Source organism: Arthrobacter sp. 2RAF6, assembly GCF_052115205.1.
Classification (GTDB): Bacteria; Actinomycetota; Actinomycetes; order Actinomycetales; family Micrococcaceae; genus Arthrobacter.
This window is the reverse complement of sequence record NZ_JBFRGF010000037.1, coordinates 1-48,027: the sequence shown is the minus strand read 5'-3', so window position 1 is coordinate 48,027 and position 48,027 is coordinate 1. Positions and strand designations below refer to the sequence as shown.

Genomic DNA, 48,027 nt, shown 5'->3' with positions numbered 1-48,027 from the left:
TGCCGCGATGTCGCCAGAAGGAGCCAACACAGATGTTCTACGTGATTAGACCGGAGGGCGCAGCCCATCTCAACCGTCCACACGTCGTCGTCCACCGCATGAAGCTCTATGAGGACGAGCTCACGACGGTTGACGGCGTCCCGGTCACCACCGTGGAGCGCACCTGGCTGGACATGGCCGAGATGCTGACCTGCGCCGATTGAGGCCGGAGACGGCGGGAGGTTCCTGCAGCCTGACTTGTCGTACAAAAAGCACAGGATCGGCATCGAGTACGAGGGCGACAGCCACGGCAACGAAGCACAAGTGGTGCGGGACATTAGCCGCTCGGAACGGTATGAGGCGCTGGGCTGGACGGAGGTCCGGATCTCAAAGCGCCACATGGTGAACAGCGCCAAGTCGGCCGTGGCGAAGATTCGGACGGCACTGATCCAAGCCGGTTGGCGTCCTGCCTGTTCTTAAAAACGATTGCGCCCCACCGGCTCCCAGCCTTCGCAAGCTCAGGCCGGGGCCCTCGCCGGCGTGGCCCCACGTAACTGCCGTTCTGAAGGTTCAAGACGGCAGTTACGGAGCAATCGATGAGCCCTCGTGGGCCTAGCCGAAGTACTTCGGCAGGGTTGCTTCGTGAGCTTCGTTGAGCGCGTCCAAGGACAGCTCGTCCACGCCGTTGATCTCCAGCTTGCCGCCGGCAGCGTCGACGACGCCGATCCGGAGGTGGGCGAAGCCGCGGGCGGTGCACATGTCCTTGAAACGTATTTCCTCGGAGCGCGGAACGGACACGATGGCCCGGCCCTGGGACTCGGAGAACAATGCGGTGAACAGGTCCACGCCGTCGCGCTCCACGAGTTCGTCCAGCGCAATCCGGGCGCCGACGCCGTAGCGCAGTGCGGACTCCACCAGCGCAGCGGCCAGGCCACCCTCGGACAGGTCGTGCGCGGCGTCGATCATGCCGTCGCGCGAAGCGTTGATGAGGATTTCGCCCAGCTGGCGCTCGATGGACAGGTCAACCTTCGGCGGCAAGCCACCGAGGTGTCCACGCAGGTTGGACCATTCCGAACCGTCCAGTTCCGCGGCCGTGGTGCCCAGCAGGTAGATGGCCTGGCCGTCTTCCTTCCAGCCGGACGGGGTGCGGCGCGCGACGTCGTCGAGCTTTCCCAGCACTGCAACCACAGGGGAGGGGTGGATCGGCACGGTACCGGTCTGGTTGTACAACGAGACGTTGCCACCGGTGACCGGGACGCCAAGCTCCATGCACGCGTCCGACAGTCCACGAATGGACTCGGCCAGCTGCCACATGACGTCGGGATCCTCGGGGGAACCGAAGTTCAGGCAGTCGCTGACGGCCATCGGGACCGCGCCGGAGGTGGCGACGTTGCGGTATGCCTCGGCAAGTGCCAGCTGTGCGCCGTGGTACGGGTCGAGGTAGGTGTAGCGGCCGTTGGCGTCGGTGGCCAGGGCCACGCCAAGCCCGGTTTCCTCGTCCACGCGGACCACTCCGGCGTCGTCCGGGAACGCCATGGCAGTGTTGCCGCCGACGTAGCGGTCGTACTGCTTGGTGATCCAGGCCTTGCTGCACATGTTCGGCGAAGCAATGAGCTCGGTGATGGCAGCGGCCAGTTCCCCGGAGGCGGAGGGGCGGCCGGCGTCCTGCACGGAACCCGTGAAGGTATCGGCCTGCACGGAATCCTGCCATGAGGGTCGGGCAAACGGGCGGTCGTAGACCGGACCGTCGTGGGCAACGGTGCGCGGGTCGACGTCGACAATGACTTCGCCTTCCCACGTGATGATCAGGCGTCCGGTATCGGTCACTTCGCCCAGCCAGGAGTATTCCACTGCCCACTTGTCCATGACCGCTTCGAAAGCGGCGATGTTCTCGGGGGTGACTACGGCCATCATGCGTTCCTGCGACTCGGACATCAGGATTTCGCCCGGGGTCAGGGTGGGGTCGCGGAGCAGCACGGAGGTCAGCTCAACCTGCATGCCGCCGTCGCCGTTGGAAGCGAGCTCGGACGTGGCGCAGGAGATGCCCGCGGCGCCGAGGTCCTGGATACCCTCAACCAGTGAACCCTTGAACAGCTCCAGGCAGCACTCGATGAGCACCTTTTCGGCGAACGGGTCGCCAACCTGGACGGCGGGGCGCTTGGAGGGCTTGGTGTCGTCGAAGGACTCCGAGGCCAGCACCGAGGCGCCGCCAATGCCGTCGCCGCCGGTGCGCGCACCGAAAAGGACTACCTTGTTGCCCTTGCCGGAGGCGTTGGCCAAACGGATGTCTTCGTGGCGCATGACGCCGACTGCCAGCGCGTTGACCAGCGGGTTGCCCTGGTACACGGAGTCGAACACCATTTCGCCACCGATGTTCGGCAGGCCAAGCGAGTTGCCGTAGCCACCGATACCGGCAACGGCACCGTGCATGACGCGCGCCGTGTCCGGGTGGTCGATGGCGCCGAAACGTAGCGGATCCATCACGGCCACCGGGCGGGCGCCCATGGAGATGATGTCGCGGACAATGCCGCCGATGCCGGTTGCGGCACCCTGGTAGGGCTCCACGAACGACGGCGAGTTATGGGACTCGATCTTGAACGTCACGGCCCAGCCGTCGCCCAAGTTGGTGACGCCGGCGTTTTCGCCGATGCCCACGAGCATGTCCTTCTTCATCTCCTCGGTCACCTTTTCGCCGAACTGGCGCAGGTGGTTCTTCGAGGACTTGTAGGAGCAGTGCTCGCTCCACATGACGGAGTACATAGCGAGTTCGGCGCCGGTGGGGCGGCGGCCCAGAACTTTCACGACCTCGTCGAACTCGTTCTGCTTGAGGCCGAGTTCGGCCCAGGGGAGCTCGGTGTCCGGCGTCTTGGCCGCGTTCTCGACGGTGTCGATGTTGAACTTCTTGCCGACGGTTTCAGCTGAGGTAGTCACTGTGCGCCTCCCACGATCTTGTTCAGGACGGACGTAAAGAAGCCCAAGCCATCCGTGCCGGCGTTGGACTCCGGACCGAATCCTGGCTCCACCGCGTGCTCAGGGTGCGGCATAAGGCCCACCACGTTGCCCGCGGCGTTGCTGATGCCGGCGATGTCGCGGCGTGAACCGTTCGGGTTCCAGCCGACATAGCGGAACACGACGCGGCCCTCGGCCTCAAGGGCGTCCAGGGTCTTGTCGTCGGCGATGTACTGGCCGTCCTGGTTCTTCAGCGGAACCGTGATTTCCTCGCCGGCCTCGTAGTCCGAGGTCCACAAGGTCTTGTTGTTCTCCACGCGCAGTACCTGGTCGCGGCACAAGAACTTCAAGTGGTCATTCTTGATCATGGAGCCCGGGAGCAGGTGCGACTCTGTCAGGATCTGGAAGCCGTTGCAAATACCCAATACAGGCAGCTTGGCGTCGCTGTTGGCAGCATCGATGATGCGGGACATCAGCGGAGCGAAGCGCGAAATCGCACCGGCGCGCAGGTAGTCGCCGTAGGAGAAACCGCCCGGGATGACGACGGCGTCCACGTCAGCCAGGTGGGTGTCCGCGTGCCAGAGCGAGACGGCGGTGCCGCCTGCGAGGCGGACCGCACGGGCGGCGTCGCGGTCGTCAAGGGTGCCGGGGAAGGTGACGACGCCGATCTTGGCCCCGCTCAATTGAGGTTCGACGGCCACAGGCGCTCCGCCGATCAAGGGAAGTTCAGTCATGTCAGGCCTCGACGACCTCGACGTTGACGACGTCTTCGATCACCGGGTTGGACAGCAGGGTCTCGGCAGCCTCGCGGGCCTGGGCGAGGATGGCGTCGGTCACCTCGCCGTCGACGGTCAGTTCGAAGCGCTTGCCCTGGCGGACTGCGCTAAAGCTGGTGAAGCCGAGGCGGGGCAGTGCGCCCACGATGGCCTTCCCCTGAGGGTCCAGAATCTCGGGCTTGGGCATGACGTCGACGACGATCCGGGGCATCCGGTAACTCCTGTGCGTGAGCGTTGGTTAAACCTTGGTTAAAGGCTGCCGCGGAGTGGTGCCGTCTCACGCCGGAACTGCGTCCAAACAGTGTTCAGCAACAGTGTTTAGCAGCAGGGTTTTACGGAATGTGGGGGCGCTCCGCGAGCTTGCATGCCCATTCTACCGGCCAAATCGCTACATACCCTATTTGCCTGGGATCGGTGAAGCGGCCCCGTGGGCCGCGCCAATTCACGGCGGCGCCCCGCCGACGTCGGGGGTTTTCAATGCCTGACGGCGGCTCTGGCCGGGGGTGGTTTGCGTCACTAGGATTGCGGCATGGCCGAGAACGCTAAGTCGATGGTTTTGCCCGTGCTCCTTGCCGCTGTTTTTGCCGGCCTGGGGAGGATGGTTTTCCAAAGGATCAAGGCGGACCGGGCTGCCCGGGAAAACCGTATTTCCGTCCCGCCGGATGCTTCGGCAAGGGCCAAAATCAGCGACGCGTTGCGGGGGATCCATTCCTAGCGAGGCCTGGGCCGCTGACACCGCGTGTTTGTGCGCCGTTCACACCGCGGAACCATAAACTATCCGGGCTAGACCCTCGCGATGGTCCTGATGTACTTTCCATACCAAAAGGTAATTAAACCTTATTCTTTCGCAACTTAATTATTGGGGGAATTGGCTTGAAGAAATCTGCTCGCAGCAGATCACGGCTCGTTGGTGTCATGGTGGTGCTTGCTGTGCTGCTCTCGGCGCTCATTAGTCCGGTTACCGCAAGTCCGGCAATGGCCGGGACCGGGCCTGTCGGCGGCCTCACACCCATGGCGCCCACGCGGATCCTGGACACACGAACGTCGTCGGGACCGGTGCCTGGCGGAGGTTCAGTCTCAATCCGAATCCCGGGGACAAATGGATTCCCGTACGGCACGCAAGCAGTGGTCCTCAACATCACGGCCACCGACGGCACTGCTGCGGGATTCCTCACGGCGTACCATTCGGGCGTCATGGCGCCTCACACTTCCAACGTCAATTACGGGCCGGGACAGATGGTTGCGAACCTGGCTATCGTTGAAGTCGGCGCTGATGGGCAGATCGCCATCTCCAACACTTCGGCAGGAACTGTGCAGATCGTCGTTGACGCTTCGGCGTACTTCGGCCTGTCCGGGCCCTCCGGAGCGCCGGGCTCCTATCAGGCTGTCGGGCCCGCCAGGCTTCTCGACACCAGGACTTCATCAGGCCCCGTCGCAGGTGGCGGAAGCGTGCCACTCCGTCTGGGAGGATCCACTGGCGTCCCGGCAAACGCGTCTGCAGTGGTTGTGAACTTCACAGTCACGCAATCGACATCATTCGGATTCATCACCGCTTATCCAAGCGGCTCCTTAAAACCCAATGTCTCGAACCAAAACTATGGGACCGGCCAAACAATCCCGAGTCTTGCCGTCGTGCCGGTAGGACCTGATGGCACGGTGATGATTGCGAACACCTCGACCGGAACAGCTCAAATCGTTGCGGACGTTGTTGGCTTCTTCCTGCCGGGGACGCCAACCATATCGGGAGCATTCGCACCGGTTGCACCAACGCGCCTTGTCGACACTCGCACAAACGGTGGTCCGGTTGTCAACGCCGGCACCGTGCCCGTTCAGGCCGCAGGAATCAACGGAATCCCGCAAAATGCCAGTGGCGTCTGGGTGAACCTCACCGTGACCGAACCGACAACCTTCGGCTACTTCATGGCACGTGGTTATAAGGCGCCGTGGACGTTCACTTCCAATCTGAACTTCGGTGACCGGCAGACGATTGCGAACATGTCGTATGTGCCGATTGGAGCTGACGGCAAGATAGAGATTCAGACTATCCTCAGCCAACACCTGATCAACTGGACACCGGTTATGGAAACCTCGCAAGTCATCGTCGATGTCTTCGGCTACACCCTCCCCTAACCACCGGCGGGCAGTGCACGACCCGGACTAATAGGGTACGCGCAAATGCGCTAATCTTCCGGGTTAAAGCCGTGTATTCGGGAGTAGCTTGGAATTGCTGTCAAGGAAATTCCCCGTCCAACAGGAGGAGCAATGACCGAACACGTCGCCGAAGTGTCCGCATGCAGCGTTGGCAGCTGCGGATTCAACCATCATGGCTGCACCGCGTACGGGATCACGATCGGCGGAACCGCGGACCACGCATCCTGTGCCACCTTCATTGACACCGCGCTCATGGGAGGACTCCCCAAAGTCCTGGCGCACGTCGGGGCCTGCCAGCGCTCGGAATGCACCCACAACAACAACCTCATGTGCGAGGCCCACGATGTCCGGATCGGCCCCGGTGCCGAAGCGGCTGATTGCTTGACCTACCAACACGCCTGAGGCTCCTTCCGGCCCGCCTTCGTCATCAATATCTGAATATCCGCACAGCGGGCACGTCCCCTTCCGACGGGGGCGTGCCCGCTGCTGCGTGCGGATGTATTCTGATGCCGAATGACATGACAAAAAACGTGAAATGTGTCCTATGTCATATTCGACTATCGCTCTGTACTCTATGAATCGGCTGGGCTTTACCTGATTACAAGAACTGTCAATCGGTGCCCATCCATTGTTGATTGATCTTGACATGACCGCCACGATCGCCCGGAAAGGTGCAATCACTCGTGAATTCACAAGGAAAGAGCTTCATTGGAAGCGGGCGGCTTCGAAAAGCTGCGGCGCTAGCCGTCGGACTACCGGTTCTGCTCTCCTCGCTGGCTTTGACACCCGCTCAAGCTGCGCCCGCTTCCGGCTCAACGGTCTTCGGCTCAACGGTTGCGGGGGTTGCCCGGAATGTCGACCCCAAGTCTTATCAGGATGGCCGCTACGTGGTGGTGCTGGCAGAGAAGCCAGCGGCCACTTACGACGGCGGAACGCCCGGCTATGTGCCCACCAAGCCGCAGGCTGGCAAGAAGCTTGACGTCGGCAAGGCCGAAGTGAAGCAGTACCAGGCCCACTTGCAGCAGAAGCAGCAGGACGTGGCAAAGCAGCAGAGCGTGAGCATCAATCGCGACTACACCACAGCCATCAACGGCTTCAGCGCCACCCTTTCCGCGAACCAGGCCGCCAATCTCGCGAAGAACCCCGATGTTCTCCTCGTGGCCCCGGACACCCAGTCAGCTCCGGACTACTCCACCACCGATTTCCTCAACCTCAGCGGACCGAACGGCGTGTGGAACACCCAGTTCGGCGGCCAGGACCAGGCCGGCAAGGGCACTGTGGTGGGCGTCATCGACACCGGCTACACGCCCACAAGCAAGTTCTTCGCCGGCGATCCCGTCCAGCCGCTGGTCGGTGACCCCCAGGTGGGCGTCCCGTACCGCACGAGTGACGGCAAGATCGCCATGCTGAAGGCCAACGGAGATACGTTCACAGGCGAATGCCAGAAAGGCACCGACACCGGGGCCGCCTTTGACGGCACTGCCTGCAATTCCAAAGTCCTCGCCGCCCACTACTTCGCAGATGCCTTCCTCCAGACGGTTCCGCCAGCCCAACGGGCACCCCAGGAACAGATTTCGCCCATCGACGTCGTGAGCCACGGTACGCACACGGCCAGCACCGCTGCAGGCGACTCCGGTGTGGAAACGTTCGTGGATGGCCGCAGCTTCGGCAAGACGAGCGGTGTGGCACCAGCAGCCAAGCTCTCGATCTACAAGGTCTGTTGGGAGGACACCGACCCCAATTCGGGCGGCTGCTACAGTTCCGCGGCGATCGCCGCCATTGACCAGGCTATTGCCGACGGCGTGGACGTCCTGAACTACTCCATTTCCGGCGCTACGGATACCACCACCGACCCGGTCTCGCTGGCATTTCTCTCTGCTGCGTCGGCCGGTATCTTTGTGGCCGCGTCCGCCGGTAACTCGGGCCCGCAGGCCAGCACCGTCAACCACGGCGCACCCTGGATGACCACGGTTGCGGCTACTTCCTTCTCCCAGGAGCTCCAGGGAACCGTCGAATTCTCCGACGGCACCAAGTTCCGCGGAGCGAGCATCATGAACCACCAGGTGAGCGGGGCCGGCGTCGTGCTCTCCGCAAACGCCGCATCAGGTGCCGGTAACGCAGCACTCTGTGCGCCTGGGTCCCTGGATCCGGCGAAAATCGCCGGCAAGGTAGTGGTGTGTGACCGCGGGGTGGTTGACCGCGTCGCCAAGAGCGCCGAGGTGCTCCGCGGTGGCGGCGTGGGCATGATCCTCGTGAACCTCACCAGCTCCTCGTTGGACACGGACAAGCACGCAGTGCCCACCGTCCACGTGAATCCTCCGGCTTCGCAGGCCATCAAGGACAAGGTCGCGGCGAACCCGGGAATTACCGTTTCCCTGGTTGACCACGACACCACCGGGCTTCCGCTCGAGGCCCAGCCGCAGATCGCGGGATTCTCCTCCCGCGGCCCGCTCCTCGCCACCGATTCGGATCTCCTCAAGCCGGACGTCTCGGCTCCCGGTGTTGCCGTGCTGGCTGGTGTTTCGCCGATCGGCAGCAACGGTGATGAGTACGGATTCATGTCCGGTACCTCCATGGCGTCCCCGCACATTGCCGGTTTCGGAGCCTTGATCCTGGCGAAGAATCCCGATTGGTCACCGGCAATGGTCAAGTCGGCCATGATGACGACGGCGAGTGACGTCAAGCTGGCCGATGGAACCAAGAACCAGGACGTCTTCGCTACCGGCGCGGGAGAAATGAACCCCGCCAGCGTGCTGGAACCGGGCCTGGTCTACGATGCCGGAACCGAGGACTACCTGAAGTTCATCCAGGGCACCGGCGTCGATCTCGGCAACCCGGGACTTGGATCTACACTGCCGCGCGACATGAACCTTCCGTCGTTCGCCCTGGGTAACCTCGCGGGCAAGATCGAGGTCACACGCACCGTCACCGCGCTCACCCCGGGACAGTACCGGGCCACAGTCAACGTCCCTGGCGTTGACGTCAAGGTCACCCCGTCCGTGCTGACCTTCAACGAAGTCGGCCAGAAGAAGACCTTCACGGTGACCTTCGAAAACAAGAGCGCGGCGCTGGGTACTTTCGCGATGGGATCGTTGAAGTGGGAAGGCGCCAACAAGTCGGTGGTCTCTCCTATTGCGGTCCGTCCGCAGTCGGTCCTGGCTTCCAAGAGCGTCGCCTTCACGTCCCAGCAGGCAAGCGGATCGGCGGACCTCAACATCGTCTCCGGCTCCGACTCACCCACGGCTGTGACCGTTGACGGTCTCTCCAAGGCTGATTCCTCGGCCGCGGAGCTTGTTCCAGGTCCTGTGGCTGTGGCGAACAATGCCTCGAACTTCGTCAAGACCGCCACGGTTGCCCCCGGAACGGCGTTCGCGAAATTCTCGGTGATTTCCTCCGATCCCACCGCCGATTTCGATCTGTATGTTCTGTCGCCGTCCGGTCAGTTGTTCACGGCAGCGACGCCGAGTGCCAGTGAGTCGCTCTCGCTCGACAACCCGGAACCCGGGACCTACACGATCATCGCGAACCTGTATGCCAGCCCAAACAACCAGTCCACCAAGGCCAGTGTTGACGCCGCGATCCTGGGCGCAAACCAAGGCAACGCCACGGTCACGCCCAACCCGATCAACATGAAGAACGGCAAGTCCGGGAAGCTCACCTTCGCGTGGAGCAATCTGACACCGGGCTCGTACATCGGTCGACTCACCTTTGTCGGCACCAGTTCGCCGACGTTTGTGTCCGTCCTGGTCGCGGCAAACGGCAGCGTATCCGTCGCGCCGAAGGATGACCAGGAAGGCCAGCACGGCAAGGGCAAACTGCAGAATGAAGGGGAGGACCAGTCAAACAACGCGCTTTAGTGCGGCAGTGATGGGCTGACAGAAATGCAAGGCAGCGGCCGGCGGGATATCCCGCCGGCCGTTTTCTTGTTATCCCCCGGACGCCCGCTCACCTATGTGGCCCTTTGGGCGGACGCCCGCTCACCTATCTGGCCAAACGGTGGAACCCTCCTGCAGATGATGGGAGCGAGGGTGCGGCTCGGGACCGTCGTATGTGAGCGAGCGTTGGGCTCGGGACCGTCGTATGTGAGCGGGCGTGCGGCTCGGGGGCGTTATATGTGAGCGAGCGTTGGGCTAGATGTTTCCCGTGGATCCTGCCACGCCGCCGAGGAGTGCGGCCATGGTTCTCCAACGGGCGATCTCGCAGCCGTCCGTCCGGCTGAAGCGGCTTCTGACCTCGCGCCCGCGGAACCGGCCCGTCACCAAGGCCACTTGTGGACCGCCGTATTGCTGGGTGCAAATTCGGTCCGGCCGGGGAACCGGAAAGAAGATCTCTTCGCCGAATTGCTCGACGGCGGCAAGCGCCGCGCGGGGGTCCGGAAGAGTCGAGCCTTCGGAGACTGCGCCGCCCGAGCCGAGCAGGACGAACTCATAGTCCACGGCGCCTGGTGACTCTGTCAGCGTGATGGTGAGTTCGACGTCGTACTTTCCATTGCTTGAAGTCATCGCTGTCCTTCGTGAGACGGTGTTTGTGCCAGGATCTCGAGGAGCGGCTGCACTTCGTCGAGGACCCGCGCACGTAGCGCGTGGGCCTCGGCGGCGAATGCCCTCTGATACTCAACGTACTCGGCCTTGCCTTGCGGCGTCTCGATCCTGATCGCCGGATATCCCCACTCTTCAAGGTCGTAGGGCGAGGCCTGCATGTCCATGGCCCGGATCCGCCAGGACAGTTCGAAGCAGTCCATCACCAACTCGCTCGGGAGGGCCGGCGCCAGTTTGTAGGCCCATTTGTACAGGTCCATGTTGGCGTGGAGGCAGCCGGGCTGCTCCATGGTGCGTTGGTTGTCCCGCGTGGGGGTGAGCTCATTGAGCGGGATGGCGTCCGGAGTGTAGAAGCGGAAGGCGTCGAAGTGCGAGCAGCGGATCCGGTTGTCTTCCACCACGGTGTCCGTGCCTTCGGAGCCGAGCCGCAGCTTGAGGTACTCGTGGCGAAGATCGAACTTGTCCTGGCGGTAGACCATGGCCCACTCGTGCAGTCCGAAGCAACCAAACTGGGCGGGCCGCGCAACGGTTCCCCCGAGGATGATGCTGGCGAAGCGGACGGCCTCGGTGCGGTCGGCCGCGAACTTGCGGCGATCGAAGGTGACCGCAAGGGTACCGGCAGGCAGGCCCGCGGCCGCCAGCGCGCCGTCGTCGAGCGCTTTGTAGTACTTCCACCCGGTCCGCTCCGCCGCTTTGGGGCCGGAGAGGACGACGCCGTCGCCCGGGTGCCAGCGCAGCAGCTGGCCGGGCTTCTGGGTGTAGTAGGTGAAGAGGAAATCTTCCACGGGGTGCTTCCGGCCTGCGGAGCGCCGGGCTAAGTACGGCTTGGCGTAGCGGCCAACGCGTTCGTGGTGGGCAGCCTCCAGCGCTAGCCATTTCTCTTGCGGGAGGTGCTTGTGCTTAAGCTCCGGCACCGCTCGAACCAAGGATGTCGGCGACGGCGGCCCATGCGGAGATTTCGCAGCCGTCGGTGAGTTTGTAGGAGGACTCGACGCCCACGCCATCAACGGCCCCGGTGACTATTGCCGTTTGGGGTCCGCCGTAACGCTGGTCGCACATCTGCTCGCTGGGGCGGGGCGTGCGCGTAAGCAGGGCCGGGTTCTTTTTCAGGGCTGCGCACGCTGCGGCTGCGGTGGGGTGGTGGCTTTCGGCAGCGGGGACGCCGCCGGTGCAGACGAGCGTGTAGCTCTCAGGGGCCGCCGTGGGGGAGAGCTTGACGATGATGGAAAGCTCGGCATCTCCGCGGCCCGGGGAGCTGGGAGCGGTGGGGGAGAACGAAGGAGTCGGTTCGCCGCTGGGAGACGCCGTTTCGTCTGGCAAAAGCCCGGAGGGGCTGCTCGACGCCGAGGACGACGTGCTGCTGCCAGGCGCCGTGCTGCTGGGCGAACCGCCCCCGGGGCCGGGCGTGCAGGCGGCAAGGCCAGCGACGGCGACGACGGCCAGCACAGACCGGACTATTCGCAGGCGCATGGAAGTTCTCCTTGATTTATGCCAGTTTATCGCCCGTATCGCCCGTATCGGCAGTCGGGTGTTGAGTGGCCGCGATGAGCCCGGTCATCGCCCGGTGAAGTTCCGCTACTTCGGCCCGGGTCAGTTGGAGCCGTTCCATGATTGTTCCCGGCACGGACGTCGCCTGGTGCCTGAGGGCGGCGCCGGTTTCGGTCAAGGTAATGGCGAGGGCCCGTTCGTTTCCGTGGATGCGGTTGCGGGTCAGGAATCCTGCTTCTTCGAGCCGGCGCAGGATGGGTGAAAGGGTAGCCGGCTCGTGGAGGAGTGCCTCGCTGATGTCCTTGAGCGTGCGCGGGCTGCGTTCCCACAGGGCGAGCATCACGAGGTACTGCGGATGGGTCAGCCCCATCTTTTCAAGCACCGGCTTGTAGACGCCCACCACGCTCCGCGACGCCACCGTCAGGGCGAAGCACAATTGACGCTCGAGCAAAAGGTCGTCTTCCGGCGGGGCGGTGGTTTCCGCGGCACTGGGTGTGATTGCGGCAGCCATGGCTTGCTCCGTTCCGTGTCGGCGACCGGTCTGTACCGGACGATAGTTAGTGCACTAATTATTAGTGTACTATTAAACTACAACATCCTTTTGAGAGAGGGTAGACCAGGTGGCCAAAGAGACCATGACCCAGAGATTCATGCGTGCAACCGGCAAGCTGCGGATAATTTTCGGTCCGGCGCACAGCAGTTCCCTGGATCATGAAATGACCGAGGAGAATAAGCGCCTCCTCGCGCGGCGCCAGGCCGAAGCACAGCAATGGGAGACGATCCGCAGGCCGGACGGCAGTACCTACGTGGTCCCCAAGAACCCCGACGACAAATCCCTTCGTTAGGGGGGCCCAGCCGGCACCGATGGCCGCCGACCCGGGCCTTTTGCGGGTTCCGGGCGTAAAATTGGCCTCACTGGAACCACTCAGCTCCAACCGCACGGCTGGACCTCGCAGCGGGGAAGGAGGTGGGAATTGTGGGACATGCACTCGATACCTTTATGAAGGTCACAGATCGACTGCGTTTCTGGTTCGGCCCGGCAACCCGGGGCGACATTGATACGCCCGTAGTCCACAAGCATGACGACTTCGAGACGGCGTCGGAAGAAGATCTGGGGCATTTCGTCGTCGAAACAGACGACCAGGGCCACCACTACGGAATCCGCAAGGAAAGCGCCTGAAGCCGCTTGCGGCTCCAAGGCCGCGGGAAAGCAGCCGCGGGAAAGCAAAAGAACCGGAGCGTTTGCTCCGGTTCTTTCACGTGTAAGTACTTCAGATCCCGACGGCGGGTGCCCGGCTAGCAGCCGGGCTGCGCGTTCCCGACGGCGGTGCCCGACGGCGGAGTTCGTCTAGCGGCCGGTGCCGCCATAGACGGTTGCCTCGGCTTCGCCGTCGAGCTCGAACGCCTTGTGGATGGCGCGCACAGCGTCATCCAGCAGATCGGCGTGCGTGACCACGGAGATGCGGATCTCCGAGGTGGAAATCATGTTGATGTTGATGCCGGCGTCGGAGAGTGCCTTGAAGAAGGTGGCGGAGACGCCCGGGTGCGAACGCATGCCGGCGCCGATCAGGGAAAGCTTGCCGACGTTCTCGTTGTATTCGATGCTTTCGAAGCCGATTTCAGGCTGCGCCGCACGGAGGGCCGTGAGGGCATCGGCGCCTTCCACGATGGGCAGGGTGAAGGAAATATCCGTGCGGCCGGTTCCATGGGTGGACACGTTCTGAACGATCATGTCGATGTTCGAGTGTGCCTTGGCTATGACCTGGAAAATCGCGGCGGCCTTGCCGGGGATGTCCGGGACGCCGACCACGGTGACCTTGGCTTCTGAACGGTCGTGTGCAACACCGGAGATGATTGGCTGCTCCAAGGCAACTCCCTCTTGAATCGTGATCTTGTCATCGGCGCTGGGCAGGACCCAGGTGCCTTCGTTCTGGCTGAATGAGGACCGGACGTGCAGGGGCACTCCGAATCGGCGGGCGTATTCCACGCAACGCAAGTGCAGGATCTTGGCGCCGGAGGCTGCCAATTCCAGCATTTCCTCGCTGGAGATACGGTCGATCTTCGTGGCAGTGGAGACAACGCGCGGGTCGGCCGTGTAGATGCCGTCGACGTCCGTGTAGATTTCGCAGACGTCCGCTTCGAGCGCGGCGGCGAGGGCCACCGCGGTGGTGTCGGATCCGCCGCGGCCAAGGGTTGTGATCTCCCGGGTGCTCCGGGTCATGCCCTGGAAGCCCGCCACGATAGCGACGTGCCCCTTGTCCAATGCAGTACGGATGCGGTGGGGGTCGACGTCGATGATGCGGGCCTTGCCGTGGATGCCGTCGGTGATCATGCCGGCCTGCGAGCCGGTGAACGACTGGGCCGAGGCACCGAACTTGTTGATGGCCATGGCGAGCAGGGCCATGGAGATGCGCTCGCCTGCGGAGAGGAGCATGTCCATCTCACGCGCGGGAGCAGAATCGGTGACTTGGGCGGCGAGATCCAGGAGCTCGTCAGTGGTGTCTCCCATGGCGGAAACCACCACGACAACCTCGTTGCCGGCCTTTTGTGCGTCAACTACGCGGCGGGCAACACGCTTGATGCCTTCTGCATCGGACACCGAGGAGCCACCGAACTTCTGCACGATCAGCTGCTTGGTCTTGGCAGTCTGCGCGGTCAGGTCTTCGGTTTTCACATCGGTAGTGGGCAAACTCATGCGCGCACCCTCACTGCTAAATTGGGGATCATACGTTGCGTGGCCAGGTAGCGGGACGGCTACGTGGCTTATGTGGCCAGTTTATCGCCGGGCGCGGCGGGCGGGGGAATTGTGACCAAATCTCGGCCATTGGGTGCCTGCCGGGTGGTTTCGGCGTGGCGTACGATCAAGAAATACGCAGCCTGCGGGCATGTGGGCTCACGGGAATTGAAGCGTACTTGTTCTGTTTGGGGGAAACAGGTGAGTAGAGCATGTCCATAGCTGAAAGTTCAAGCGTCCCGGGCAGTGGCGCCCTCGGGGTATCCGCGGAAGGCGTCTCACGCCGCTTCGGTACGGTCCACGCGGTCGAGCACATCGATTTCCACGCGCCGGCCGGGAAGGTCACGGCGCTCATTGGACCCAACGGGGCAGGCAAAACGACGCTCCTTCTTATGCTTGCCTCGCTTCTGCGGCCCGACTCCGGGACCATCCGGATCAATGGGCTGGACCCCCTTCACGACAGCGCAGCAGCGCGGCTTCGGATCGGCTGGATGCCGGACACCCTGGGGGTGTGGGAGTCCTTGACCGCGCGCGAAATCCTGGTCCAGATGGCGCGCTTCTACCGCCTGCCCAAGGCCGGTATCGCCCGGCGTGTTGCGGAGTTGCTCGAACTTGTCCGGCTGGACACCCTTGCCGACCAGCCGGCCCGAGTCCTCTCCAGGGGCCAGCAACAACGGCTCAGTCTGGCCAGGGCACTCATCCACGACCCCTCCGTGCTTCTGCTCGACGAGCCTGCGTCCGGCCTCGACCCGGGATCCCGGGTGGAGCTCCGAAACCTGCTGCGCCGCCTGGCCGGGGAAGGGAAAACCGTGGTGGTTTCCTCCCACGTGCTCAGTGAGCTCGATGAGATCGCGGACGGAGCGGTGTTCGTCAACCAGGGCCGCACCGTGAAACAGCAGACCCTTGAGGAGGCGGCCCTGCAGGGCCGGCGCTATGCGATCACAGCCCTCGACCTCGAGGCCCTCATGGCAAAGCTCAGCGAACTAGGGCTGGAATACCGTGTGGAGGCGGGCCGCCGCCCGTCGGTGACCTTGCTGTTGACGCACGACGACGGCGCTGCCGCCCTCTTGAGTGAACTCGTCCGGTCCGGCATCGGTGTGGTTTCCTTCGCCCCGGCCGCGGGTGCCCTGGAAGAGACGTACATGAACCTGGATACGGAGAGGCGATGAGCAACGTGACTGAAGCCGTGCCTGTTTCAGCGGGACCTCCAGCGGGACCGCAGGGGGCTGCAGGAGGCCGGAACGCCGTCGTCGGCTATCTTGGCGGGATCCGCGACGTCGTGGTCCTTGAGGTGAAACAACGGTTGCGCTCCCGCGGCTGGTACATCATGTTGGGCATCTGGTTCTTTGTGATCGCGGTAGTGACGTGGCTGACCTGGCTCGCCTGGAACGCCAGCATGGAAGCGCGTCGTTCCTCAGTGCCTCCGTCGGCGCTGTCGCCGCAGGACGGGGCCGGGTCGATGATCTTCGAGGTCGTGCTGGCTTTCGTGCTCCTGTTTGCCCTGCTTGTGGCACCCGCGCTGTCCGCCAATGCCATCAACGGAGACCGGGCCGGAGGCACGCTGGCAATCCTGCAGATCACTTTGCTGACTCCCGGCCAGATTCTCTGGGGCAAGTTCTGCGCGGGGTGGCTCGCGGCGCTCGCCTTCCTGGCGATAAGTTCCCCGTTCCTTGTGTTCGGAATGTTCCAAGGCGGGCTGACCCCGGGGCACGTCGTGGTTTCCTTGCTGATGCTTGCCGTGGAACTGGCCGTTGTCTGCGGGATCGGAGTGGGGATTTCGGCTCTTGCTGGGCGGCCCTTGTTCTCGATCGTGGTGACCTACTTGGTAGTTGCCGCATTGGTGGTCGGATCGTTGATTTCCTTCGCACTGGGTGCGCAACTGGCGCAAGGGACGGTGTTGGCCAACTCTCCCGCTAGCCGTTCCGTGCTGTATGCGCCGGTGCAGCCGAATCAACAGGGGCAGCCGATTGAACCAGCGCAGCCGGGCTACACCTGCGAGGGGCCCTTGGTGGAGCACCCGGCCGTGCGGACCGAACGCGTCGCTTGGATGCTCGCGTTGAATCCCTACGTGGTGGTGGCCGACGCGATTCCGTATCCGGACCGGAGCGGGTCGGCATTTTACTCGGTCGGCATGATCGAAGGCATCAGCCAGGGCGCCAGGTCCGCGCTCGCCGGCCCGGACCACACCTACCTATGCGCCAACGGCGTGCCGCAGCCGCAGTACCTCAAACAGACGACGCCCTTGTGGCCGCTGGGACTCGGCCTGCAACTGGTCCTGACGGGGCTGCTCATGTGGCTCGGCTGGCGTTCGCTGCGGACGCCTGCAAGCCGGCTGGCCAGCGGCACGCGGATCGCGTAAGTCGGACGGGTCACTTAAGGGTCCGCAACGGCGTCGGGGGTGTTCCGGGAAGCGCGCTGCCTACATGAGGGCGTTGCGGCGACCCTCGAAGGCCCTTCCGAGGGTGACTTCGTCCGCGTACTCCAGGTCTCCGCCCACCGGGAGGCCGGAAGCGAGCCTGGTGACGGTGATGCCGATCGACTTCAGCATGCGGGCCAGGTAGGTGGCCGTCGCTTCGCCCTCAAGGTTGGGGTCGGTCGCGATGATGATTTCCTGGATGGCGCCGTCGTTGAGCCGGGTGAGGAGTTCGCGGATACGGAGCTGCTCGGGCCCGATACCGGCGATCGGATTGATCGCGCCGCCGAGGACGTGGTAGCGGCCGCGGAAGGACCGCGTGCGTTCCACAGCCAGGACATCCTTGGATTCTTCGACCACGCAGATCACGGAGGGGTCGCGGCGCGGATCGCGGCAGATGTTGCACAGCTCCTGCTCGGTGACATTGCCGCAGACAGTGCAGAACTTCACCCGTTCTTTGACTGTGGTGATGGCCGCGACCAGCCGCTTCATGTCCTCGGGGTCGGCCTCGAGGATGTGGAAGGCCAGGCGCTGCGCCGACTTCGGCCCGACGCCGGGGAGCCGGCCGAGTTCGTCGATCAGCTCTTGTACTGCGCCTTCGTACACAATGTCCTCGTTCGTTTGGTGTGGATCGCGCCCGAACCCCGTGAGGGCCCCGCGCAGGGTGTTGTCACAGAGTCCGGATGTTAGCGGCGCATGCCGTCGAGCGACCGTTCTTCCAGTAGCTTCCCGCCCAGAATACGCTCGACGGCGGCCCGTCCAAAGACTCCCGATTCCTCGATCGTTTCGTCGTCGGCACTCGGGATGTCTTCCACCACGCTGCCGGGCGCGACGGCGGCCCGTGCCGGTGCTTTCTCGCGGCCGGCCATGGCTTCCGGGCTGTTCGAAAGCCGTTGGTAGAGGCTCTGCTTCCCGGTTCCCGAGGGCGCCGGCGCTGCTACAGGGGCCGGGGCCGCTTGGGTCGAGGCTGGCGGAGTGGCTTGCGCGAGTGCTACGGCCGAACGCGCGGTTTCGTCTCCGGGCGTCGCTGCTGCCGGTGACGTGCCGGCCGGCGATGCACCCGCCGGGGGTGTACTGCCTAGTGACGCGCCCGCGCCGGAGGCCGTGGGCTGGGGCGCCGACCAAGTCGATGACCAGTCGGCGGCTGGCGCCGTGGCCGGTGCCGGTGCCTGTGCCGGTGATTGCGGCTGGTTTGGAATCTGCGCAGCGGCAGGTTCATAGACGGGACTGGGCGTCGTCGGCGCGGATGAAGTGGCCTGGCCGTCAGGGACGGCAGAGATGCCCGAAGCCGCGGAACCAACGTTGGACGCGGTGCCGACCACCCACGAGCCCGGCGCCTGCTCGACAGCCCTGGACCATGGATCTTCCGGGGCCTCGGACTTCTTCCCCGAAGGTGCTTGGGTGGAGCGCTTGCTCTTGGGCGCAGAGCCGGCGGGGACTGAGCCGGCGGTGGACATGGCGGTGAATCCCGAAGGAGGCGACGGCTCCCAATCCATGGGCGGTTCTTCGTCCAGCGGGGGAGCGTCCTCGTCCCGCGGGGGGCCCCAATCATCGTCCGAATACGAGTAGTCAGCGGCCGGTTCCGTCGGTGCCGTTGCGGACGACCCAGCTGCTGAGGCGGACGATGCCGGAGTGGCTGTTGAGGCCGGAGCCTGCGCTGCGGAAATGGGTTGGATCGGAGCGGCCTCGGAGGCCGGCGCCGCTTGGGATAGGTGCATCGGTTCGGGCGCCTCGCCGGGCACCGAAGGAACCTGCCCCGACGTTGTCGGTGCCACTGGAGTTGGTGCCGTAGATGCTGGTTGAGCCGTTGGTGCTGGTGGTGCGGTTGGCGCTGGTGCGGCGTCAGCCTTGTCTGCTTCCGGGGCGGCAGGGCTTTGGGCCGCAGGGGCAAGTCCCCATGCGCTATCCACAGCGGACGACACAGCTGGAGAGGCGCCACCCGCTACAGGGGGCGCCGGGTCAGCCGGTGCTTTTGGGTTTGGTTCAGAGCTACCTGAGCTGTTGCCGCCGACCACCGAAGTGATCTGGCAGTCGATGCCGATTGTCTTGTGGATGGCTTGGCGTAGGTTCTCGGCATGGTCTGCGCGGCTGAAGGCGCTCGCAAGACCGTCAGTGCTGAATGCCAGAGTCAGAACTTGGCCGTCGAACTGCGCCACCTGCGCGTTTGCTCCCACCAGCGCCCAGCTGCTGCGCTTGATCTTGGTCAGCGTCTGGAGGATCTCGGGCCAAGCCCGCCGGATCACCTCTACATCGGCGCCACCGGTAGCGGGGCGAGAGGCCTGGACGGTCGCCGGCTGTTGGGCCGCCGGCGACTGGGCTGGCCCGGGCGTTTGGGTTGGCGCGGGCGTGGGTGCTTGGGCTGGTGCCGTTACGGCCTGGGTGCGTTCCTGATCGGTCTCCGGTTGAGCCGCCTGCGCCTGGGCAACGGGCTGCGTCGCAGGAGCTTGAGCGGGGAGCTGACCAGCATGGGCAGCTTGTTCGGGAGCGGGGCGGCTGGCCTGTTGCCTGGTTTCATCCACGGGCCAGTCAGTAGTGGAAACCCGGGGCGGTGTCAGTTGTTCCCTGGACGGTTCCCCGGAAACAGGCGGAGGGCCGGAAGCCGGAGCCTGAGCGACCTCGGCGGGCCTGGATGTGGCTTCCTGGGGCGCGGGTGAGCCGAGGCTTGGTGAGGCGGGAACGGTACTGGCGGCCGCCGTCGGGCGTTCCACTGCTTGATCGGCTGGGCGGGCAGTTGGCGCGGCGGAAGTGGAAGGAGCCGAAGCAGCGTCCGCGGGAGGAAGTGCGCCGCCGTAGTTGAGGCGTCGTTCGACGCGGTCGATCCGCGCAGCGATGCCGCGTTCGGTCTGCTCGGAACTGGGCAGCAGGATCCGGGCGCAGAGCAGTTCAAGATGCAGCCGGGGCGAGGTGGCGCCCGTCATTTCAGTGAGTGCGGTATTAGTGACATCGGCGGCACGGGAGAGCTCAGCGGCACCGAGGTTGTTGGCCTGGCTGCGCATGCGGGCGATCTGGTCCGCGGGCATGCCGCGGAGGATGGCCTGGGCGCTTTCCGGCATGGCTTGGACGATGATGAGGTCGCGGAACCGCTCCAGCAGGTCCTCGACGAAGCGTCGGGGATCGTGCCCAGTTTGGATGACACGGTCCACGGCACGGAAAACGGTGGCGGAATCGGACGCGGCGATTGCCTCCACGACGTCGTCGAGCAGTGAAGCGTGGGTGTATCCAAGCAGCGCGACAGCGAGTTCATAGTCCAGGCCGTTGGGTCCGGCGCCGGCCATGAGCTGGTCCAGAACGGAGAGGGAATCGCGCACCGAACCGCCGCCGGCCCGGATGACGAGGGAGAGCACGCCAGGAGCCACCGGCACGTTCTCCTGTTGGCAGAGAAGCTCGAGGTACTGCATCAGGGGCTCGGGCGGCACCAGCCGGAACGGGTAGTGGTGGGTGCGGGAGCGGATGGTGCCGATGACCTTGTCCGGCTCAGTGGTGGCGAAGATGAATTTGATGTGTTCCGGCGGCTCTTCGACGATTTTCAGCAGCGCATTGAAGCCGGCAGAGGTGACCATGTGGGCTTCGTCAATGATGAAGATCTTGTAGCGGTCCCGGACCGGGGCGAAGGTGGCGCGTTCGCGGAGATCTCGGGCGTCGTCCACGCCACCGTGGCTGGCGGCGTCGATCTCGATGACGTCGAGCGAACCGGATCCGCCGCGGGCCAACTCAACGCAGCTGTTGCATTTTCCGCATGGAGTGTCCGTGGGGCCTTCGGCGCAATTAAGGCAGCGGGCAAGGATGCGGGCGGACGTGGTTTTTCCGCAGCCACGTGGGCCGGAAAAGAGGTAGGCGTGGTTGACCCGGTTCTTGCGCAGGGCCGTCATGAGTGGCTCCGTGACGTGTTCCTGCCCGATAACGTCCGCGAAAGAATCGGGGCGATATCTGCGGTAAAGAGCAGTAGTAACAGTCACAGGGAAAACCTACCTATAGGGACTGACATTTAAATAAGAGACCCCTCATGCACCCGCCAGAGCCCATCTACCCTTGCTACCTTCCGGTCCTGGGGGAGTTCAACAGGATGACGCCACATGAGGGGCCGTCGACAAGCTTACCCGAAGTTATCGAGCCCTCCGAATTTGCGGACATGTGCCTTGTGAGAGCCAAGAAATGGACACATTGGGATTATGTCCAGTGCTCGCGTGTAGGGGTGGGCATGTCCATTGTGTGGGCTAGCGCCAACCGTTCACTGGCCACGTCATGAATGCAGGCTCCTCATAAGGGTGGGCTGAGCGCAGGGCCCGCACTACGGTGTCGAGCAAGTCCGCTTCAACTACGCACTCGACCCGGATTTCCGGCACCGTTTCTCCTTGCCCCACGGCTCCGATGAACGGTTGTGCCCCGGGCAATGGAGTGAAGCGTCCGGTGCCCGGAGTGGTGAAGGAGCAGTGTGAATAGTCGCCGATTCTGCCGGCCCCGGCATCGCCGATCGCGGCCAGCAAGCTCCCACTATGGGAGGCCGGGACGTAGACAACGAGGGCGTGCAGTTGGCTCATGCCACCATCCTCCCAGTGGTCGCTTAAAAACAGGTCAGAGGATGGTTCTTGATCTCCATTGCCAAACCGCTGAAGGCAGCGGACTATGGGTATGTACACCGATTGGGGCAATCTCAAGATTGTGAGCTGCAGGGCCTGGTTTCAGGGGCTGGACCCAGCAGCTCAACGGAGTGCCGGAGGAATGGACGCATTGGGGGCGTCCATTTTTACGTTTAAGCGCATGGAGGGCCGGCTCGGCACCACGAAAGTCCCGATTGGGCGATGCCGAAATTCTCGGGTACAGTGGAGTCTGCTTTTGATTCAGAAGCATGGAGAATTCGCCTAGCGGCCTATGGCGCACGCCTGGAACGCGTGTTGGGTTAACGCCCTCGGGGGTTCAAATCCCCCATTCTCCGCGTTTGGCCCCGGTCCTTTTGGACCGGGGCCTTTTTGCGTTCCCGTGCCCCCATAACCCGGGTCGCGGTCAGACATTGGATTGCTCTCAAGCTGCGGTGCTGAAACCGGGGATTGTTTTCAGAACCGGCCCTTGTTGCGGCCGGATGAGAAACAAGCGCCGGATTGGCTGCGCCGGGGTGGCCCCCAACCTCACGCCCTACACCCGTTCCGCGGCCACCCGTTCCAGCACTTCCCGGCAGGCCAGGATTGCCGGGTGGATCCGGCCGGCGGTACGCGTTGAGGTGAAGACTGTCCGCTTGGGCAGTCCGGGGAGGTCCAGTAGCTGCACTGGCGTGGTCCGTCCTGTCCAGACGAGGTCCGGCATGAGGGCCACGGCATTGCCGGACTCGATGAGCCGGATTTGTGCTTGGAGGTCGGCGGTTTCGTAGCGGACGTCGGGCTCGAAACCGGCGGAGCGGCATGCTTGCTCCGCCCAGTGGCGGGACGCTGCACCGCGCGGTTCCATGACCCATGGCAGCGCAGCCGTGTCCGCGAGCGAGGAAATCGATTCGCCGCCGAGGCCAATCGGGGGAGTGGCCAGCCTGATGGCGTCGCTGGTCAGGGTGGCCCTGTCCAGGCCGGGGTGGTGCGGGGCGGCGTGTCCGGGGTATTGCTCGGCCACCACGATGTCAAAGTCGCGGGCCCACGTTTCATAGAGCGCAGTCTCCGGTTCGCGTTGGATCATCTCGACGCGCACCTCGGGATACTCGCCCTTCATGATGGTGAGGAAGTCCGGCATGAGAGCCAGGGCGGCGGTTTGGAACACGGCCAGCCGGACCGTTCCAGTCACCGTGGAGAGGGACGCTGCCAGGTCCGTCTCTGCCCGCTCGAGCGTGGCCAGCAAGGACGCCGTATGCTCCACCAGGATCTCGGCCTGCGGCGTGAGCTGCACGCGCCTTCCCGATTTCCGAAGCAGTTTCACGCCGGCTTCCTTCTCCAGCAATGTCAACTGCTGGGACACCGACGACGGGCTGTACTTCATCGCGTCCGCCACCTCTGCGAGCGTTCCGCGGATCTTCAATTCGTGCAGCAAGCGCAGCCTGCGGACATCCAGCATTCGACTCTCCCGAAGGTTCTAGAAACTTAATGAATATTCTTCAGAAAAGATCGCTTTTCCTAATCTGATTGTAGATCCATACTGATGGAAACAAAGCCCTCTCCGCACCAAAGGAACGAAGCGCATGAGCACACCAACCCGGGATTCGAGCATCGACGCCAGGACGCCGTCCACCCCGGAATCCGGTCACCTCCAGGAGTTGGCCCACGAAGCCATCCAGCTGGTTCGACACTGGCTCACCGAAGCCTCGAAGGTGCCCGTCGACGTTTCCGCACAGCGCCTCGCCGGCGTCCTGAAGGACCCGAATGGCCTGGACTTCACGGTGGGATTCGTCGACGGCGTCATCCGCCCCGAGGATCTGTCCGTCGCCGGCCGCAACCTGGCCAGGCTTGCCCCGAAGGTCCCAGCCTTCCTGCCCTGGTACATGCGCGCTGCCGTGCGCACCGGCGGCGTCATGGCCCCGGTCCTGCCGCAAGTGGTCATCCCGATCGCCCGCAAAGTCCTCCGTGACATGGTGGGCCATCTGATCGTGGACGCCACGGACGCCAAGCTCGGTCCGGCCATCGCCAAGATCAAGCAGAACGGCGTCCACCTGAACGTGAACCTGCTGGGCGAGGCCGTCCTGGGCGAACGCGAAGCCAGCCGCAGGCTCGAGGGAACCCTCAAGCTCCTGGCTCGTGACGACGTCGACTACGTCTCCATCAAGGAGTCCTCCACGGTGGCCCCGCACTCGCTGTGGGCCTTCGACGAAGCAGTGGATCACGTGGTGGAGAAGCTCACCCCGCTCTACAAGCTGGCTGCATCGTTCCCCAAGCCCAAGTTCATCAATCTGGACATGGAGGAATACAAGGACCTCAGCCTGACCATGGCCGTGTTCACCCGGATCCTGGACAAGCCCGAATTCAAGAACCTCGAGGCCGGCATCGTGCTTCAGGCCTACCTCCCGGATGCGCTCTCGGCCATGCAGGAACTGCAGGAATGGGCTGCGGTCCGCCGGGCAAACGGCGGCGCTCCCATCAAGGTGCGCGTCGTCAAGGGTGCCAACCTGCCCATGGAACAGGTCCAGGCGTCCATCCAGGGCTGGCCGCTCGCAACGTGGGGCACCAAGCAGGATTCGGACACCAACTACAAGCGCGTCCTCAACTACGCCCTCACCACCGAGCACATCGATGCGGTCCGGATCGGCGTCGCGGGCCACAATCTCTTCGACGTAGCGTTTGCCTGGCTGCTGGCCAAGGAGCGCGGCGTTACGAAGGGCATTGAGTTCGAGATGCTCCTTGGCATGGCCACGGGCCAGGCCACGGCCGTCCGCAAGGACGTCGGCAGCCTCCTGTTGTACACACCGGTAGTGCACCCGGGCGAGTTCGACGTCGCCATCGCCTACCTGATCCGCCGCCTCGAAGAAGGCGCCAGCCAGGACAACTTCATGTCCGCCGTGTTCGAACTCGGGGGGAACTCCCCAGAAAGCAGAACCCTGTTCGAACGCGAGAAGCAGCGTTTCCTCGCCTCCCTCGCGGAGCTGGACGACGCCGTTCCGGCCCCCAACCGCATGCAGGACCGCAACGAGCCCGCCGTCTCGGGGCCAAAAGATGGTTTCGCCAACACTCCGGATACCGATCCTGCCCTGCCCGCCAACCGGGCCTGGGGCCGCGCCATCCTGGAGCGCATTCCGGGATCCACCGCCGGCAACGCGATCGTTGAAGCCAGCAAGGTCAGCGACCCGCAGGAACTGGAACGCATCATCGCCGCCGCCGTCGAGGCTGGCGAAAAATGGGGTGCCATGCCGGCCGCCGAACGCGCAGCCATCCTGCACCGTGCGGGCGATATCCTGGAATCCCGCCGCGCCGAACTTCTCGAGGTCATGGCCTCCGAAACCGGCAAGACGATCGAACAGGGCGACCCCGAAGTCAGCGAAGCAATCGACTTCGCGCACTACTACGCAGAGCGCGCCAAGGACCTGGAAACGGTCGACGGCGCCACGTTCGTCCCAGCGAACCTCACCGTGGTGACCCCGCCGTGGAACTTCCCGGTGGCGATTCCCGCGGGCTCTACGCTGGCGGCTCTCGCCGCGGGATCCGCCGTCGTGATCAAACCCGCAAAGCAGGCCCGCCGCTCCGGTTCCGTCATGGTGGACGCGCTGTGGGAGGCCGGTGTGCCGCGCGAAGTGCTGGCGCTCGTGCAGCTCGAAGAACGCGAGCTGGGCACCCAGCTGGTCTCGCACCCCAGCGTTGACCGCGTGATCCTCACCGGCGGCTACGAGACCGCCGAGCTCTTCCGCTCCTTCCGGCAGGACCTCCCGCTGCTCGCGGAGACCTCGGGCAAGAACGCCATCATCGTCACTCAGCACGCGGACCTCGATCTCGCCGCCAAGGACGTCGTCTACTCGGCTTTCGGGCACGCCGGGCAGAAGTGCTCCGCCGCTTCGCTCGTGATCCTGGTAGGTTCCGTTGCCACCTCCGCGCGCTTCCACAACCAGCTGGTGGATGCCGCCCGCTCGCTCAAGGTGGGCTACCCGGAACAGGCCACCACCCAGATGGGGCCGATCATCGAGCCGGCCACCGGCAAGCTCCTCAACGCGCTGACAACCCTCGGCGACGGCGAGACCTGGGCCGTGAAGCCGGAGAAGCTGGACGAGACGGGCCGCCTCTGGTCCCCGGGCATCCGGTTCGGAGTCAAGCGAGGCTCCTACTTCCACCTGACCGAGTTCTTCGGCCCGGTCCTCGGCGTCATGACCGCGTCCACCTTGGAAGAAGCCATCGCCATCCAGAATGAGATCGAATATGGCCTCACCGCAGGGCTGCACTCGCTCGATTCCGATGAAATGGGCGCCTGGCTGGACACCATCCAGGCCGGCAACCTCTACGTGAACCGCGGCATTACGGGCGCCATCGTCCAGCGGCAGCCGTTCGGCGGCTGGAAGAAGTCCGCCGTCGGCGCGGGCACCAAGGCCGGCGGACCCAACTACCTGGTCGGACTGGGCAGCTGGCTCCCCGCCGAGCCCGGCGCGAAGCGCGGTGCCACGCTCAAGGGTGCGGCAGCTTCGATCCTTGCCGCTGCCAAGGCCGCGGGCCCGCTTGTTGAGGCCAGCGATGCGGAGGCCCTGCAGAAGGCGCTCTTCAGCGACGCCGCCGCATGGGCCACGGAATTCGGCACCCGCAAGGACGTCTCCGGCCTGAGCGCCGAGCGCAACGTCTTCCGGTACCGGGCCGTCCCCGTGACCATCCGCTTGTCCGAGGACGGGAAGCTCGTGGACTTGCTTCGCGTCGTAGCAGCCGGGGCGGTGGCGGGTTCAGCACTCACGGTGTCCTCCGCCGTCGAGCTTCCCGAAGCAGTTGTCGCAGCGCTCGCTGGGCTCGGCGTGAGCACCCGCATCCAGAACGACGCCGAATGGCTGGCTTCCGCGGCAGGCATCAACGGCGGCCGCATCCGCCTGATCGGCGGGGACAGCAGCGCGCTGAGCGCAGCGACCGGCGGTCGTCCCGACGTCGCGATCTACCACGGCACGGTGACCCCCGCCGGCCGCATCGAGATGCTGCCGTTCCTGCACGAGCAGGCCATCAGCATCACGGCGCACCGCTTTGGAACTCCGAACCACCTGTCGGACTCGCTGATCTAGCGATTCGTCAAGGAAGCCCGGCGGGACGGCCACAAGCCGCTCCGCCGGGCTTCCTTGCGTCTAGGCTTCGTACCCCAAGCGCCGCAACCGCTGACGGGCGGCCTTCTCGCTGGGGCCGCTGCGTCCCAAAGTCAGGCGGACGACGGCGAGGACCACCCGCGCGGCGAGAATCGACGGCAGCGGGATGGGGCCAAAACGGGCCTTTTCAAGCCCCAACAGTTCCCGGTACCGAGGTTCCAGGCTGGCCACGGCCGCGGCGAACAAAATCCGGTAACCGGGTTGCAGCGACGCTTTCAACGGGGGATATCGGATGAAATCGATGGTTTCCCTGAGCCGCTCGTCCGCGCGGAGGTGCCCGGAGGCATACCACTGGTCCATTTCCGACGCCACCTCGGCGAGGCTCAGGGGAGGGTCCTCGACTCCCATCAGGCGGCCGGCCTGGGCCCACTCGCGGACGTAGGCATCGGTGCCGCCGGGGATGGCGCCTCCCCAGATCCGGTGCGCCGCCACGAAGGAATCCGCGTACGCAACGTGGACCCACCGCAGAAGCTCGGGATCGTTTGCTGAATACTCGCGGGTCTGTCCCTGGGCGTCAACGTAGCTGCCTTTGACGGAGTCGTGCACCCGCCGCACGAAGGAGGTTGCCGTCTGGGCCGCATCCATGGATCCGTAGCTCACGGTGAATATCCACCGGATGGTATTCGCCAGCCGGCCGAGGGGATCCCTTTTGAAGCCTGAATGGTCGTACACACCCGCCAAGGCGCCGGGGTGCAAGGACTGCATGAGCAGCACCCGGATTCCCGCGACGATCGTGGACATGGACCCGTGGACAGCCCAGACGGCCGAGCCGGGAAGGTGGTATCCGGGGTCGTTTCCTTCCGCAAGCCGCAGCACCCAGTCAGGCGTGGACTGCGGGTGACCCGTAAAAGTCATCCGCAGCTCCGCTCGCCACTTCTTCAGGAAGTTGACCATGGTCCATTGTTGCGCAGCATTCTGTTGGCGCAAGGTGCCTTCTTGTGTACGCAGAGGTGCCGGCCCGCTGTCGAACAGCAGGCCGGCACCTTTCACGAGGTCCGCTTAGGCTGCGGGTTGCTCAGCGAGTGCCCGACGGCGGCGCGCCGGTGACGCTGCCACCAGCAGGGCGGCGATTGCCACGGCGGCGCTCAGGACCAAACCGGGCCGGTACTGATCGAGCATGGCTGCCGCGCTGACGGTGCTGTTCGTGCCTGCGCCCGCGTCATGCCCGCTGACGAGGGCAGTCGTCACGGCAAGGACAAGGGCTGCGCCAACCTGCGTGCTGGTCTGGATGAGTCCAGCAGCCAGCCCCTGCTCCGCATCCCGGATTCCAGCCGTGGCTTGGACGTTGATGGACGGGAAGGCCAAGGCGAAACCGATGCCCAGCAGGATGACCGAGGGCAGGATGTCCAGGACGTAGTTGGGTGAGGTTCCAACGCGGAGGAACAAGACGTAGCCAAGTCCCATGGCGGTCAGACCGGTGAGGATGAGCTTCGGGGCCCCGAATTTCTCGATGAACCTGTCCGCGAAGGGTGCGCTCGTTGCCACGAGGAGCCCCGTGGGAAGCAGGGCAAGCGCCATGCCCAAGGGAGACCAGCCGAGTACCGACTGCAAGTACATGGTGAGGATGAACTGGAAGCTCAGGTACGAGCCGAACAATCCAACTGCGCTCAGGTTGGCGCGGGCCACCCATCCTTCGCGAAGGATGCCGAAGCGGATGAGCGGGTGCTTGACGCGGTTTTCGATGGCGGCGAAGGTTGCCAGCACGGCCGCAGAGATGGCGAATCCGGCGATTGTTGCCACAGATCCCCAGCCCTTCTCCGGAGCTGAAACCAAGGTGTACACGAGGCCAAGCATGCCGAGCGCGAGGGTGACTGCGCCCCAGACATCATGGCCGCTCTCTTCCGTGGATGGCTTGTCCCGGGGAATGAACAACATGCCGAGGAGCACGACGGCGACGGCGATCGGTACCGACACCAGGAAGGTCCAGCGCCAGCTCAGGCTCGTCATGAGCCCGCCAACCACCAGCCCGAGCGAAAAGCCGCTCGCGCCGAAAGTGGTGAAGATCGACAGGGCCTTGTTGCGCTCGCGGCCTTCAGCGAAGTTGGTGGTGATGATGGAGAACCCGGTAGGGGCAGTGAACGCCGCGGCCAGGCCTTTGACGAAGCGCGTGGCGATCAAGAGGGTGGGATCGTTCACGAGGCCGCCGAGGAGTGATGCCGCAGCAAACACGGTCAAGGCGATCAGGAAGATCCGACGCCGGCCCAGCAGGTCGGCGAGCCGCCCGCCCAGGAGCAGGAGGCTCCCGTAGCCCAGGACGTAGGCGGAAACGATCCACTGCAGGGAATCGGTTCCGAGGTGGAGTTCGTGGCCGATGGAGGGAAGGGCTACGCCCACCATGGAAACGTCCAGGCCGTCGAGGGCCAGGACGGTGCACACCACCATCAGTAGCAGCCACTGGGCCCGGGTCCAGCGGACGGCTGTATGGAGCTGCTCGGCAGATCTAGTGAGGGTGCTCGGTGAAGTCATGGGATCAATCTATATGACACGTCATTCAATGACAAGGAATATGACTGGGAATCTTATGACGTGGACTTTATCCGGCGTTTCGACTAGAATCGGGCCATGGCAACAACGCAGGATCGCCAGCTGGTTGAGCAATGGCGCAGCATCCAGAACTCGTACTTCCGGACCGCGGCCGCCATAGACCGCGCCCTCGAAGCCAAGTTCGACATCGGCCTGAACGAATTCGAAATCCTCGATCTCGTTGCCGAAAGCGTTGACTCTGCCTGCCGCATGAAGGCACTCGGGGAGCGGACTCCCATGACCCAGAGTGCCGTTTCCAAGGTTGTTGACCGGCTGGAGAAGGCCGGACTCGTCTCCCGCGTAACCTGCGCAGATGACCGCCGCTCGCTGTACCTCGAGCTGACCGACGCCGGCCGCGCGCTCCATTCGGATGCCGCCGTCGAGCACCGCGCGTTGCTGAAAGAGAACCTCGGCGAGTAGCCCGGAACCGTCCGGCAAGTGTTTCGCGAACCGGCCAAGTATGAAGTCGAGTGTTCCCATTCGATTTGATAGCGGACACAATGGGACAAGCGCGCCCGTACTGGGGATGAGCGCCTGTCTCAGGAGCCGCTGTGGGAAAGCATCATGAGTCTGGCCAGGTCGTCGACCTGGCGCTCACAAGAAAACTTGGCCGGGTCCTTTCGGCGTGCTTCCTCGCTGTCGTGGTGATCCTCGCTTTTGGTTTCCAGGGCCCAGGTTTGGGCGGACCGGCAAGCGATGGATCCATGGCCACTGGCCAGGTCGAACCCGGCATGCTTCCCACGGATGGTGCCACTTCCAGCGCGCAGGAAACTGTGCCCCAAAGCCCGTCATCGGCCCCGGTCCAGGCAGGTGACAAAGCCACGGTGTCTTTTGAACGTTCCCCGGTCCAAACCCTCGACAAGAACGGCGTAGGCAGCCTCAACGTCGCGTCGAGTTCCCTCGACCGGCCGCCTGCCGGGAAACTCTACGCGCCGCTCGAAGTGCTGTTTCCGAGCTCTCCCTTCGGGTTGAGGATCGATCCCTTCACCGGATTGCCGGGCGAGTTCCACTGGGGCCAGGATTTCGCCGCGGCTTGCGGCACGCTCGTCTACGCGGCCGACTCCGGCGTGGTCCGGGCCGTTGGCTGGCATCCATGGGGTGGCGGCAACCGCGTGGAAATCGATCACGGCAACGGCCTCGTCACCACGTACAACCACCTGCAGGGAATCGCCGTGACCAAGGGGCAATCGGTCCGGGTAGGCGAGGTCATAGCCAGAGTGGGAACCACGGGTTCCTCGACCGGCTGCCACCTGCACTTCGAGACCATCCTCAACGGCGTCTACACCAACCCGATGAACTGGACGTTCCTGCCAACCAAGCAGGTGGATCCCCTCGGCGATATCCCGATGGTCAGCTACCAGCCAGGCTCCGCCACCGCGACCTCGGCGGGGTCGGTCTGGTCCATCCCCGGGGCCGTGCCGACTGACCCGGGAGCCGTGCCCAACGGACAGGCCGTGACCGGCGGGGTGCAGGAAGCGAAGGTTGTGCCTCCAAGCCCGTCTGCTACGGGCACGCAAACGCCGACGGCGTCACCCACCGGTAGTCCGACGCCGTCACCCACCGGGACGCCGACTGGCACCCCGACCGCAACGCCGACTGGCACCCCGACCGCGACGCCGACTGGCACCCCGACCGCGACGCCGACTGGCACCCCGACCGCGACGCCGACTGGCACCCCGACCGCGACGCCGACGCCCTCGCCGAGTGCCACCACCACACCAAGCAAGACACCGAGCGGCACCCCGAGTCCTACCGCGACGCAAGCGCCTACCGCGACGCAAGCGCCTGTGGTGACACCGGTGCCCACAGCGACAGTCCCGCCTGTGGTGACTGTATCGCCCACGGTGGCGCCGACGTCGGGCCTCCCCGCTCCGGTACCGACCGTGACCCACACCCAGTCAGCCCCGCCCCCGCCGGCACCCGCGGAGCCCACGCCGTCGGCGCCCACGAGCCCCACGCCGTCGGCTACCGCGACCACCAAAACGGCATCCCCTCAGCCGTAGAAGTCATCGCTTTCCTGGAGCCCGCCGAACGGCACTGCCGCGCGTAGACTCGAACGCGGCAGTTTGCCGAGGTTCCCCCTCGTAAGGAAGCGATTCAATGTCCCCGCTCTATAGCATCCCCCTGACGTTCAACGACGGCTCCCAGGCCGACTTTGGGCGTTTCGAGGGCAAAGCCGTACTGGTAGTCAATGTGGCTTCGAAGTGTGGTTTCACGCGCCAGTACTCGGGACTTGAGGAGCTCTACGGCAAATACCGTGACCGTGGATTCGAGGTTCTGGGCGTGCCGTGCAACCAGTTCGCCGGCCAGGAACAGGGGTCCGACGCCGAGATCGCGGACTTCTGCCAGCGCAATTTCGGAGTGTCGTTCCCGCTCGCGAGCAAGTCCAAGGTCCGGGGCAAGGAGCAGCATCCCCTGTATGCCGAGCTGACCCGGACGGCCGACGGTTCCAAACCGCAGAAGGTGAAGTGGAACTTCGAAAAGTTTCTCGTGAGCCGCGAAGGCGAGGTGCTCGCCCGCTTCCCGTCCGCCGTCGAGCCCGATTCCGAAGAGCTCATCGAGGCACTCGAAGACGCCCTCGCCTAGGCCCTCTGGAGGGAATCCCGAGTGACCCCCGCGGTGAGCGTCTGCCAGTTGTCAACAACGATCTCTCCGTCGACAATAGTCAGGATCACCGGCGTCTGCGCGAATTCGTCCGGCGCGGTGGTCAGGGGATTGTGTCCAACAATCGTCAGATCGGCGCGGGCTCCTCTCTCCACGGTTCCGCCTACTTCGCCAACCGACCGCCAGTATTGACTCGTGTAGCCTTCGAGCGCGGCACGCGCGGACAGCGACTGCCGGGGCTGGACGGGCTCGACGTCGGGCTGGCCGGCCGGGCGGCGCGTCTGGGCTGAGGCGATGATCGCCCGCGGGTCGAAAGGAGCGATGGGCCAGTCCGATCCGAGGGCGACGATGGCTCCGGCGTCTCGCAGATCGCGGGTGCGCCACGCGTCGTTGGCCCGTTCGCTGCCAAGCCTGCGGGACCAGTTGTCGCTGTGGTCGGCGCGGCTGTAGAGGGCGCAATGCGTCGGCTGCAGGCTCGTTGCAGCCCCCGCGCTGATGATTTCCGCCAAGACCGAATCCGGGATGGACTCGATGTGCTCGATCCGGTGGACCGTGCCGTTCTTGGGAAGGGCCCCGATGGTCCGCGCGACGAAGGACACCGCTTTGTCGCCGATGGCGTGCGTGGTGGTGGGGATCCGGTGTTCGTGGAAGAACTTCATGGCTGCGGCGAGGGCCTCAGGCTCGTGCCAGAGCGGGTGGAGTGATTCTCCGTGGGTGTCGGGTTCAAAGAGCCATGCCGTGCCATTGTCGATGGTTCCATCCATCATGAGCTTGATGCCGTGAACGTGCCAGCGCCTGCCGTGCCGGCCCTGCATCGCCAGCATGGCCTTCAGGTCCTTCTCGGTGGCACCGGGCATGACCCACGGGGAGACGCGCAGCCGGATGGCGAGCTCGCCTCTGCGTTCGAGGGCCTCCAGCACCTCCAGGGTGTCCGGGGCCCCGAAGTCCAGCATTTGGCCGGCTACCAGCCCGGCTTCGGCCATGGAACGCAGGAGCTTCCCGAGTTCGTCGACCCGCTGATCGAAGGAGGGCTGGGGGAGGACGCCGCGAACGAGGTCCTGGGCGGCCATCTCGTAGAGCATGCCGTTCGGTTTGCCGTGCTGGTCGACCCCGACATAGCCGGTACTGGGAAGCTCTTCCGTTCCGGTGACCCCGGCGAGCTTGAGGGCGGCGTCGGAGACAAGTGAGGCGTGGCCGTCGAACAAGGTGATGAATACGAGTTCCTCGTCGAGGATGCCGTCGAAGAGGGAGTTGTCGAAGACCGCGTCCCCGAAGATGACAGGGTCGAGGCCCCAAGCGAACAACCAATCGGAGCCGACGGCGTGCGGCGTGGAAGCGGCGTGCCGTGCAAGGGCGGCGCGGACGGCGTGGAGCTCGGTGACCCCGCCCAGGTCAAGGCCGCGGGCGATTTCCGCCCCGTGGATGGGGTGGATGTGGGCGTCGATCAGGCCGGGGCAGATTGTTGCGTCGCCGACGTCGATCACTTGTTTGGCCCGTGCGGTCCATTCGGCGGCGGGGTTGGCTGTCTGCTCGCCGTCGGCGCGGCCGACGTGCGCAATGCGGCCATTTGAGATGGCGACGAAACCGGCGGTCTCTGTGAGCGCCTCACCGTGGAGGATGCTGGACGAGAAGATGACGAGATCGATGGGCTCGGGCGTGGTCACGATGTAACTCCTTGTGTTCGGGTGTCCGACGCCGGCCCGGTGAGGATCAGTCGTCGTCGATAGCGGCCTTCAATCCTGCCGAGAGGACATCGGCCAGGAAGGCGAAGCGGTCTACGGGGTGCTCTGCCACGGCTTTCTTTGCCGCGAACAGATGGGGGTAAGTGCCTTCCTCCTCTTCGTTGATGCTCCATGCTGATTCCATCGTCATTGCGTCGAGGCTCGCGCCGATCGCTGCGCTGTCGAGGGTTTCCAACGCGGGAATGATGAGGTGCCGTGGCGTCCCCGCGATCTCAAACGCTTCGACAAACTGGTCGTAGCGCTCCAAGGCTGCCGGGTGTGACACCGGCTGCGTGAGCAGGAGGGGAAGGAGCGCCGGCACCATGCTGTACGCCTTGCGGAGGGAGTCGAAGATCCCGCGGATGACGTCGTCAAGGCTGCCAGTCGGCAACTCGGGCATCGGAGCTTTTTCTACGAGCGCGCCACGGGCCAGTTCGATGATCTCCTGCCGACCCGTGACGTGCTTGTAGAAAGATGACTGCCTGACGCCCAGACGTTCCGCGAGCCGCGGGATGGAGAGGCTCTCTTCTTCTTCGAACATCTCGAGCGCCGCACGGCCGATCGCCTTCCGCGAGAGCCTCGGTGTCCGGGGCCGTCCTAGCTGGCTGGTTTTGCTGGGAGTCTGCATCCCTCAAGACTAGGCTCCGGGATCACTCGGCGTGGCCGATCCGCTGGTAGGCGGCCGGGTTGACCTTGCGCAGCACGAGGGCCAGTACGGTTCCTGCGGCAAACAGGATCGGTGCGAACACGAGGAGCGTGGTGTTGACGGGGTCCCCGGCCGGGAGGCCTGTGATCAGCTGGGCATTATTCGCCATCAGGTAGGTCACTGCGCACATGATGATGGTGGCGGCCACGGCGGAGGGGACGACGTACCAGCGAAGGCCATGGTCCTTGAGTCGGGTGAAGAAGACCACGACGCCGACACCCGTGAGGGCCTGCAGGAGGAGGATGCCGATCACGCCCGGGGTGTTCGTCCAGATCAGGAACTGGGTGAAGGGATCCAGGTGGAATAGGGCCGCACCGATCACGAGGGCGAGCGCGAGGAGGGTCTGGTCGAAGCCGGCCACGGACGGGGTGCGGTATCGCGGGCTGATGCCGCCGGAGCGTTTAGGGAAGATACCCTCGCGGCTCAGGGACAAGGTGTAGCGGTTGATGGTGTTGTGGAAGGAGAGCTGGGCGGCGAAGATGCTGGTGACGATCAGCACGCTCATGAGGTTCACGCACCAGCCGCCCGCGAAGTTGCCCGCTGCGATGTAGGCGGTGTCCCCGGCGTCGAGGTGGCCCGCGGCGAATGCCTGGACGGCGTCCGCTCCGAAGGCCTGGACGATGATCCAGACGGCGAAGGCGTAGAACGCGCCGATGAAGGCGATGGAGATGTAGGTGGCACGCGGGACGCTGCGGTCCGGGTCCCGGGCCTCTTCCCTGTACAGGGCTCCGGATTCAAATCCCATGAAGGCGGAGAAACCAAGGCCAAGGACTGCGGCGAACTGCGGGGAGAAGATGGCCTGCGGGCTGAATGATTCGAAGCTGATGCCGTGTGCGCCGCCTTGGGCCAGGACGAACGCGGCGACGATGGCGACGATCAGGGTTTCGAGGGTGAGCAGGACAGCGAGGACCCTGGCGCCGACGTCGATCCCGCGCCAGCCCAGGTACCAGACGGCCCCGATCGACACGATCGCGTAGAGCCACCAGGGAAGTTCCACCCCGGTGAAGGACTTCACGGCGAGATTGGCCTGGATGCCCAGCAGTCCGTAAAGGCCGATCTGCAGGCCGTTGTAGCTCATCCACGCAGTCAGGCCGGAACCGAGGCCGACCACGCGGCCGAGGGTTTTCGAGATGTAGCCGTAGAAGCCGCTGTAGGACCGGACGTGGCGGGTGAGCGCCATGAAACCGATGGCGAACAGGCCCAGGCCGATAGCCGCGGCGATGTAGATGGAGGGAGCGCCGACGCCGCCCACAGCGAGGGCGAGCGGGGCGATGCCGACGACGATGGTCAGCGGAGCGGCCGCTGACACCAACATGAACACAATGTCGCGAGTGCCGATTGCGTTCTTCTTCAATCCAACGTCAGGGCTGGAAGTTGCGGGCGGCGCCATTGCCGCTGTTTCTTTAGTGAAAGCCATTCACTTATTGTGAGGGGCGGCACATGTTTGAGTCAAGAGGTGGATTTCAGTCAAAGGTGAGCGGGCGTCGTCGAAAGTTGCCCCAAAGGTGAGCGAGGATCGCGGGGGAACGTGAGTAATTTTCCAACATTCCGACCGTAAGTTACCCTGCGTTAGCCTTTTGTCTGGTTGGATTGGGTCTATTGGGGACTGACACCGGAGGCGCCGCCTCCTACCGACCCGAAGGTAGTCATGGAGCTCATCGAGGCCGAGCACCCGCGGCCAGGACACGTACTTCTGCACCTTAGCGACTCCCATTTGTTGGGAGGGTCGGAGCCCCTTTACGGCGCGGTCGATAGCGAAGCCCATCTCAGGCAACTATTTTCGGAAGTGCACGCGTCAAAGGTCCGTCCCGACGCCGTGATCTTCACCGGTGACCTCGCCGATCAAGGTGAGCCGGGCGCCTACGCCAAACTCCGGTCGATCGTCGAGCCTGCCTGTCGAGAGATGGGAGCGCGGGTGATCTGGGCGATGGGAAACCACGACGATCGGGCGAATTTCCGTGCGGGCCTCTTCGACCAGAGCGACAATGACGCCCCGGTGGATCACAGCTACTTCGTCAACGGCCTGCGGATCATCACGCTGGATACCTCCGTGCCCGGCTTCCACCACGGTGAGCTAAGCCAGAGCCAGCTCGACTGGTTGGGATCGGAGCTCGCAACACCGGCTCCGGACGGCACGATCCTTGCCCTCCACCACCCTCCGGTCCCGAGCGTCCTTGACCTCTCCATCCTCGTGGAGCTGCGCGGCCAAGCCGCGCTGGCCGACGTCGTACGCAATTCGGATGTCCGCTCCATCCTGGCCGGTCACCTGCACTACTCCACCACGGCCACTTTCGCCGGGGTCCCGGTATCGGTGGCTTCCGCGAGCTGCTACACGCAGGACCTCAACGTTCCGCAGGGCGGCACCCGCGGCCGGGATGGCGCCCAGGCATTCAACCTGGTGCACGTTTACGAGCAGACGATCGTGCATTCAGTGGTGCCGTTGGGAAAATCGCCGACTGTCGGTGAGTACGTCAGCCCGGAAGCCACCAGGCGCCGGCTCGCCGAAGCAGGCGTCCGGATTCCCCAGCGAGCTACGCACGAACGCGGTTCCAGGGCGGATGCGAAGCGCCCGGAGATGACCCGCCGCTAGCGTACTACTTCTCCCACGGCGCCTTGACCGGGAAGTACTTCTCCATGAAGTCCGTCACGAGTCCGGCCCGTTCGTCGGCAGCCACCTCGGGGAAGCTGCCATCGTTGAGGCAGAAGAAGTCCACGTTGCGTTTGGCGAGCAAGGTGGGCAGGTAGTGCAGCCCTGACCACAGGGTGGTGTCCACATACCTGACCTTGGCCGCCGTCTGCGTCACTGCCCGGCCCGTGAGCAACGAGTAGTAGTGGTAAAACGAGTTGGTCACCGAGATGTTGTCCGCCGCGCGGAACCTGCTGCCCGCCGTCTTGGCGAATTCGGCCGGAAACTCGCTCTCCATCTCTGCGATCACGCTGCGACGAAGGGGCGCGGCGGTGTGTTCCAGATGGCGTGTGGTGATGCGCCCGAACCGCTCCCAGAGGAGTTTCCTGTTGACGCGGGCAGCGTTCTCGAAGCCGCTGCGTTCGGCGTCGTTCTCTCCCAGCCCGATCCGGGTGGAGGCTTCGATGAACTTGGTGATTCCGCCGGGAGTGAAGAACATGTCCGGTGCCACGGGCCGTCCGAAGAACATGTCGTCGTTGGAATACAGGAAGTGCTCGGAGAGTCCCTCAATGTGGTGCAACTGGGATTCCACGGCCTGGGAATTGTGGGTGGGCAGCACTGTGGGGTCCTTGAAGAACTCCTCGCTGCGCATGATCCTGACACTCGGGTGCTCGGCCAGCCACTCCGGCGCGGGGGAGTCCGTGGCGATGTAGATCCGGCGAATCCAGGGCGCATACATATACACGGAGCGCAGGGCATATTTGAGCTCGTTGATCTGCCGGAAACGGGCCTCGTGGGCGTCGCCCTCGCCCACGACAGCGTCTTTCATTTGCTCGCGGCGGGCCGCGATGTACGCGGGATCGTTGCCGTCCACCCACGAAAAGACAATGTCGACGTCGAAATCGATGTCGCTCGCGTGGTCCGCGAACATGTTCTCGATGGTCGGCCAGCTCAGCCCGTGGCGTTCCACCGTGCCCCGGACAGCGTCCTGGCGCAACATGGTTCGCCGGGTCAGGGAGTTTTCCACCGGCAACACAAGTTGTTCGCCGTCGAACTCCCACAATTCCAGTTGCACGCCCAGCGAGGGGCCGTAAGTCAGCCCGCCCCCGGGCTCCACGCGTGGACGGAAGAGCCGGAAGATCCGGGCCTTCCGGTTGCTCGAGAGCTCGCCGTCGGCCACCAGCAACGTGGATTTCTTCCGCGCATCAACGGTCATGGAGTAGAACGGCTCGTTCCGGAAAGCGGAGACCAAAGCCTGGCGCAGTTTCTTCCGGAGCTTCCAATCGACCGCGATCACGGGCCGGTGGTCATTGCCGCGGACCAGGATGAAGTCCAACCCGGCCGCGTCCAGAGCGGCGCGGATCACGAGAAGGTCTTCGACCATCACCTGCTGCGGGGTGCGGTTCTGGTTCAGCAAGCTGTACCGGCCGCGATGGCGGACGACGTCGGCGCGGTGCTTGAGGCGCGCCTCGACTGCGGGCGATGTCGGTTCGGGAACGACGGCATCGTCGTCGGAGGCGGGGCTACCGAAGTAGATTGCTTGCTGGTCCATGTCTGTGATGGCTTTTCTCCGAAAGGTTGTGGTTCGCGCGGGCTTGGTGGCCTTAGCCCGCCAACGCTTCACGCCAACTGCGCAGGAATGCGCCTCCGGCGTCGTCGTGAATGACGTCGTCGCCCAGGCCGAGGTCTGTGGCTGTAAGAACATCGTAGGGCTTGTTGGGCACGCCGTCCGCGGGCCGGACGTCGACGTGCTTGACGCGGTGGTCGTTGTGGTGGAGCCAATCCGCCATAGCGTAGTCCGTGCGAGAATCGCCCACGGTCCGCCAGGCCTGCGGGGTGATCCCTTGGGCCGCGAGGAGTTCCACTGCGCGGCTGGCGCCGAGATCCTTGCCGAGCCGGATGGACTCGATATCCGTGGAGATGATGGTGGGATCCAGGCGGTAGTCGGCGGCGTCGTCGGACTCTGGTGCGTGGTGATCGAGGAGAGCGGCGGAGAGCCCGTGCCTGCCCATGAGCTCCAATGCATCGGCGTCGAAGAGCTTCTGCTCGGCCAGATAGTCGTCACTTGAGACATCCAGATGCTGCTCCACCGACACCATGGCGCGCTTTGTCTCGTCGAAGAACATGTGAGTCGCATAGTCCTCTGCCACCATGCGGCGGACGTCGTCGCCGTAGGCCTTCGGAACAGCAAGGTCATGGTCCACATGGATGGGTCCCGGGCCGCCCGAGGTGTAACTGAACCACACAGCGCCCTTCTCGCAGATCGCGTGGACCACGGTTCCCGCGGGCATTCCGGCGGCGATCATGGGCGCCATGACCTGCTCGCGGATGAAAGCGTCTGAGCGGCCGGTGTTGAAAATGACGGGGATGCCTGCGGATGCCAAGCCCACGAGGTCGGCGATGATTTCCGGCTTCACGTCGCGTGTCACGGGACTCGCGACAGGGCCGTCGACGTCGAGGAGGAGTGCGAGGGCAGGAGCAGCCGGGTGCGTGCCTGGCATTGAAGCAGTCATGAACCCATTCTGTCAGTCCGGCGTGATGGCGGCAGCGGTGTGACGGCGACGGCGGCAGGCGGCACCGTTTCAGCGCTCACCGTCCGTCAACGGTCACCTTTTGGCCACAACCTTGGTGACCGACTTCTCACAAGTTCCCTTGGACGCCTTACTTCTTTAGGCTTGCAAAGTGATATTCAAAGCTGTGGGCGAGGGACGCCCGTACCCTGACCATGGTTTTTCCACGCCCAAGGACTGGGCCTCGCTGCCTCCGCGTCCGGTCCGGCTCGACGAACTCGTCACCACTAAGCGCACCCTTGACCTGGAAGCACTGCTGGCCGAGGATTCAACGTTCTTCGGCGACCTTTTCCCGCATGTGGTGCAGTATCAAGGCCTGCTGTATCTCGAAGACGGGCTCCACCGTGCAGTCCGTACTGCGCTCCACCAGCGCACGGCCATCCACGCCCGGGTCCTGGTGATAGATGGTTAACGAAACAATCCCGGAGGAGCAGGTGGCGGTGCCCGAAAATGCGGATCCGAGGAAGCGCCGGAAACGTCCCGGTCGTCAGAAAGACCCGATGAGTCTGCACGGTCATCGCGTTGTCACAGGGCCGGAACTTCGGGCAACTTTTGCCGATACTCCTGGACCGGAGAGCCATCCGGGGTGGTTCAGCCGGCGCCTCTTGCATGGGATCGTTCTCGCGCTGCTCGTCGGAGTGGTGGTTGCCGGACTCGTGGGCGCATGGGCAGTAATCAACGGGGTGATCCGCTTCCCCTCGGCCGTTGCAAGCCAGGCGCCGGCGGCCGTGTGTCCTGCCACTGTTTTCGACTACATGCCCAACAACAAAATCAGCGTCAATGTCTACAACGCCGCTGGCAAGGCTGGCCTGGCCAAGAACGTGGCAGACCAGTTGAAGGCCCGGGGATACAACGTTGGCACCGTCGACAACTCCACCACCAGCTACACCGGCCCGGCCGTGGTTGTTTCGGGATCCGGCGGCCAAGCGGCGGCGTTCAATATCCAGAGGAACATCGCGGGCACCGACTACTTCCAGGACCAACGCACGGATGCCTCCGTGGACCTCATCCTCGCTCCCGGCTTCTCGGCACTCGTGCCACCGGAACTGGTGGACAACACTCCGGGGAAGCTCAGTTGTCCCCGACTGGACCAGCGGATTCCGGACAATGCGAAGCTGCCGGTGATGCCGACGCCTTAGCGTTGGCCTTCCGCGGACAGCGTCAGCCGCGCGGCAGAGTCACGCCAGGCGCGCGGGCCGGCCGTCGTCGTCGAACCTTGCTCCTGCGCCCAACTGGATGAACCTCACGGTCTGGACCAGCCGCTCCTCAAGCTCGTCCAGCTCCGCTCCGTTCGCGGCATTGCCGCGTGCCGCGCTGGAGGAAAGAGTTCCGTGGATGAGCCTGGCGAGCTGGCCGACGTCGGTGGGCGGGAGGTAGCCGGCCGCGATTCCGTCGCGCAGGATGTCCTGGAGCAGCAGGTTGAGTTCGCCGACGTGACCTGCCAATTTCGCAAAGGAAGCTGGAGAGAGGACAGCCCCCATCGCAGGGCCCGGCGGGAGGTGCCGACGGCTCAGGTCCTCCACCTGGGCGCGCACATAAAGGGCCAGGCGGTCAACCGGGTTCTGCAGCGCTGCAAGGGATTCGCGTAGATCGCCCAGGAATCGCTCGGTCTCGTCCAGGGCGTACGCGATGAGGAGCTGTTCCATGTCGGCGTAGTAGTTGTATACCGCCGTCCGGCCGACGCCAGCGTGCCGCGCGACGTCGGTCATGGTCAACCCGGGCAGGCCGTGGGTGAAGAGCAGTTCGCCGAAAGCTGTCAGGACCCGGCGTCGGGTTTCAGCGCGTTGCGCCGCATTGGTGGCGGCCGTAATCCTAGGCATACAGACACTTTACAGTGATCTGTCAGCAAAGTTGGGTGTGTGCGGCGCGAACTGGCAGCAGGTGACCTCTCAGCGCGCTGTTGGGGTCATCTGCTGCCAGCTCGCGCAAAGGTTCTAGATCGCGCAGCCGTCGGGGCCGCAGGCTTCGGCGTCGGGGCTGCCGACGGCGACCAGCGGATTCGCTTCTTGCCATGCCTGTGTGAGGGCCTGGGTGAAGACCTCGGCGGGCTGCGCGCCGGAGAGTCCGTACTTGCGGTCGACGACAAAGAACGGCACACCGGTGACGCCGAGCATTCGGGCTTCGGCGATGTCGCCGCGGACGTCCTCTGCGTACTTGTCGGTGCTGAACAACTCGGCGATTTCGGCTTCCGGCAGGCCCAAGTCGCTGCCGAGTCCGGTCAGGTATTCCTGGCTTCCGATGTCTTTGCCATGTTCAAAATGGCCGCTCAGGAGCAGCTCCTTGGCTTCGTCCTGCTTGCCGTGGGCGGCCGCGAGGTGGATGAGGCGATGTGCCGTGAAGCTGTTGGCCACTACGACATCGTCGAAACGGTAGTTGAGGCCTTCGCCCTTTGCCTGCAACGCCACGTGCTCGAACATCTGGCTGACCTGCGCGGGGTCCATGCCCTTGCGCTTGCTCAGGTAATCGAGTTCTGTGCCGTCGTAGTGTTCCGGGATGCCCGGGTCCAATTGGTAGCTGCGCCATTGGATCTCGACCGAATCGCGGTGCGGGAATTCGGCGAGGGCTGTTTCGAACCTGCGCTTTCCGATGTAGCACCACGGGCAAGCGACGTCTGACCAGATCTCAATCCTCATGACGGCGACAACCGGATATTCAGGCGCGTCATTCCCGGAATGGCCTGTTGGTCTGATCACAGCCAAGCGTTCACGACACGCAAAAGGGTATGCGACGCAGATGCGGGCAGGCGCTACGCCGATACGGGCCTCGTGAAACTGATTGCGCGTCGCGGGTCCGTTCAGCGCACTCCTAGACCGCCCGCTCCATCACGAAATCGTGTTCCACGGCATCGCCCAGGCGAAACGACTTGGTCCCGACCTTCCTGAATCCACTCTTCTCATAGAAGCGGATGGCCTTGGCGTTCTGGCTGTTGACACCCAGCCACACCCCGGCAGCACCCGAGCCGGCAGCGCGGTCCAAGGTGGCTTTCATGAGCTCCGCGGCAGCACCCAGGCCTTGGTGTTCCGGATGCACATAGCACTTGCTCAGCTCCGTGGAAGGGTTGAGCGTCAGGGCCGAAGCGACGTCGGTATCGGTAGTGGGTCGGGCCACGAGCATGCTGTAGCCGCGGAGTTCCCCGGCGGCGTCGATGGCCAGGATGGTGACGTCCGGATCGGCAAGGTATTCCGTGAACTTCTCCGCGCTGAGCGTCCTGCGCAGGTGCGCGGCAATGTCTTCGGGCGAGGAGTCCGGCGGGCAGGCGAGCGGAAAGGTGACGGCTGCAAGCTCCGCCAGCCGTCCGGCGTCGTCCGCTGTTGCTTCACGGATTGTCTGGCTCATGCGGTCCTCTCTGGCAATCGGGCGCAAAAATGCCCCTCAAGACTGATCTTAAGGGGCATTTCAGGAAAGATTACGACGGCGATGGCCCGCCGGAGCGTTCTGCTCGCGGGCCGCCGGGCTGCTTAGGCGCGGGCTTCCGCAAGCAGGCGAAGATCCTCCTCCGGCTGCGGATCCTTGCCCAAGGCGAGACCGATGATGGTCACCACCGCCGTGGCGAGCAAGTATGCGGCGATCAGGAGCCAGTTCCCGGTGGCGGCGTAGAGGGCCGTGAAGATCAACGGTGCCACCGCTCCGCCCACGACGCCCGCCACGGTGTAGGCAAGGGAGCTGCCTGCATAACGGAGCCTGGCCGGGAACTGCTCGGTGATGAAAGCTGCTTGCGGGCCGTACATGAAGGCGTGCAGCCCGAGGCCGATCACGACGCCGACGGTCAGCGCCAGGACGGAGCGGGACTGGATCATGAGGAAGAACAGGGGGATGTACACGGCTGTGGCAGCGGCGGTGATGCCATAGACCAGTCGGCGGTTGAAACGGTCCGTGACAGCCCCCGCGGCCGGGATCAGGAACAGCTGGAATGCTGACCCGACCAGGACCGCACCCAGGACGTTGCCGGTGGTCATGCCCAGTTCCTTGGTGGCGTAGACCGCGACGAAGACGGTGAACAAGGCGTACAAGACGTCCGGGCAGATCCGGCACAATGCGGCGGCAAGAAGCGGGCGGAACTGGGTGGTGAGGACCTCCTTGATCGGAGCCTTGGGCCGTTCGCCGGTGGCTTCGATCGCCTTGAACACCGGGGTTTCCTCAAGCTTGAGCCGGATAATGAGACCGAAGGCAACCAGGATGGCCGAGCTGAGGAAGGCCACGCGCCAGCCCCAAGCAATGAAGGATTCGTTGCTCATGACGGCGGCGAGGACGGCCAGTGCACCGTTGGCCAGCAGGTTGCCGGCAGGCGGCCCGATTTGGGCTGCGGACGACCAGAATCCGCGCTTGTTGGGGTTGGCGTACTCGCTGGACAGCAGCACGGCGCCGCCCCATTCGCCGCCGACGCCGATGCCCTGGGCCAAGCGAAGGAGGACCAGGATGATCGTGGCCCCGATGCCGATGGTGTGGTAGTCCGGCAAGGCACCGATGAGGACCGTGGCCGCGCCAATGAGGATGAGGGTGATGACCAGGACGTTCTTGCGTCCGATCTTGTCCCCGAGCCGGCCAAAGACAACGCCGCCGATAGGCCGGGCGAGGTAACCCACAGCGAAGGCCGAGAAGGACAACAGGAGGCCGGTGGTTTCGTCGTTCGTGGGGAAGAAGATCTTGGGGAAGACGAGCGCGGAGGCGACCGAGTAGATGGCGAAGTCGTAGTACTCCAGGGAGGTTCCTGTGACGCTGGCAATGAAGGCCTTGATGGCGCCTGCCGAGGGTTTGCTGCGCCGTGTTGAACGTGGCGAAGTGGTCGCGGACATGGTTCCTCCATGGAACGTTGGGCGGGCTTTGTGATCCCGATCTCAGTCGGGGCTTACACCCAATGATGCATCACATGGACGAATTGTTCAACAATTTTTTGGCGAAAGTTCTTGCCTAGGCGATGAGATGTTGCCGGATCCCTTCGACAAGGAGGTCATGATCCTCCTGCGACGAAAGGCCTGATGCGGTGACGGCCGCGACCACGCCAACGCCACGGACCCGCACGGGAAACGATCCCCCCGTCACGGCGTAGTCGGCTCCGAGCCATCCGTTGGCTACCGGATCGATACCGGCAGAGGACAGCCTGGCTTCGACAAGCGCGCTGCTTGCTTCCATCCGCAACACGAGTGCGGATTTCCGCGCGATCCACGATTCCTGGTCCGGTGTGATGCCGGGCAGCGCAGCGCGAAAAAGGATGAGCCCGGGGCGCCGGATGTCGATGCCGATCGCGTGACCGGCCGCCTGGGCCATGCCGGTCAGCCGGGAGCCGAGCTTCCAGGCGTCGCCATGGTCGAAGGCGGCGAAAATCAGCTCCTCTTCCTGGCGTTCAAGTGCGGCGATGTCAGTCATGAGGCCTCTTCTTGGAGATTGCTGGGATAGGCGACAAACGCGAAGCGGGCGGAGTCGGGTGACCAGCTGTTGACATTGAGCGTTCCCTGGCCGCCGAAGAGGGGCCAGGTGTGGAGCGGCGTCGCCCAGTCGCTGGCGGAAACAACGACGACGTCGACCGGCAAGTCCGCGGGGTGGCCTACCGTGCCGCTGGGGAAGCGGATGTAGCTGGCCAGGCGCCCGTCCGGCGAGAGGTGCGGGAACCAGTCGACGGTGTCGCTGCCGAGCAAGCGTTCAAAGCCGGTACCGTCCACCCGTGCGCGGGCAATCTGGGCATGCCCGGCCTGCGTAGTGAATGACTCGGTATTGAAGTAGAGCCATTTCCCGTCCGGAGAGTACTCGGGCCCGTCGCAGTGGCCAGGACCGGTGTCCACGGGCGCCGATGGGCCGCCGGCCGCTGGCATCGTCATGAGTTGGCCCGGCTTGCTGAAATCGCCGCCGTCGATGCCTACGTAGGCGAGTTCGAGTCCGTCCGGGCTGACGCCGTGGAGGAAATGGAAGGAGCTGTCGTCGTGCGTGAGCTTGGTGGCTTTTCCGCCGTCGAGGGCTGCGCCGTAGATGTGTCCGTCATTCGCCGAGAGGAAGATGCGCGCGCCGTCGGGGGCGAGGACGTGGTCATTGTTGAGGTCCGGGATCCCGGTGAGGGGTACTTGGGCGATGGTCCGGTCCTGGACAGCCAGTGTCCACAGTTTGCCAGCCCCATTGAGGATGAGGTGGGCGCCGTCGAGACTCCAGTTCGGTGCCTCGAAGAGCACCTCGTCAGAGGTGAAGACAAGCTCGAGCGCTCCGGTGCCCGCAGAAGCAATCCAGACCTGGCAGCTTTGGCCCGGCTGAAGTGTGCGTATCACTGTGGCACCGCGGAGTCGATCGGTAGCTCCTTGATCCGGATGTTCCGCCACCGGCATTGTGCTCCGACGCCCCAGCGGGCTTCGCCGAACATGGCGTCGTTGTCGTGGACTTCGAGGGCGATATGCCCGCGGTTGCCCAGCACCTCGTAGACCGTGTCGGCGTCGTAATTGGGGGATTGCAGGGTGGCAGTATCGAGTTCGGCGATCTTGAGACCGTTGACCCATGTGGTGATGACCGGCATGGCGCCCACGCAGCGGATCCGCAATTCGTTCCAGTCGTCCCAGCGCCACACGTTCAGGAAATCGTCGACGTCGGCGGCGTAGCTCAGCCGGTCGCGCTTCTCTTCGGTGACTGGCTCCGCTGAGGTGGCCGGGTCGTCTGCGACCAGTCCGGTGGGTTGCCCGCTCGGGTCCCGGACGACGTCGATCGCGAACGGAACCGCCGAAAAACTTGCCAGTCCGTTGCCGAAGAAGCCGCCGATCCCGCCGGATGGGCGGTGGTCCACGAGGATTTGGAACCCTTCCCAACTGTCCCGTTGACGCCGGAGCATGACGCCGGTGTCCGCAGGCCAATCGGGACGCATCTCAAGGAGCAATTCGAAGTCCCCGAACGCCTGGTCGCTGACAAGGTAGCCGCCGTAACCGCTCCCGGGAGCATCCTGCTCGCCGATCAGGACGCCATCTTCGACCTTCCAGCGGGCCGGGTGCTTTTCCGGCTCCATGGGACGCTGAAGTCCGAGGCTGTCAAAATGCTCAAGGACGCTCGGCCCACCGGGATACACCGAACCGTAGATGCGAGGCGCCGTGTGCCACCCGGCCAGGCTGACGCCGTCGAACAGCGGGACGAATGCTTCGTCGTCGGGTGCTGTGCTCCCAGGCATGCGGATGTCCTTTCGTCTTGTGAGGAATTCCTGGCGCGAGTTGGCAGCAGATGACCGCAACGTCGGATTTTGGGGTCATCTGCTGCCAGTTCGCGCTGTGGTTAGTCTTGGCTGAAGGCGGCGTCGAAGGAAGTGTTCGAGGCGGGGTAGTCGTATTTTTTGAGGTTGGCGAGGGCTTCGGGGGCGCCGTGGAGGCGGTCCATGCCGGCGTCTTCCCATTCGATGCTGATCGGCCCGTCGTAGCCGATCGCGGTGAGGGCCCGGAAACTTGATTCCCAGGGCACGTCGCCGCGTCCGGCGGAAACGAAGTCCCAGCCGCGGCGCGGGTCGCCCCAGGGCAGGTGCGAGCCCAGGACGGTGTTCCGGCCGGTGGGGCGGAGCTTGGTGTCCTTGCAGTCCACATGGTAGATCCGGTCCTTGAAGTCCCAGATGAAGGAGACGGGGTCGATGCCTTGCCACATGAAGTGGGAGGGGTCCCAGTTCAGGCCGAACGCTTCCCGGTGCCCGATGGCTTCCAGGGTGCGGACGGTGGTCCAGTAGTCGTAGGCGATTTCGGAGGGGTGGACTTCGTGGGCAAAGCGGACCCCGTGTTCGTCGAAGACGTCCAGGATGGGGTTCCAGCGGTCGGCGAAGTCCTGGTAGCCGGCCTCGATGACTTTCTCGGGGACGGGCGGGAACATGGCGACGTATTGCCAGATGGAGGAGCCGGTGAACCCGACGACGGTGTCCACCCCGAGCGCGCGGGCGAGGCGGGCGGTGTGCTTCATTTCCTCTGCGGCGCGTTGACGGACTCCTTCGGGCTCGCCGTCGCCCCAGACTTTGGCCCCGACGATGGCTTGGTGGCGGAAGTCGATGGGGTCATCGCAGACGGCCTGGCCCTTGAGGTGGTTGGAGATGGCCCAGACCTTGAGGTTGTATTTGTCCAGGATGGCGAGTTTGTTCTCGACGTAGCCGGGTTCCTCCCAGCGCCAGGCGTCCAGGTGGTCGCCGGACACGGCGATTTCCAGGCCGTCATAGCCCCAGCCGGAGGCTAGGCGCGCGACGTCCTCGAAGGGCAGGTCGGCCCACTGGCCGGTGAACAGGGTGTACGGGCGGGGCATGGGTTCTCCTTGGGAAAGATTTTCGGGGGAGGGAAAGCTGGAAGGCCGGGGTGGCCGGTGACCGGTCATGGTCGGTGGCCGGCAACCTGGATGATGGCGGATTTGGCGTCGGCGGATTCCTCGATCGCGGCCAGGACCTGCTGTACGGCGAGGCCTTCCTCGAAGGAGGGCGTCGGCGGGGTTCCGGCGTCGATGGCCAGAAGGAAGTCGCGGATTTCGTGGGTGAAGGTGTGTTCCCAGCCGATCACGTGGCCTTGCGGCCACCAGGCACCCATGTAGGGGTGTTCGGGTTC

At 64.4% G+C, this 48,027-nt stretch carries 43 protein-coding genes, 1 tRNA gene, 1 other RNA gene and 2 pseudogenes; 18 read left to right on the top strand and 29 right to left on the bottom strand.

The window, feature by feature from the left end:
• Both AB4Z38_RS20825 and AB4Z38_RS20820 read left to right on the top strand, forming a co-directional pair.
• A pseudogene (locus tag AB4Z38_RS20825) lies at positions 1 to 203 on the top strand (hypothetical protein); the annotation flags it as partial.
• Between the two features lie 34 nt (positions 204 to 237).
• Positions 238 to 459, top strand: coding sequence for a hypothetical protein (locus AB4Z38_RS20820; protein WP_441431461.1), 222 nt, complete (start codon positions 238 to 240; stop codon positions 457 to 459).
• A 132-nt stretch (positions 460 to 591) separates the two neighbouring features.
• Here the strand turns inward: AB4Z38_RS20820 and purL are convergent, their stop codons facing one another.
• Genes purL through purS form a run of 3 tightly spaced genes read right to left on the bottom strand, consistent with a single transcriptional unit; the run spans position 592 to position 3,915 of the window.
• Entirely contained in the window at positions 592 to 2,910 is a 2,319-nt protein-coding gene (gene purL / locus AB4Z38_RS20815) for a phosphoribosylformylglycinamidine synthase subunit PurL (RefSeq protein WP_441431460.1), read from the bottom strand.
• Positions 2,907 to 3,662, bottom strand: a complete 756-nt coding sequence (gene purQ, locus AB4Z38_RS20810) for a phosphoribosylformylglycinamidine synthase subunit PurQ (RefSeq protein WP_441431459.1) — start codon at positions 3,660 to 3,662, stop codon at positions 2,907 to 2,909. Before purQ ends, purL begins: the two co-directional genes overlap by 4 nt.
• Before the next feature lies 1 nt (position 3,663).
• Entirely contained in the window at positions 3,664 to 3,915 is a 252-nt protein-coding gene (gene purS / locus AB4Z38_RS20805) for a phosphoribosylformylglycinamidine synthase subunit PurS (RefSeq protein WP_028265707.1), read from the bottom strand.
• A gap of 318 nt (positions 3,916 to 4,233) precedes the next feature.
• On the opposite strand from purS, the gene AB4Z38_RS20800 reads away from it, so the two are divergent.
• The 4 genes from AB4Z38_RS20800 (at position 4,234) to AB4Z38_RS20785 (ending at position 9,712) form a co-directional block, all read left to right on the top strand.
• The gene (locus tag AB4Z38_RS20800) at positions 4,234 to 4,419 is read left to right on the top strand and encodes a hypothetical protein (RefSeq protein WP_441431458.1); all 186 of its coding nucleotides are present in this window, start codon (positions 4,234 to 4,236) and stop codon (positions 4,417 to 4,419) included.
• A 158-nt stretch (positions 4,420 to 4,577) separates the two neighbouring features.
• Positions 4,578 to 5,834: a hypothetical protein gene (locus AB4Z38_RS20795; RefSeq protein ID WP_441431457.1), complete on the top strand. Its 1,257-nt coding sequence runs from the start codon at positions 4,578 to 4,580 to the stop codon at positions 5,832 to 5,834.
• Between the two features lie 132 nt (positions 5,835 to 5,966).
• The gene (locus AB4Z38_RS20790; RefSeq protein WP_345449533.1) at positions 5,967 to 6,257 is read left to right on the top strand and encodes a DUF1540 domain-containing protein; all 291 of its coding nucleotides are present in this window, start codon (positions 5,967 to 5,969) and stop codon (positions 6,255 to 6,257) included.
• Between the two features lie 281 nt (positions 6,258 to 6,538).
• Complete coding sequence (locus AB4Z38_RS20785) at positions 6,539 to 9,712, top strand: S8 family serine peptidase (RefSeq protein ID WP_441431456.1); 3,174 nt, start codon at positions 6,539 to 6,541, stop codon at positions 9,710 to 9,712.
• A 273-nt stretch (positions 9,713 to 9,985) separates the two neighbouring features.
• Here AB4Z38_RS20785 and AB4Z38_RS20780 read toward each other — a convergent pair whose 3' ends face one another.
• The 4 genes from AB4Z38_RS20780 to AB4Z38_RS20765 are packed head-to-tail and all read right to left on the bottom strand — an operon-like array spanning position 9,986 to position 12,392.
• Entirely contained in the window at positions 9,986 to 10,357 is a 372-nt protein-coding gene (locus AB4Z38_RS20780) for a serine protease inhibitor (protein WP_441431455.1), read from the bottom strand.
• Positions 10,354 to 11,397, bottom strand: coding sequence for a 3-methyladenine DNA glycosylase (locus tag AB4Z38_RS20775; RefSeq protein ID WP_441431454.1), 1,044 nt, complete (start codon positions 11,395 to 11,397; stop codon positions 10,354 to 10,356). Before AB4Z38_RS20775 ends, AB4Z38_RS20780 begins: the two co-directional genes overlap by 4 nt.
• Entirely contained in the window at positions 11,294 to 11,863 is a 570-nt protein-coding gene (locus tag AB4Z38_RS20770) for an SSI family serine proteinase inhibitor (protein ID WP_441431453.1), read from the bottom strand. Before AB4Z38_RS20770 ends, AB4Z38_RS20775 begins: the two co-directional genes overlap by 104 nt.
• Positions 11,864 to 11,879: 16 nt before the next feature.
• A complete protein-coding gene (locus AB4Z38_RS20765) occupies positions 11,880 to 12,392 on the bottom strand; it encodes a MarR family winged helix-turn-helix transcriptional regulator (protein WP_441431452.1) in 513 nt (170 codons plus the stop codon).
• A gap of 109 nt (positions 12,393 to 12,501) precedes the next feature.
• Here AB4Z38_RS20765 and AB4Z38_RS20760 point away from each other — a divergent pair, with 109 nt between their 5' ends.
• Both AB4Z38_RS20760 and AB4Z38_RS20755 read left to right on the top strand, forming a co-directional pair.
• Positions 12,502 to 12,726, top strand: a complete 225-nt coding sequence (locus tag AB4Z38_RS20760) for a hypothetical protein (RefSeq protein ID WP_441431451.1) — start codon at positions 12,502 to 12,504, stop codon at positions 12,724 to 12,726.
• A 155-nt stretch (positions 12,727 to 12,881) separates the two neighbouring features.
• Positions 12,882 to 13,061, top strand: a complete 180-nt coding sequence (locus AB4Z38_RS20755; RefSeq protein WP_284981842.1) for a hypothetical protein — start codon at positions 12,882 to 12,884, stop codon at positions 13,059 to 13,061.
• Positions 13,062 to 13,229: 168 nt separating this feature from the next.
• On the opposite strand, the gene AB4Z38_RS20750 is transcribed toward AB4Z38_RS20755, so the two are convergent.
• Positions 13,230 to 14,576, bottom strand: coding sequence for an aspartate kinase (locus AB4Z38_RS20750; protein ID WP_284981841.1), 1,347 nt, complete (start codon positions 14,574 to 14,576; stop codon positions 13,230 to 13,232).
• A gap of 251 nt (positions 14,577 to 14,827) precedes the next feature.
• Here AB4Z38_RS20750 and AB4Z38_RS20745 point away from each other — a divergent pair, with 251 nt between their 5' ends.
• Positions 14,828 to 15,784: an ABC transporter ATP-binding protein gene (locus tag AB4Z38_RS20745; protein ID WP_441431450.1), complete on the top strand. Its 957-nt coding sequence runs from the start codon at positions 14,828 to 14,830 to the stop codon at positions 15,782 to 15,784.
• Positions 15,781 to 16,974, top strand: a complete 1,194-nt coding sequence (locus AB4Z38_RS20740) for an ABC transporter permease (RefSeq protein WP_441431449.1) — start codon at positions 15,781 to 15,783, stop codon at positions 16,972 to 16,974. Before AB4Z38_RS20745 ends, AB4Z38_RS20740 begins: the two co-directional genes overlap by 4 nt.
• Before the next feature lie 60 nt (positions 16,975 to 17,034).
• Here AB4Z38_RS20740 and recR read toward each other — a convergent pair whose 3' ends face one another.
• The 4 genes from recR to AB4Z38_RS20720 form a co-directional block, all read right to left on the bottom strand.
• Positions 17,035 to 17,634 carry a recombination mediator RecR gene (gene recR / locus AB4Z38_RS20735; RefSeq protein WP_028265726.1) on the bottom strand — a complete coding sequence of 200 codons (600 nt, stop codon included), beginning with the start codon at positions 17,632 to 17,634 and terminating at the stop codon, positions 17,035 to 17,037.
• 80 nt (positions 17,635 to 17,714) lie between these two features.
• Positions 17,715 to 20,984, bottom strand: coding sequence for a DNA polymerase III subunit gamma and tau (locus AB4Z38_RS20730; RefSeq protein WP_441431448.1), 3,270 nt, complete (start codon positions 20,982 to 20,984; stop codon positions 17,715 to 17,717).
• A 33-nt stretch (positions 20,985 to 21,017) separates the two neighbouring features.
• An RNA gene (gene ffs, locus AB4Z38_RS20725) (signal recognition particle sRNA small type) lies at positions 21,018 to 21,114 on the bottom strand.
• Between the two features lie 128 nt (positions 21,115 to 21,242).
• Positions 21,243 to 21,566: a hypothetical protein gene (locus AB4Z38_RS20720; protein WP_441431447.1), complete on the bottom strand. Its 324-nt coding sequence runs from the start codon at positions 21,564 to 21,566 to the stop codon at positions 21,243 to 21,245.
• A gap of 310 nt (positions 21,567 to 21,876) precedes the next feature.
• Here AB4Z38_RS20720 and AB4Z38_RS20715 point away from each other — a divergent pair.
• Positions 21,877 to 21,961 (top strand) — tRNA-Ser (locus tag AB4Z38_RS20715).
• A gap of 197 nt (positions 21,962 to 22,158) precedes the next feature.
• On the opposite strand, the gene AB4Z38_RS20710 is transcribed toward AB4Z38_RS20715, so the two are convergent.
• Positions 22,159 to 23,058 carry a LysR substrate-binding domain-containing protein gene (locus AB4Z38_RS20710; protein ID WP_441431446.1) on the bottom strand — a complete coding sequence of 300 codons (900 nt, stop codon included), beginning with the start codon at positions 23,056 to 23,058 and terminating at the stop codon, positions 22,159 to 22,161.
• 124 nt (positions 23,059 to 23,182) lie between these two features.
• Here AB4Z38_RS20710 and AB4Z38_RS20705 point away from each other — a divergent pair, with 124 nt between their 5' ends.
• Entirely contained in the window at positions 23,183 to 26,674 is a 3,492-nt protein-coding gene (locus AB4Z38_RS20705; protein WP_441431445.1) for a proline dehydrogenase family protein, read from the top strand.
• A gap of 60 nt (positions 26,675 to 26,734) precedes the next feature.
• On the opposite strand, the gene AB4Z38_RS20700 is transcribed toward AB4Z38_RS20705, so the two are convergent.
• Both AB4Z38_RS20700 and AB4Z38_RS20695 read right to left on the bottom strand, forming a co-directional pair.
• Positions 26,735 to 27,646: an oxygenase MpaB family protein gene (locus tag AB4Z38_RS20700; protein ID WP_441431463.1), complete on the bottom strand. Its 912-nt coding sequence runs from the start codon at positions 27,644 to 27,646 to the stop codon at positions 26,735 to 26,737.
• Positions 27,647 to 27,751: 105 nt separating this feature from the next.
• A complete protein-coding gene (locus AB4Z38_RS20695; protein WP_441431444.1) occupies positions 27,752 to 29,218 on the bottom strand; it encodes an MFS transporter in 1,467 nt (488 codons plus the stop codon).
• Between the two features lie 96 nt (positions 29,219 to 29,314).
• Between AB4Z38_RS20695 and AB4Z38_RS20690 the strand changes: the two genes are divergently transcribed.
• The 3 genes from AB4Z38_RS20690 (at position 29,315) to AB4Z38_RS20680 (ending at position 31,861) form a co-directional block, all read left to right on the top strand.
• Positions 29,315 to 29,695: a MarR family winged helix-turn-helix transcriptional regulator gene (locus AB4Z38_RS20690; protein ID WP_364540001.1), complete on the top strand. Its 381-nt coding sequence runs from the start codon at positions 29,315 to 29,317 to the stop codon at positions 29,693 to 29,695.
• 131 nt (positions 29,696 to 29,826) lie between these two features.
• A complete protein-coding gene (locus tag AB4Z38_RS20685; RefSeq protein WP_441431443.1) occupies positions 29,827 to 31,278 on the top strand; it encodes a peptidoglycan DD-metalloendopeptidase family protein in 1,452 nt (483 codons plus the stop codon).
• 97 nt (positions 31,279 to 31,375) lie between these two features.
• A complete protein-coding gene (locus tag AB4Z38_RS20680; protein WP_441431442.1) occupies positions 31,376 to 31,861 on the top strand; it encodes a glutathione peroxidase in 486 nt (161 codons plus the stop codon).
• On the opposite strand, the gene AB4Z38_RS20675 is transcribed toward AB4Z38_RS20680, so the two are convergent.
• From AB4Z38_RS20675 to AB4Z38_RS20665, 3 genes are read right to left on the bottom strand one after another with little or no spacing between them, the layout of a single operon-like run.
• Positions 31,858 to 33,543, bottom strand: coding sequence for an amidohydrolase (locus tag AB4Z38_RS20675; protein WP_441431441.1), 1,686 nt, complete (start codon positions 33,541 to 33,543; stop codon positions 31,858 to 31,860). The two genes, AB4Z38_RS20680 and AB4Z38_RS20675, sit on opposite strands and share 4 nt — an antisense overlap.
• Positions 33,544 to 33,589: 46 nt before the next feature.
• Entirely contained in the window at positions 33,590 to 34,228 is a 639-nt protein-coding gene (locus AB4Z38_RS20670) for a TetR/AcrR family transcriptional regulator (protein WP_441431440.1), read from the bottom strand.
• 22 nt (positions 34,229 to 34,250) lie between these two features.
• Positions 34,251 to 35,696 carry an APC family permease gene (locus AB4Z38_RS20665; RefSeq protein ID WP_441431439.1) on the bottom strand — a complete coding sequence of 482 codons (1,446 nt, stop codon included), beginning with the start codon at positions 35,694 to 35,696 and terminating at the stop codon, positions 34,251 to 34,253.
• A 258-nt stretch (positions 35,697 to 35,954) separates the two neighbouring features.
• Here AB4Z38_RS20665 and AB4Z38_RS20660 point away from each other — a divergent pair, with 258 nt between their 5' ends.
• Positions 35,955 to 36,896 carry a phosphodiesterase gene (locus AB4Z38_RS20660; protein WP_441431438.1) on the top strand — a complete coding sequence of 314 codons (942 nt, stop codon included), beginning with the start codon at positions 35,955 to 35,957 and terminating at the stop codon, positions 36,894 to 36,896.
• A 4-nt stretch (positions 36,897 to 36,900) separates the two neighbouring features.
• Here AB4Z38_RS20660 and AB4Z38_RS20655 read toward each other — a convergent pair whose 3' ends face one another.
• Positions 36,901 to 38,484, bottom strand: a complete 1,584-nt coding sequence (locus tag AB4Z38_RS20655; RefSeq protein WP_441431437.1) for a stealth family protein — start codon at positions 38,482 to 38,484, stop codon at positions 36,901 to 36,903.
• Positions 38,485 to 38,536: 52 nt separating this feature from the next.
• Positions 38,537 to 39,445, bottom strand: a complete 909-nt coding sequence (locus tag AB4Z38_RS20650; protein ID WP_441431436.1) for a hypothetical protein — start codon at positions 39,443 to 39,445, stop codon at positions 38,537 to 38,539.
• Between the two features lie 169 nt (positions 39,446 to 39,614).
• On the opposite strand from AB4Z38_RS20650, the gene AB4Z38_RS20645 reads away from it, so the two are divergent.
• Both AB4Z38_RS20645 and AB4Z38_RS20640 read left to right on the top strand, forming a co-directional pair.
• Entirely contained in the window at positions 39,615 to 39,914 is a 300-nt protein-coding gene (locus tag AB4Z38_RS20645; RefSeq protein ID WP_059388531.1) for a type II toxin-antitoxin system VapB family antitoxin, read from the top strand.
• 88 nt (positions 39,915 to 40,002) lie between these two features.
• Complete coding sequence (locus AB4Z38_RS20640; protein WP_441431435.1) at positions 40,003 to 40,641, top strand: LytR C-terminal domain-containing protein; 639 nt, start codon at positions 40,003 to 40,005, stop codon at positions 40,639 to 40,641.
• A gap of 39 nt (positions 40,642 to 40,680) precedes the next feature.
• Here the strand turns inward: AB4Z38_RS20640 and AB4Z38_RS20635 are convergent, their stop codons facing one another.
• The 9 genes and pseudogenes from AB4Z38_RS20635 to AB4Z38_RS20595 form a co-directional block, all read right to left on the bottom strand.
• Positions 40,681 to 41,322 carry a TetR/AcrR family transcriptional regulator gene (locus AB4Z38_RS20635; protein ID WP_441431434.1) on the bottom strand — a complete coding sequence of 214 codons (642 nt, stop codon included), beginning with the start codon at positions 41,320 to 41,322 and terminating at the stop codon, positions 40,681 to 40,683.
• A 114-nt stretch (positions 41,323 to 41,436) separates the two neighbouring features.
• Complete coding sequence (locus AB4Z38_RS20630) at positions 41,437 to 42,135, bottom strand: DsbA family oxidoreductase (protein ID WP_441431462.1); 699 nt, start codon at positions 42,133 to 42,135, stop codon at positions 41,437 to 41,439.
• Between the two features lie 172 nt (positions 42,136 to 42,307).
• Positions 42,308 to 42,838, bottom strand: coding sequence for a GNAT family N-acetyltransferase (locus AB4Z38_RS20625; RefSeq protein WP_441431433.1), 531 nt, complete (start codon positions 42,836 to 42,838; stop codon positions 42,308 to 42,310).
• 122 nt (positions 42,839 to 42,960) lie between these two features.
• Positions 42,961 to 44,295 (bottom strand): MFS transporter, encoded by a 1,335-nt coding sequence (locus AB4Z38_RS20620; RefSeq protein ID WP_441431432.1) that lies wholly within the window; start codon positions 44,293 to 44,295, stop codon positions 42,961 to 42,963.
• A 115-nt stretch (positions 44,296 to 44,410) separates the two neighbouring features.
• Positions 44,411 to 44,866, bottom strand: coding sequence for a heme-degrading domain-containing protein (locus AB4Z38_RS20615; RefSeq protein WP_441431431.1), 456 nt, complete (start codon positions 44,864 to 44,866; stop codon positions 44,411 to 44,413).
• Positions 44,863 to 45,753, bottom strand: coding sequence for a TolB family protein (locus AB4Z38_RS20610; RefSeq protein WP_441431430.1), 891 nt, complete (start codon positions 45,751 to 45,753; stop codon positions 44,863 to 44,865). Before AB4Z38_RS20610 ends, AB4Z38_RS20615 begins: the two co-directional genes overlap by 4 nt.
• On the bottom strand, positions 45,750 to 46,634 hold the full coding sequence (locus AB4Z38_RS20605) for a 3-keto-disaccharide hydrolase (RefSeq protein WP_441431429.1): 885 nt from the start codon (positions 46,632 to 46,634) through the stop codon (positions 45,750 to 45,752). Before AB4Z38_RS20605 ends, AB4Z38_RS20610 begins: the two co-directional genes overlap by 4 nt.
• 101 nt (positions 46,635 to 46,735) lie before the next feature.
• A complete protein-coding gene (locus AB4Z38_RS20600; protein ID WP_441431428.1) occupies positions 46,736 to 47,734 on the bottom strand; it encodes a sugar phosphate isomerase/epimerase family protein in 999 nt (332 codons plus the stop codon).
• 65 nt (positions 47,735 to 47,799) lie between these two features.
• Positions 47,800 to 48,027 (bottom strand): annotated as a pseudogene (locus AB4Z38_RS20595) (gfo/Idh/MocA family oxidoreductase); the annotation flags it as partial.

Bases quoted from the DNA above. Each gene is read 5' to 3' on its own strand.
- AB4Z38_RS20755 (WP_284981842.1), top strand. From the start codon at position 12,882: ATGAAGGTCACAGATCGACTGCGTTTCTGGTTCGGCCCGGCAACCCGG.
- AB4Z38_RS20660 (WP_441431438.1), top strand. From the start codon at position 35,955: ATGGAGCTCATCGAGGCCGAGCACCCGCGGCCAGGACACGTACTTCTG.
- AB4Z38_RS20635 (WP_441431434.1), bottom strand. From the start codon at position 41,322: ATGCCTAGGATTACGGCCGCCACCAATGCGGCGCAACGCGCTGAAACC.
- AB4Z38_RS20625 (WP_441431433.1), bottom strand. From the start codon at position 42,838: ATGAGCCAGACAATCCGTGAAGCAACAGCGGACGACGCCGGACGGCTG.
- AB4Z38_RS20665 (WP_441431439.1), bottom strand. From the start codon at position 35,696: ATGGCGCCGCCCGCAACTTCCAGCCCTGACGTTGGATTGAAGAAGAAC.
- AB4Z38_RS20750 (WP_284981841.1), bottom strand. From the start codon at position 14,576: ATGAGTTTGCCCACTACCGATGTGAAAACCGAAGACCTGACCGCGCAG.
- AB4Z38_RS20800 (WP_441431458.1), top strand. From the start codon at position 4,234: ATGGCCGAGAACGCTAAGTCGATGGTTTTGCCCGTGCTCCTTGCCGCT.
- AB4Z38_RS20620 (WP_441431432.1), bottom strand. From the start codon at position 44,295: ATGTCCGCGACCACTTCGCCACGTTCAACACGGCGCAGCAAACCCTCG.
- AB4Z38_RS20765 (WP_441431452.1), bottom strand. From the start codon at position 12,392: ATGGCTGCCGCAATCACACCCAGTGCCGCGGAAACCACCGCCCCGCCG.
- AB4Z38_RS20710 (WP_441431446.1), bottom strand. From the start codon at position 23,058: ATGCTGGATGTCCGCAGGCTGCGCTTGCTGCACGAATTGAAGATCCGC.
- AB4Z38_RS20700 (WP_441431463.1), bottom strand. From the start codon at position 27,646: ATGGTCAACTTCCTGAAGAAGTGGCGAGCGGAGCTGCGGATGACTTTT.
- AB4Z38_RS20650 (WP_441431436.1), bottom strand. From the start codon at position 39,445: ATGACTGCTTCAATGCCAGGCACGCACCCGGCTGCTCCTGCCCTCGCA.
- AB4Z38_RS20680 (WP_441431442.1), top strand. From the start codon at position 31,376: ATGTCCCCGCTCTATAGCATCCCCCTGACGTTCAACGACGGCTCCCAG.
- AB4Z38_RS20690 (WP_364540001.1), top strand. From the start codon at position 29,315: ATGGCAACAACGCAGGATCGCCAGCTGGTTGAGCAATGGCGCAGCATC.
- AB4Z38_RS20615 (WP_441431431.1), bottom strand. From the start codon at position 44,866: ATGACTGACATCGCCGCACTTGAACGCCAGGAAGAGGAGCTGATTTTC.
- AB4Z38_RS20775 (WP_441431454.1), bottom strand. From the start codon at position 11,397: ATGGCGTGGGCGTCGAGTCCTCCTACAAACTCACCGACGGCTGCGAAA.
- purS (WP_028265707.1), bottom strand. From the start codon at position 3,915: ATGCCCCGGATCGTCGTCGACGTCATGCCCAAGCCCGAGATTCTGGAC.
- AB4Z38_RS20695 (WP_441431444.1), bottom strand. From the start codon at position 29,218: ATGACTTCACCGAGCACCCTCACTAGATCTGCCGAGCAGCTCCATACA.
- AB4Z38_RS20745 (WP_441431450.1), top strand. From the start codon at position 14,828: ATGTCCATAGCTGAAAGTTCAAGCGTCCCGGGCAGTGGCGCCCTCGGG.
- AB4Z38_RS20600 (WP_441431428.1), bottom strand. From the start codon at position 47,734: ATGCCCCGCCCGTACACCCTGTTCACCGGCCAGTGGGCCGACCTGCCC.
- AB4Z38_RS20740 (WP_441431449.1), top strand. From the start codon at position 15,781: ATGAGCAACGTGACTGAAGCCGTGCCTGTTTCAGCGGGACCTCCAGCG.
- AB4Z38_RS20720 (WP_441431447.1), bottom strand. From the start codon at position 21,566: ATGAGCCAACTGCACGCCCTCGTTGTCTACGTCCCGGCCTCCCATAGT.
- AB4Z38_RS20770 (WP_441431453.1), bottom strand. From the start codon at position 11,863: ATGCGCCTGCGAATAGTCCGGTCTGTGCTGGCCGTCGTCGCCGTCGCT.
- AB4Z38_RS20655 (WP_441431437.1), bottom strand. From the start codon at position 38,484: ATGGACCAGCAAGCAATCTACTTCGGTAGCCCCGCCTCCGACGACGAT.
- AB4Z38_RS20790 (WP_345449533.1), top strand. From the start codon at position 5,967: ATGACCGAACACGTCGCCGAAGTGTCCGCATGCAGCGTTGGCAGCTGC.
- purQ (WP_441431459.1), bottom strand. From the start codon at position 3,662: ATGACTGAACTTCCCTTGATCGGCGGAGCGCCTGTGGCCGTCGAACCT.
- AB4Z38_RS20640 (WP_441431435.1), top strand. From the start codon at position 40,003: ATGAGTCTGCACGGTCATCGCGTTGTCACAGGGCCGGAACTTCGGGCA.
- AB4Z38_RS20705 (WP_441431445.1), top strand. From the start codon at position 23,183: ATGAGCACACCAACCCGGGATTCGAGCATCGACGCCAGGACGCCGTCC.
- AB4Z38_RS20670 (WP_441431440.1), bottom strand. From the start codon at position 34,228: ATGCAGACTCCCAGCAAAACCAGCCAGCTAGGACGGCCCCGGACACCG.
- AB4Z38_RS20780 (WP_441431455.1), bottom strand. From the start codon at position 10,357: ATGACTTCAAGCAATGGAAAGTACGACGTCGAACTCACCATCACGCTG.
- AB4Z38_RS20605 (WP_441431429.1), bottom strand. From the start codon at position 46,634: ATGCCTGGGAGCACAGCACCCGACGACGAAGCATTCGTCCCGCTGTTC.
- AB4Z38_RS20630 (WP_441431462.1), bottom strand. From the start codon at position 42,135: ATGAGGATTGAGATCTGGTCAGACGTCGCTTGCCCGTGGTGCTACATC.